Here is a 56527-nt window from a genome sequence, read left to right as displayed (position 1 = left end):
CATGCTGTTTGCAGTCACAGTGGCAGCGATCGCGTATGTGGCGGTGCTTTGGCTCGAAGCGGCGTCGATGGCGGAGGTCCCGGTGAAAGAGGCCTTCCCCGCGGTACGGTCCGTCATCACCGTCACGCACTACGGGCTGGCATGGATGATCGGTGCGGCAGCACTGCTTGTCGTCGCCATTACCCTCGGGATACGCAAGGACGAGCGGCCTGGCGCTGCCGCGCCGCTGGTTCGTGCCGCCGCGCTCGGCGTACTGCTCTACTCCCGCAGCATGGTGAGCCACGCCGGCGCCGCGGGCGACTTTACCTGGGCGGTACTGGCCGACTGGGTTCACCTTGCTGCGATCAGCCTCTGGGTCGGCGAAGTCATCCTCGCCGGCCTGGTCACGCTGCGCTCCCCGCCTGAATGGGAGTCGAAGAACCGCGCCGAATGCGCCCGTTTCATCATGTCGCTGTCGACGTCGGCCACTGTCGCCCTGGCCTGCATCTTCATTACGGGTGTCCTGAGCGCATGGCGCGTGCTGGGAAGCCCCGGAAACGTCCTGGGCAACCCTTATGGAACCGCCCTGCTTGTCAAGGTCGGACTCGTACTGTGCGCAGCAGCGCTGGGCGGCTTGAACCGCTTCGTTGTCATGCCAAAGCTGCTGGCACAACTGCGCCAGCCAAAACTTCAAGGCGCTGCCAGTGGCAAGTTTGCCGTGATCCTGCAGGTCGAAGCCTGCATCCTGGTGGCCGTACTCATCGTGGCTGCCGTCCTGAGTTCTACCTCACCGCCGGTGGCGTCGTGAGAACTTCATCGTCAAGGGAATACTAATGAAAAAGAAAACCATCCCGGCTCTCGTCTTGAGCGCTTTCCTGTTCGCCGTCTCCTCCGCGAGCCTGGCCGCTTCACCGAAGGAGGCGCTCGAAGCCTTCCATGCCGCCCTGACCAGCGGCGACAAGGCAAAGGCATTGAGCCTGCTGTCCCCGGACATCGCGATCTATGAATCCGGCCACGTCGAGCGCTCGCGTGAAGAGTACGCAAGCCATCATCTGGGCGGCGACATGGAGTTCGCAAAGAACTCGACGCGCAAAGTGCTGAAACAGACCGAACGCATCGATGGCAACATGGCTATCGTGTTGGAGGAAACCGAAACCACGGGAACATCGCGCGGCAAGCCGGTGCATGTCTTTGGAACGGGCACGGCGGTCCTCGAAAAGAAGGCCGATGGCTGGGCGATCGTCCACGTGCATTGGTCTTCCAGGAAAGCGAAGTAAGCGCCGCACCTGCTCATTCACGCGCCGGATCGAGGGACCACGCGCCTCGATCCAGCCATCAATCGTCGATCAGCGCCTGGATGATCGGGACCTTCGCCTCGACCATGGCGAGCTTTCTGGCCGCAAGGCTGCGCGTGCTCGTGCTGTGCCCGCTTGATGAAGCGGATCCGCCGCACATCGCCATCCCCATAGGTGCGGTAGCCGGCCTGCGGCCGCGCCGGCTCGTCGATCAATCCACTGCGTTGGTAGAGGCGGACGGTCTCGACGTTGACATCCGCGGCGGCGGCCAGGCGGCTGATGGTCTTTTATCGGTCATGTACTTGACTCCGTATCGAGGTACGGAGCTTAACCTACCGCTGTAAAAGCTTAACTGGGGCAGGCATGAAAATGGGAACGAAGGGATCCTTGGCCGCAGGCGTGCTGGCCGCTCCTGGGGCATCGGCCTGTTGCGTGGGGCCGCTCGTCTGCTTTTGCTGGGGATCGGCGGCTGCTGGGCTTCGCACCTGATGGCGTTTGAACCCTACAGCCCGTATTTCACGGCGCTCACCGCACTGTTCCTCTGGGCGGGCTTTTACAACGTGTAATTCAGCTTGCCCTGGTCCAGCCCGAGACGATGATCGCCATGCCGCACAGTGCGATAGCCGCCCCTATCCAATCCAGCGTCGACAGCTTGATGCCGTCGACAAAACGTAGCCATACCAGGGCCGTCGCGACGTAGACACCCCCGTAGGCCGCGTACACCCGGCCGCTTGCCGCCGGATGCAGCGTCAGGAGCCAGACGAACAGCGCCAGGCTGACCGCAGCCGGCACCAGGAGCCATATCGGGCCACTCTTGCGCAGCCATAGGTAGGGGAGGAAGCAACCGACGATTTCGGCAATGGCTGTCGCAACGAAGAGCAGCGTAGTTTTCAGTATCAATTCGGATCTCGAGCATTCGCAACGGATTCATATGATAGAACAGACAAGCACGCGAGCGGTCGGAACCGATACCCAGCCTTCGTACCCACTGCTATAATCCCACCACTAACCTGGATCTTCTCTCTTGCGCCGGATCGTCTACCTCCTGCTGCTGCTCTGTCTTCCCCTGTATGGCTTTGCCATGCAAGGCGGCCAGCCGCATGCCTACGGTGCGCAGTCGCTCACGCACGAAGTCGAGCACGAACAGGGGCTGCAGCACCATCACGACGACGACGGGTCGGTCCACTACGACGAATCCGACGAGTCGCTCGCCCATGCGCAGGAACACTCTCATTCTGCGCAGCCGATCGGTTTCCATGTGCCTTCGCTGACGGCACCTGCCGAACGGCAGCTATCCGGCCTGGCCGACTTCATCATTCATGCGCCACCCGAGCCCTTCCTGGACGGACCGCGAAAACCGCCTCGCCCTGCCCCCGGCCTTGCTGCCGGGGGACTGACGCACGCCTGATCGACCTGTCAAGGCGCGAGCTCCTCGCGCCAGTGCGCATCCTCCCGGTGATCCTGAATATCACACGATGGAGAACACATGCACACCTGCCGCTTGTCATTTTACTTTGCCGGTGCCGCCCTCGCCCTGCCGTGCTGGGCATTGGGCGCGGCACCGGCCACGCTTCAACAAGCAGTCGAAAGCGCCTGGCTGCGTGCGCCCGCCGCGCGCACCCTGGAAGCGCGCCAGGACGAAACCGCCGCCGCACGCGCAGGCGCGGCTTCCTGGATGGCTTCCAACCCCAGCCTCGGCCTGTCCCAGCGCAACGACCACGGCTCATCGGAACGCGCCCAGCGCGAATCCGAGATCTCCGTGTCGACGTCGATCTGGCTGCCTGGCCAGAAATCCGCGCGCGAGCTGCTCGCGGCGCGCAGTACCGCCGAAGTCGTTGCCCAACTGGGCGCGACACGCCTTGCCGTGGCCGGGCTGGTGCGCAGCCGGATGTGGGAGGCTGCCGCCGCCCGCGTCACGCTGGAAGAAAAGCAGGACCACCTGCACCACCTCGAAGGCCTGGCCGAAGAAGTCCAGCGCCGCGTCAAGGCGGGCGACCTGGCGCGCAGCGACGGACTGCTCGCTGCGCAGGAAGTGTTGGCAGCGCGCATCGCCGTCGGCAGTGCCCGCACGGCAGCGGCCGAAGCGCTGGCCCGCTACCGGATCGCTACCGGCCTGCCTGAACTGCCGGCGCTGGAGCCGGAGCCGCTGCGGGCGGGCGACGCCCCTGCCAACGTGCGCCTGGCGGCTGCACAGGCCTCCGAACAGCGGGCGCACGCAGCCCTGCGCCTTGCGCAAGCCAGCCGGTCCGCCCCACCAACCATCGCCTTGTCGATGCGCCGGGAAGACGAGCGGACGCTGCGCGAACCTGCGAACAGCATCGGCATCGCCCTGCAGATCCCATTCGGCAGCGCCGCGCGCAACCGGGTCGTTGAAGCCCAGGCGCAGACCGCCATCGCCACTGCCGCCGCCGAAGCGGCCGAAGCGCAAATAGTAGCCGGCGCGGATGTGGACCTTGCCCGGGAACGGCTTGTCAACGCCAGGACGGCGCTTGACGATGCGCGCGCGCGCGCGAGCGCCCTGCACGAACACACGGCGCTGTTCGAAAAAGCCTTCCGCCAGGGCGAACGCGGCCTGGCCGACCTGCTGCGCTCGCGCGCACTGACCCACGAGGCGAACGTCGCCGTGGCCCAGCAAAAAGTCGCACTCGGGCATGCCCATGCCCAGCTCAACCAAGCACTAGGAATCCTTCCATGAAATACCTGAATCTCTTCTTGTCCGCCATGTTCGCCATGTCGGTGGCCTTCGCCAGCCCCGGCGCGCACGGCCCCAACGGCGAACACCTCGATGGCCAGGCCGCAACCGGCGGCCCTGCTTCGGCCATACCGCGTATCGAGACCTTTACCGAATCTTTTGAATTGGTCGGCCAGCTGGCCGGCGGTGAGCTTTCGCTCATGATCGACCGCTACGAAACCAACGAGCCGGTGCTGAACGGCATTCTCGAGGTGCAGTACAAGAACCTCAAGGCCAGGGCGAAATTCCACGCCGACCTTGGCGACTACGCGGTCGACGATCCTGCCTTGCTCGCAGCGATTTCCAAGCCGGGCACGCATCCGCTGCTGTTCACCCTGGTCGCAGGGGAGGAAAGCGACCTGCTCGAAGGCACGCTGCAAGTGAGCGCCGCCCAGGACGACCACGGCCACGAGCACGCTCCCTGGCGCCGCTGGCTGCTCGCAGTCGCTATCGCTAGCGTCCTCGTCGCCGCCGTATTTGCCGTACGCCGCATGCGCCAACGTAAGGAAGCCTGAACATGAACATGAAACATCGCATTGCTGCAGGCGTGATTGCCGCCCTCTTTGCCACTTCTCTCCTCGCCTCGCCCGGCGCGCATGGCCCGAACGGCGAACACCTCGACGGCCAGGCCAGTGCAACTGCGGGCGGGCTGGCGCGCCTGCCTGATGGCAGCGTCAACGTTCCCAAGCTCGCCCAGCGCCGCATGGGCGTGCGCACGCTGATGGCGAAGGAAGGCGAATTCGCCCGCACCGTCCAGCTCAACGGGCGCGCCGCCATCGACCCGAATGCGGGCGGGCGCGTGCAGGCCCCGTTCGCGGGTCAGATCGCACCTGGCCCGAACGGCCTTCCAGTGGCGGGCCAGCGCGTCGTGAAAGGACAGGTGCTGGCGCGCCTGCGTCCCACGGGGGCGGCGATCGAACGCGGCAACCAGGCGGCGCAGCTGGCCGAACTGCGCGCCAACCATGCCTTGCTCGAAAAGCGCGTGGCGCGCCTGAAATCGCTGGAAGGCGTGGTGCCGGCCAAGGACATCGAGGCGGCCCAGGCCGAGCTGGTGGCCAACATCGGCCAGGAACGCGCGGTGGCAAAGTCAATCGGCGGCGTCGAGGCAATCGTTGCGCCGGCGAGCGGCGTCATCGCCAGCGCGTCGGTGCTCAATGGCGAGATCGTCGAGTCGCGCGACGTGCTGTTCGAGATCGTCGACCCGCAGCGCATGCTGGTCGAAGCGCTGTCCACCGATGCCTCGCTGGCGCGCAGGATCAGCGCCGCGACACTGGCCGACCTGCCCGGCGTGGAACTGACCCTGCTGGGCGGCGGGCGCAGCCTGCGTGAGGGCGCCGTGCCGTTGAATTTCCGTGCCAGGGCAGCAGCGCTCGACCTGGCCGTGGGCCAGCCCGTGACCGTGCTGGCCAAGCTGAACACGACGGTGAAGGGCATCGCGCTGCCGGCGGCGGCGCTGGCGCGGAACCAGGCCAACGAAACGGTGGTGTGGATCAAGTCCGGCGCCCAGCGCTTCATTGCCTTGCCGGTCGAGGCGACCCCGCTGGACGCCGGCACGGTGATCGTGACCCGGGGCCTGAGCCCCGACAACAGGGTGGTGGTTGCCGGGACCTCCCTGATCAACCAGATCAGGTAAGCCGCCCATGTTCAATACTATCGTTCGTTTCAGCCTGCGCAACCGCCTGTTCGTCCTGGCGGCGGCACTGCTGCTGATGGTGTATGGCGCCATGACAGCCTGGCGCACCCCGGTGGACGTATTCCCCGACCTGAACAAGCCGGTTGTCACCGTGCTGACGGAAGCCGGCGGCATGGCCCCCGAGGAGGTCGAGCAGCTGGTCTCGTTCCCGATCGAGACCTCGCTCAACGGCATGCCCGGCGTGACGCGAGTGCGCTCGGTGTCCGGTGTCGGCCTGTCGATCGTGTACGCGGAATTCGACTGGGGCACCGACGTGTACCGCAACCGCCAGTTGGTCTCCGAGCGGATTACCCTGGTCAAGGAACAGCTCCCGGGCAATATCGCGCCGATGATGGGGCCGGTTTCCTCGATCATGGGCGAGATCATGCTGATCGCGCTGCCGATCGACACGGCCAGGACCGACCCGATGAAGGCGCGCGAGTATGCCGACTTCGTGCTGCGCCCGCGCCTGTTGTCGATCCCCGGCGTGTCGCAGGTGATCCCGATCGGCGGCGAAGTGCGCCAGCTGCGCGTGCAGCCGGACACGGCGCGCATGGCGCAGTTCGGCGTCTCGCTCGAGCAGGTGACCAACGCGCTGCGCGGCTTCTCGGCCAATACCAGCGGCGGCTTCATCGACCTGAACAACCGCGAGTACCTGATCCGCAACCTGGGCCGCACCACGCGCCTGGAAGACTTGAACGGCACCGCGGTGGCCTATCGCGACGGCAGGCCGGTCCTGCTGGAGCAGGTTGCCAGTGTCGCTTACGCACCGGCCTTCAAGCGCGGCGACGCCGGCCTGAACGGCCAACCGGCGGTGATCGTCAGCGTGCAGAAGCAGCCTGCCGGCGACACGGTGCGCCTCACGCGCGACATCGAGACCGCGCTGGCGGAACTGAAACAGGGGCTCCCGGCCGGCATTTCGCAGCCCGTGGTGCTGTTCAGGCAGGCCAACTTCATCGACGCTTCGATCGGCAACGTTGTCGAGGCCCTGCGCGACGGCGCCATCCTGGTGGCGATCGTGCTGTTCGCCTTCCTGCTCAGCGCGCGCACGACGCTGATCTCGCTAGTCGCCATCCCGCTGTCGCTCGCCGTGACTGCGCTGGCCTTCCACCTGCTGGGCCAATCGATTAACGTGATGACGCTTGGGGGCCTCGCGATCGCCATCGGCGAACTGGTCGATGATGCGGTGGTCGACGTCGAGAACATCGTGCGCCGGCTGAAACAGCGCGGCGAAACCGGGCAGTCGGTATTGGAAGTAGTCTGGCATGCATCGGTCGAGGTACGCTCGGGCATCGTCTACGCGACCGTGATCGTGGTGCTGGTGTTCATTCCCTTGTTCGCCCTGCCCGGCATCGAGGGGCGCCTGTTTGCGCCGCTCGGCATTGCCTACATCGCCTCGATCCTGGCTTCGATGCTGGTGTCGATGACGGTCACGCCGGTCCTGGCCTATTACCTGCTGCCGAAGATGAAGCGCCTGCACCGCGGCGACAGCCCGATCGTGCGCCGCATGAAGGCGTGGGATACGGCGGCGCTGGCCTGGTCCTTCACCCGCATCCGCCCCCTGCTGGCGGCCGCGCTGTTCGTGGTACTCGCAGCCGCCGCCTCGGTGCCCTTCTTCCCGCGTGCCTTCCTGCCGGCGTTCAACGAAGGCTCGCTGGTGATGGGCATGACCTTTACGCCCGGGACCTCGCTGCTCGAGGCCAACCGCATGGGCGCGCTGGCCGAGACCCTGATCGCCCAGGTGCCGGAAGTGACCAAGGTGGGGCGACGTACCGGCCGCGCCGAGCTCGATGAGCATGCCGAAGGCGTGCATTCGTCCGAGATCGACGTCGACCTGAAGCCGTCCGGACGCAGCCGCGAGGAGATCATGGCGAGCATCCGCAACCAGCTGTCCGTGATCCCGGCGTCGGTCGCGATCGGCCAGCCGATCTCGCACCGGCTCGACCACCTGCTGTCGGGCGTGCGCGCGCAGATCGCCCTCAAGATCTACGGGGACGACATCGATACCCTGCGCGGCCTGGCCGACAGCCTGCGCGGCCGCCTGGCGGCGGTGCCGGGGCTGGTCGACCTGTCGGTCGAGCGCCAGGTGCTGATCCCGCAGGTCAAGATCCGGATCGACTACCGCAAGGCGGCCCAGCATGGCCTGGCCGCGGGCGAGGTGCTGCAGGCGCTGCAGGCCCTGTCGGAAGGCACGCGCGTGACCCAGGTGATCGACGGCGCGCGCCGTTTCGACCTCGTGGTGCGGCTGTCCGACGTGGACCGCTCGCCGCAGGACCTCGGGCGCGTCATGCTGGCCAGCCCTGCGGGCCAGATCCCGCTCTCGAGCGTGGCGACCGTGGAAGAAGGCGACGGCCCGAACCAGATCGGCCGCGAGAATGGCCGCCGCCGCATCGTCGTCTACGCCAACACGGACGGCTCGAACATGTCGCGCATCATCGCCGACGTGCGCAAAGGCGTTGCCGCCACCGCGCTCCCGGGCGGCTATTTTGTCAGCGTCGAGGGCCAGTTCCAGGCACAGGAACAATCGCAGCAGCTGATCGCGGGCCTGTCGCTGGCTTCGCTGGTGCTGATCTTCCTGGTGCTGTATTCGCGCTACCGCTCGTCGACCCTGGCGCTGGTCATCATGGGCAACATCCCGTTTGCGCTGGTGGGCAGCGTGATCGCCATGTGGATCGCGGGGGTGTCGCTGTCGGTGGCGTCGATGGTCGGCTTCATCACCCTGGCCGGCATCGCGACGCGCAACGGCATCCTCAAGATCAGCCACTACATCAACCTGTGCAAATTCGAGGGCGAGACCTGGGGCTGGCCGATGATCGTGCGCGGGTCGATCGAGCGCCTGACGCCGGTCCTGATGACGGCCCTGGTCGCGGCATTCGCCTTGACGCCACTGCTGCTCGCCGCCGACGCGGCCGGCAAGGAAATCCTGCATCCCGTGGCCGTGGTCATCTTCGGCGGCCTGATCAGCTCCACACTGCTCGATTCCCTGCTCACGCCCCTCATCTTCTGGAAGGTCGGGCGCCGGCCACTCGAGCAGCTGCTGGCCGAAAAAGGCAGCGAGGCATATTGATCGCATTTCGATGTACATGGGCCGAGCGGCGGCGCCCATCCCAAGCCGCCGCATGTTTTGCGGAGCAATCAACATGAAGAAGATGTTTGCAGTAGCGGCCCTCGCGGCCAGCGTCGTCCTGTCGGGTAACGTCTTGGCGCACGGCGCGAAGGCCAAGCATGGCGGCATCGTTCAGAGCGCGGGCGACCTGGCCTTCGAGCTCGTCGCCAAGAACAGCAGCCCGAAGATCTATGTGGACGACCATGGCAAGGACCTGCCAACCGCTGGCGCGGCCGGCACCCTGACAGTGCTGAAGGGTACTGAAACGACCGTGCTGACGCTCGTGCCGGGTGGCGGCAACACACTGGTCGTCAAGGGCGGCGCCAAGATCGCACCAGGCAGCAAGGCGGTAGCTGCCGTGACGTTCGCGGACAAGAAGACCGTCAGCGTGCGTTTTGCCGTCAAATAAACATCACCCTGCCGCCACTATCTGCGGCCGCAGGATTAACGTCCAGTGCGACGTCGGGAACTTACGATGAAATGGATTATCACGAAATACCTGATCACCGCGGCGGTGGTCGTGCTGGTCTCGGAGACGGCGAAACGCAGCGACCGTTTCGGTGGGCTTGTTGCGGCACTGCCGATGATCACCCTGCTGACCCTGGTGTGGCTGTATGTGGAAAACCAGCCGCAAGCAAAACTGGCCAACCACGCCTGGTATACCTTCTGGTACGTGCTGCCGACCCTGCCGATGTTCCTGGCTTTCCCCTGGCTGTTATCCCGCCTCGGGTTCTGGCCAACCATGGGGGCTTGCGTTGTGCTTACCATTGTTTGTTTTGGTGTATTTGCCTTGTTCATGAAACGGTTTGGCATCCATTTACTGTAGCCCGCCTGACACGCAGATCTCCGATGGCGCCAGCTTGCTCCGGACTGCAGGGCCGGGGCCGCGACGTCTGCGTATAACCATACGGCCGTCGCAGAAGCCTCGCTCTCTGCCGATGCGTTTGCAATGCCGGGACGTGCCTTTGGAATCGACCCGCTTTTTCGCATCCCAGGCACGGCATCCCGACGCCGGCAAACAGGACCTGCGTAGAAAATCGCTTGACCTTGACATCGCTGGAAGGTTTACCCTGTACTTATTACTGGAGAAACCACATGACTAGCTTCACCGCACCCTCGGATTCTCCATCGAACGCATCAGGAGCCTGCTGGACCTGTGGCAGGATCGGAATCGGCACAGTGCCGACGTCAAGCACCTGGCCCAGCTGTATATTGCGGAGCTCGATGATGACATCCGGATGCTGCAGTCCATCCACGACCAGCTGCAACATGTCGCCAGCAACTGCCATGTAGACGGCAGGCCGGATTGTCCTATCCTGAATGACCTGGCCTGTGGCAGCCCCGGGTAGCGGAAATCGGCGGAACATGTTGCTGTGTCCCGCCGCCGCCGATCAAAGTACCGCGCTTGCGGTCACCGGATAGCCGGCGTCCTCGATTGCCGACTTCACTGTTTCAAGATGCACTTGGCTATCGATGCGCACCTTCTTGGTCGCCAGGTCAACGTCCACCCTGGCACTGCCGTCTAGCGCTTGCACGGACTTGGTTACGCTTCGGGCGCAACCACCACAGCTCATTGCTTCTACCTGAAGCTCGTACATGACAACGACTCCTTCAACTGTAATTGAAAGCCCACTCTAGACCTTGCCACGATGGGAGGGTCAAGCGCTTTTTGGAGAGTTCTCCAAGAAGCCCTGTGCCAACAAGCGCTCAAATCTTGAAATCGTCGTACGCGATGTTCGCGTCGGCCACATCGAGGGCGCGTAACATCGTCCGTGTCGCCGCGAGCATCGCCGGCGGGCCGCATAGGTAAAACTCGAGCGAGGCGATATCGGGGTGCGTGCGCAGCAAGCCATCGAGCACGGCCTCATGCACCAGGCCGGTCGCCTCGTCGCTCATCCCTGCTTCCTCGGAAACCACGAGCTGCCAACGGAAATTCCGATGCTTCGACGCGAAGCCCTGCATCTCGTCGACGTAAGGAGCATCGCGCCGGGTCCGTGCTCCGTACCAGAAGTGCAGCGGCTCGGTTGCTCCCTTCGTCAGGAGCTGGTGGATCATTGCACGTAGCGGCGCCATGCCGGCGCCGCCGCCGATGAACACTTTTTCCCTGGATCCGGACTTGAGTGCAAATTCGCCAAACGGACCGCTGAAACGGACCTCATCGCCGACCTTCAGCGTATACATGTAGCCTGAGCCCCGGCCCGGCCGCGCCCCGGGCATGAAGCGGACGAGGAAAGTCAGCTGCCCGCCTGCACACTCCACCGGTACCGAGACCGAATATGACCTTCGTACCGGCACATCGTTTGCAAGCTCTGCCAGGGGACCAGCGGCGCGCCAATCCTCCTGATGATCTTCCGGGATGTCGACGTGGCTGGCGTCGCGCGCATATGCCGGCACGTGGATCTGGACGTAGGCTCCCGGGCGACATTTCAGCAGACCGCCCGGACTTATCGTGATCTCCTTGAGAAACGGCGTGATTGATTTCGCACCGGTGACCGTACCCGTCCGCTCGGTGGACAAAGCCGAGGAATCGCCGACCTCGATATCGAGACTGCGCTTCACGGGCAGGTTGCAGGCGAGCCGGTATCCGGCCGCGAGCTTTTCTGACGACAGTAACGCGCGGTCGGCGCTGGTGGGTTCTGGTATCTGCCCAACGCACCGGACTTCGCATAGCCCACAGCTTTGCCCGCCCCCGCAGTTCGAGGGCAGTTGCAGGCCCGAACGGGCAAGTGCCTGGAATACGGTATCACCCTGCACGGCATCGACGGAGCGCTGTATTGCACCGCTGCGGTCGATCAGGTTGACACTCCGGCGCCTGCGCCAACGGCCAGGGACGAACTCCGCGAGCCGGACGCTGGTGAACAGCAGCCAGACGCCGGTCAGCGCCATCCATAATCCACCGATCGCGCTGGAGACAAGCAACGGATTATTGAAATTGGTCCGCTCACTGTAGTCCATGATATGGAGCATCCAGAACAGGTCGAACAGGCGCCAGGTATCGTTCCTGTGTTCAAGCACCGTTCCCGACCGGCTTGAGACATAGACCGATGTCTCGTCCGCATCGTCGAAGTCGACGCGCCAGACTGGTTCCTTGTGCGCGCGTGCCTCCAGCGTGAAGTTCAGCAGGCGTGGCGTCCCAGCCTTTCCTGTACCGGAATAGGACGCGCGAGCGAGGTCGGCAGCGAGAGCTGCGTCAACGGCTACAGTCTTTCCGTCTGCCGCACTGACCAGCCAGCTGCGCTTGTCGTTCTGCAGGCGAAAAATCGGCCGGTCCAGCAGCCACCCGGAGGTGACCGTCATGACCTTGTCGCGGCTTGCTGCCAGGACCGCATCCGTCGTGAGCACATCACGTGGCCATGCGGGCGCTGCTGGCGGCTTGATCCGGAACTCACGGCCCTGCACCTTCTCCGAGTCAAGCAGGCTCATGACAACCCCGCTAGACATCCACAGTACGAACTGGATCGCCAGGATCAGTCCTGCCCACTTGTGCAGGCGTCTCATCCAATGGCTCATGCCTTTTTCCTCCGGTTCAAACTGTAGAAGAGCAGCCATGCGCCACTGAGGGCGAACAGCAGGCCGGTGATCGAAGCCGTACGCAGCAGCGTGTTGTTGACGTTCTCGCGCTCTTCGTAGTCCATGATATGGAACATCCAGAGGAAATCGAACCACCGCCAGAGTTCATGGCGGCGGGCGACGAGATCGCCCGTATGCGGCGAGAAGTACAGCGTCGTCAGGCCTGGTTCGTCGTAATGGACCGCCCACAAGGGAACAGGCCGCGAACCGACTTCCTGGGGCGCTTTCGTTACCCATTCCACACCCTTGATGCTGCCCTCGCCCACGTAGGCAGCGTCGGCAAGGGCAATGATCTTGTCGCGGTCGAGCGGGCTGAGCTTTTCACCACTGGTCGCATCCACGAGAATGGACTGTTGACCCTGCTTGATCTCGTAAGCCTCCTTCCCAAGCAGGTTCTTCATGCGGATGGAAGTAATGCCAGGATAGGCCTCGTGCAGGCTTGACTGGGTCATGCGCCTGGCCGAGGGGCTGAGCGGTTCGGTGGGAACATGGGCCAGATGGTCGCCGTGGATGACTTCGAGCGGGACCACGACCATGTAGAGGCCACTGATCATCCAGAGCAGCGCCTGCACCCCGATCACGAGCCCGATCCATTTATGGGCGCGCCGCACCCAGAAAGCTGATTGCATAATTGTTGTAAATAAGTTGAGTTGCCCGCTAGCCTGGCGGACCGCCGCGAAGGATACACGCTGAACGGCCGCCCGGGTTTCATTGCAATGCTTAGAACCTGTAGCCGAGGCGGGCGTACCAGCGGCGCCCCAACAGGTCGTAGGTCATGGTATCGGTGTTGCCATCCGTCCAGCTCTGGATATACGGGGCACGCTTGTCGAACAGGTTGTCGACGCCGAACGAAATCGCCATCGCCTGGTTGAATGCGTACTTCACGCTCGCGTTGTGGTAAGCGATGCTCGGTGCGCGCGCGCCGATATCGGTTGGCGCGGCATTGATGTCGTCAGCCTTGCCGATGTACTGGACGGTATAGGACCCGGACCATGGGCCGCTGGACGTCGTGAGGGATGCCGTCGACCTCCACTTGGCGTAGCTGCCACGGCCTCCCGTGATTTTGCCTCCATATTCGATGACCTCGCCACCAGGGAAGGGCGTCACGTCAAACCGGTTCAGACGGGAGACGTCCGCGGTGAGGGCGGACGACCATCCAAAGAGGTTGAAATCGACCATTGCGCCGAAGTCCAGGCCTGCGACCTTTTGCTGCGCAGCGTTCTCGGGCTGTGACGACAGGAAGTTGATCTCGCCGGTACGGGGATCGCGTGTGAAGCTCGATGGGCCGCAGAAAATATGCGCCAGGCCCGGCGAGTTGTAGCACACCGACAGTTTGGTCGAGCCTGGAACGGTCTCGATGGCGTTATCGATCTCGATATTGAAATAGTCCAGGGTCAGAGTCAGCGCCTTCGAAGGTGTCCATACCAAACCGACCGTGAAAGTATCCGCTTCTTCCGGCTTCAGGTTCTGGTTGCCGCCGCCGGTCGTCAGGATCGACGGGCCGAACTGCCTGAATCCGACAGGAACGCCGGAAACCTGGCAATTCCTGTAAACCGCCGAATTCGGATCAAGCGTGTTCCAGTTGTTGCACGGGTCGGTCGTCGTCAGGTTACCCTCGGAAACGCCGCCAAAGAGCTCGGGAACATTCGGGACACGGAAGGCTGTCGATCGGTTCGCACGGGCCTTGAGCGCAGGGATCACCTGCCAGTCCAGGCCAAGCTTGTACGTGGCCTGGGAACCGAACAGGCTGTAGTCGGAATAACGGGCCGCGGCATTCATGGTCAGGGATTTCACGAACGGCAGCTTTGCCAGCAATGGAACCGACAGCTCGGCGAATACCTCGCGCGCGCTGTACTGGCCGGCGATCGGATCCATGGCATTCGTATTGGCCGCACCCGATACGATCAGGCTATCCGGGTCGCGCCAGCCCTTCTCCCGGCGGTACTCGAATCCGGAGGCAAAACCGACAGGTCCGGCCGGCAGCGAAAGCACCTCGCCGCTGACGCTCGCGTTGAAGCTTTTCTGGTCATTGCCGCCGTGGTCGCGTGTCGTGAAGTGAATATAGTCCAGCACGGCCGGACTCAGGTTTCCGTAGCCCAGGTAATTGCCGCAAGGAGCCGCGGTCGGGGTCTTGCCGCAGGTCGCAGCGTTCAGGGTCGCGTCAACGCGGTCGAGGTTGATGATGTTCCTCATTCCATCCACGCCCGTGTTCCGTCCCCAGTTCACCGACGCTGACCAATCCCATTTCTCGCCAATCTGGCCCTTCAGGCCGGCGACAATGCGAAAGGTATTGGTCTCCTGGAAGAAGTTGCGCGGCCCTACCTCGGCAACCCGGCGCCGCTCAAGCCTCAGGTTTTGCCCGGTCGGATTGGTCGGATGGGTGGCAGCGATTTCAATCGGACGGTACACGCCGATCGCACCTGGCGTTGCCAGCTGATCCGACTGGCGGTTAGTGAACATGAGTTCACTGAACAGGTCCACCTTGTCGGTCAGGCGCATGTTGCCGAAGGCACTGACGCCAACCCGCTTGATCGGATTGACCGCGTTCAGGAACGGATTGCTGTTGTAGGCGTGCTTGGCCGCATTGTAAGTCTCGAAGCCACGCGGATTACCATTCGGATCCTGGTTAAAGTTCACCCGCCGGCCGTCTGCCAGGCGGGCCCGTCCGCCGATCGTCGACGAACTGCCAGAACAGACCAGTTCGCCGTCGTCTTCAAACAGCGCGCAAGGAGCCCGCGAGGCCAGGTTGACCGGGCCACTTTCCGAGTAATTCAGCGACGCCATCAGCGTGCCGCGTTCGCCCATTGTTCCCCACACGAGGTCCGCAGACTTCTCGTCACCATCCCCGCGCTCGGTTTTACCGTACCGGACCGAAGCTTCGACACCATCGAATGCCTTCTTGGTGATGATGTTGACGACGCCGGCAACCGCGTCCGCGCCATAGATCGCCGATGCACCGTCCTTCAGCACTTCGATGCGCTCGATCATCGCGACGGGAATCATGTTCAGGTCGACCGAGCTGTTGGCGCCCGTGCCCCCCGACACGACGCGGCGCCCGTTCAACAGCACCAGGGTGCGATCGGTGCCGAGGCCACGCAGGTTGACCTGCGTCGTTCCATAGCCATTACTGGTCCAGTAGGCACTGGTCTGGTTCCCTGCCGTACCCGCGGATGATGGAAGCCGCTGAAGCAGCGTCTCGATCGAGATCGCGCCGGAACGCTGGATGGTATCGGCATCGATCACGGTAACCGGCCCGACACCGGACAGTTGTTCCTGCCTCAGGTTGATCCGGCTGCCCGTGATCTGGACCCGCTCCATTCCAGTCGCCTGTGTGTTTTCGCTGGTAGCGGGTTGTTGTGCGTGGGCGCCTTGCTGGAGGACCAGCAGTGCGAGCGCGGCTGTCGTTCTTGGGACGTACTTGTGAACCATTTACCCTCCGGATTTCTTTTTTTAACGAAAACTACAGGACCGTGCGGTCAATCGTTCACGGAACATAGCGGGGAGACAAATCATCACGCTGCTTGTCTATACAATCTGAAGACCCTTTCAATTTAGCGAGCTTTTCAGTTTCTGGCAATATTTATCCGTTTTTACAACACTGCACCAAATAAAATTTCGGCGCGAGCGAATCCGCCAGCGCAAATTCACGTTGGTGCGCCGCGACATGGTGCGTAAAGAACCGATCAGTGAGTTGAAATACGACTACTGACTACTGATGCAGGGATCTACGCGATTCGGCCGAACGTCCGCGTGCCGGTAAGGGACGCGGGCACGCCTTCCTGCGGCGGATAGCTACAGGGGCACAATCAATGTTTGATCCGATTGATGGAGTCACGTGCCTGTACGGGACGACGCATTGGTGCAGGCGCGCGCAAGCACGGGGCGATCTTCCTGATGATCAGGACGCATCGCCGGCGTTAGCCGTACAGGATTACGCCGCGATTGACGCGGCCGTGCGTGGAGGTCGTTCGATCCGGGCGGGGACGTGCCCAGTAAATGAAGATGAGGAGAATTGCAGGGCAGTGCCGACCGCTTCTTCAACCGCCGTCACGGCCATCACGGGTGGAGGCGCAAAGGCCCCAATGGAACAGCTTGCACAGGTGCCGCAACCGGATCGTGCGTGCGAACCGTCGTCAGCGCAGTCTTGATCTGGCGATGCCAGGCTTTGCAATGCCGCGCCGGCATGTTCGTGCCCACCATCGTCCGCCCCTGCTTTCAAAGCCGCTTCGGCCTGCACCTCGCTGGATTGGCCGGCAGACGACAAGAGATGATGCGCCGTGCCGCATTCGACCCTCGCCACTCCCGCAATGCTCTGCAGAGGGAGGGAGACGATGATTAGGCACAAGAAAAATGATCGGAGCCTGGCGCGCATATGGTCAATGTAGCATGCTCCCGGGATAGCGTGCACGCAATTTCGGAACGTTCAACACCGCTGGAAAGCAAGGCGATCACCAATCCGCTCTCAAACGGATTTCAGCACCATTCCAAGCGCGACCACGACGCAGATTGACGCGAAGGCGAGCTTCAGGTATCTCTGCGAAAAACGTAAGACGAACACGCTCCCTACGCCGACCCCGGCCACACCGCCGGCGGCAAATGGCAGCGCCACCTCAACATTGACTTGGCCGGTCCACATGCTGGCAGCAAAGCCGCTGAGCGAAACCATGGCAATCATGGCCAGCGAGGTCGCGACGACTGATTCGGCTTCCAGGTCAGTGTAGCGCAGCAGCGCAGGCACCATAACGAAGCCGCCACCCACCCCAAGCAAGCCGGACAGGAGACCGGCGATGCCACCCGAGATGGACAATGCAGTCGCGCACTTGCTGGTCCAGATGAAGCGGCCGCCATGGGCGTCGCGCATGCAAGACGGCACGGGAGCGTGAGCGGCCCGCACGGCCTGCGCCTTGCCGCTTTCCCGGAAGGTTCGCCAAGCGATCCACCCAAGCATTGCGGCAAACAGCATGCTCATCAGTCTGGTATCCAGGCGCTGGGCCAGCCAGACGCCGCCTGGCGCCGCCAATATGCCACTGCCGGCGACCAGCAAGGCCGCACGGTAGCGGACGATACGGGCTTTCAACCCCATGAACGCACCGAAAGCCGCGGCAGTACCCACCGCCAGCAGGCCAATCGGTCCGGCCTCGGCAACGGTCAGGTGCAGGCCGAATACGAGCAGGGGTACGGCGAGGATGCCCCCACCCGCCCCCGTCAATCCCATGACAAGCCCAACCAATGCACCCAGCACAAGCGCCACCGCCATCAATCTGGTCCCCTCATAAGGTCGATGGCTCGGCCCGTACGCGTTCGATCACCTCGAACAGCATCATTCCGGCCAACATGGCGCCGACAAACAGCACGGGCTTCATGCCTCCCTGTGCGAGCGAGGCAAGTGCAGGTCCAGGGCAATAGCCAGCCAGGCCCCAGCCAGCGCCGAAGGTCAGCCCACCCAGCACCAGGCGGCGGTCGATGTCCGTGGCAGTCGGCAAGCGCATCGGGTCGCCGAGGATCGCAGTGCTTCGTTTCGCCGCAAGCGGGAACACCAGCGAGCCCACCAGCACCGCGCCGCCCATCACGAAGGCAAGCGACGGGTCCCAGTTGCCGGCCAGGTCCAGGAAACCGAGCACCTTGGCGGGATCGCTCATGCCCGACAACAGCAGGCCGAGCCCGAACAGCAGCCCGGCCAGCAGCGCCATGAATATCTTCATTTTCCGCTCCTAGCCAATCAGATGGCGAACGATATAAACGGTCGAGAAGCCAGCCAGCATGAACGCGGCAGTGGCCACCATGGACCGCGGCGAACGCCGCGACAGGCCGCACACCCCATGCCCGCTGGTGCAACCCGAGCCGTAGCGGGTGCCAATGCCTACCAGGAGGCCAGCGACGACGAGCACGGGATACCCGGCGTCCACCCGTACTTCCGGCAAGGGCGCGGCAAATCCAAACACAAGTGGCGAGAACACCAGGCCAGCCGCAAAAGCAAGGCGCCAGGCAACATCGCCGCGCGCAGGATTGAGCAAACCACCGACGATGCCGCTTATGCCGGCAATGCGTCCGTTAAACGTCAGGAACATGGCGGCGGCCAGGCCGATCAGCACTCCGCCTGCCAGCGACGTCCAGGGCGTAAAGCTGTTCCAGTCGATTGTCATTGCATGCTTCCTATTCCTTTGGGCAGTAGAGTTGATACAGCAACTGCAGGACCGCCGACGCCTCGCTGCTGGCGATGCTGTAGAAAATCTGCTTGCCCTCGCGACGCGTGCTCACGAGCTGTGCTTCCCGCAACACGGTCAGCTGCTGGGACAGCGTAGGCTGCCGAATGCCGGTAAGTGCTTCCAGCGCGGCCACTGGAAGCTCGCCCTGGCTCATCTGGCACAGCAGGAGCAGGCGATCGGGGTTTGACAGCGATTTGAGCAAGGTGCAAGCGTTTCCAGCTGCGGCATGGAGTTTTACCAAGTCGATTTGCGGTGGCGAAGTCATGGAGCGTAGCAGCAGTGGCGAAAGCAGACATTATACCAGAACATAATCTATAAAAATGTATACAATAGATGTATCGACCGTACTTTCATCTACTGCAACAAGGAGCTGCGATGATTTTTCGACAACTGCATGAACCGCTGTCGAGTACCTATACCTATTTGCTGGGGGACGAAGACACGGGCCTGGCCGTGCTGATCGACCCGGTGATCGCGACCATGGACCGCGACCTGGCCGAGGTCCGCCGCCTTGGCTTGAAGCTTGCTTTTACAGTCGACACCCATATTCATGCCGACCATATCACCGCGGCACTGGAACTGAAGCGTGCCGTCGGCAGCAGGATTGCAGCGCCAGCATGGGACCGCTTGCCCTGCGCCGACGTCGGCATCGAGGAAGGCATCCCGTTCCAGGTCGGCGGCATCAGCTTGCAGCCGCTGCATACGCCGGGGCACACCGACGGGCACTTCGCCTATCTGCTGGATGACCGGGTATTTACCGGCGATGCCTTGCTGATCGAGGGCTGCGGCAGGACCGATTTCCAGAACGGCGATGCCGACGCCCTGTACGCGAGCGTACGGGACAAGCTGTTTGTCCTGCCCGACGACACCCTGGTCTACCCCGCGCACGATTATCAGGAACGCTTCGTGTCGTCGATCGGCCAGGAAAAGAAGCGCAACCCGCGGCTGGGCGGCGACCGGACGCTCGACCAATTCAGGGTCATCATGGCCAAGCTCGACCTGCCGTATCCGACATTCATCGACTATGCCGTTCCCGGCAACCGGCAATGCGGCGTCTGCCCGCCTGACCTGCCGGAGAACCTGTCAAACTACTGCCGCCAGATGACAGAAAGCCCGCAGGGCTGATGCCCTCCCTGACTGAAAAAGGAATCGACATGGCAAACTACACGCAAAGCGGCCCGGACCAGTTCATCGGACCACAGCCTGCCGCGCAGGATCTGGAGGAGGCGAAGCAGCATGGCATTCGCACCGTGATCGACATGCGCCTCCCCAACGAAACGGCTGTGCCGAATGCCGACCTGGCACGGAACGCCGGGCTGGAGTACGTCAGTGTGCCGGTCGACAAGACGGCGCTGTCGGTGAAGCAGGTCGATGAGCTCGATGCCGCAATGAGGCGGACCGAAGGGCCATACCTGTTGCACTGCGCCACCGGCGCCCGGGCCGCCCTGATGCTTGCACTGAGCCGCGCGAAGCAGCATGACTGGACCAGCGAGCGCACCTTCGACGAAGCGCAGGCCATGGGCTTCGACCTTCGCGGCATGCCCGCCTTTGCCTGCTTTGTGGTACAGGCAACTGCCAAGGACGGAGGCTGAACCCGCCTCGCGGCCGAGCTTCATGCTTTTATAAGCGTTGCGCACTTACACGCGCCGCACAATATAGTTAGAATGGTACGAACCGCCCTAGCCTGCCCACCGATGCGACGCTCCTTCCCGGCACTGTTCAGATGTATTGCGCTTCTCCTCGTCATGACGCTCATGACGTCGGGCATGGCAATGGCATCGTACGTATGTCCGGAGATCGTCGGCAAGCAGGCGCCCATGCAAATGGTAGAAGGGGAGTCGTGCGCCGGTATGGACACGGAGCGTCCCGTACATTGCGCCGAGTTCTCGGCCGACACGAAGGCGTCGGTCGACCACCACAATCCCTTGCCGGCGCTGATCCTGCTGTCTTCAGCCAGCCTTGTCCGTATCGTCGCGCCGGTCTCGGCACTCGCTTCCACCCTGCCTTGGCTTGGCGAGCTTCCCGAGCCGGACGCCCACCCGCCATACCTGCGAACCCTGCGTATCCGGGTCTGATCACCTCCCGTCTGGCATGTGCCCGGCCAGTTGCCGGCGCTCGTTTTCATTCGCGGAGGATCTATGGTTTCTTTTTTCATGTCAGGTCATGGCGTGCCGGCCAAGCCTGCACGCCTTGGCCACGCCCTGGCCGTGGCCCTGCTGGTATGTGCTTCAAGCGGCGCGAATGCCGCCTCCGCGGGACTCACTCTGGACCAAGCCCTGGCGCTCGCAAGGTCGACGTCAGCCTCCGCACAGGCGGCGCGGGCCTCGGTTGCGGCAAGCGAGCATGCTGCCGCGCGCGCGGACCAGCTGCCCGACCCTACCCTGAAGCTGGGCATCGATAACCTGCCCGTGACGGGCGCTGACCGCTTTCGCCCCGGCGCCGATTTCATGACGATGCGCAGGATCGGCATCGAACAGCAATGGGTCTCCCGCGGCAAGCGGCAGGCCCGCACCGAGCTGGCACGGCGCTCTGTCGAGACCTTCAAGGCGGCCCATCTCGACAAGCTTGCAACTGTCCGCGTCGAGACCGGGAAAGCCTGGCTCACCGTGCTGTACAAGCAGCGCGCACTCGGCCTCTCCAGGTCGATTGTGCGCGAGATGGAAAGCGATCTTTCTGCCCTCCAGGCGGCGCACCGTGGGGCCAAGGCATCGGCCGGCGACGTCCTGGAGGCAAGGGGCGAACTGCTGCTCGGCAGCGACGGCATCGACGCAGCCGGGCAGGAGCTGCAGACCGCGCTCATCGAGCTGCGCCGCTGGACCCGCACTGATGCCATAAGCGTGTCGGATGATGCGCCGGGCCTCGACACGGCGCTAACCCGCTCGGCCATGCCGCACCTGGCAACAGTGCACCCGGCGGTGCTCGGCGCACGCCGTGCTATCGACCTGGCTGATGCCGACGCGCGCGCGGCCGTACAAGAAAGCCGGCCTGACTGGTCATTCGAAGCCGGCTTCTCCCAGCGCGGCGGCGGGTTTTCGAACATGGTGTCGTTCGGCGTCAGCATTCCCATGACCGTCCACCGCGCACAGCGCCAGGATCGCGAGATCGCCGAGAAGGCCGAACTTGGCACGCGGGCCAGGCTGGAGTATGAAGAAGCGCTGCTCGAGTCACGCTCGGCAATCGAGGCTGAGCTCGGGAAGCTCGACAGCCTGAAGCGCCGGATCGCGCGGCTCCAGAAAGAGCTGCTGCCGACTGCGGCCCAGCAGGCCGCGACCGCGCTGGCCGACTATCGTGGTGGAACCGGCAGCCTGACCGCGGTATTCAAGGCCCGGCGTTCCGCCCTGGAGCGCGCGCTCCAGGTCAATGCGCTGGAACTGGAGGCAGCCCTGGTCTGGGCGGGACTGGAGCTACGCCTCATCCCGGAGGACATGGCAAGTAGCGGGAGGGCAGTCGAATGAAGCGCTCCCTCGTCACGAAGGTCCTGCTCGTCGCCGCTGCAGCCGCCCTGACCGGGTATGGCGGCTACTGGCTGGGCGCGAACCGTTCCGCTGGCGCCTTCGGGGGGCACGGCGACGGCAACGCGCCGGCCACCGCCTCCCCATCGGATCCAGGCAAGCGGGTCCTGTACTGGCACGATCCGATGGTCCCCGGCAAACGCTTCGACAAGCCCGGGAAAAGCCCGTTCATGGACATGCAGCTGGTCCCGGTGTATGCCGAAGAGGGCGACACGGCTGGGGTCAGGATCTCGCCGACCCTCCAGCAGAATCTCGGTATCCGGTTCGCGACGGTTCGGCGCGAAGAAGTCGTGGACTCTCTCGATCTGGTCGGCACCACCCAATTCGATGCGAGCCTCGAGGCGGTTATCCAGAGCCGCAGCGCCGGCTACATCGACAGGCTTGACGTCCGCGCGCCATTGCAGCGGGTCAGGCGGGGCCAGTCCGTCGCCTCGGTGTTCGTCCCGGAGTGGATCGCGCCCCAGGAGGAATACCTCGCGCTCAAGCGCGGGGGCGACGCCATGCTCGCCGCCGCGGCACGGCAGCGCATGCGTGCACTCTCGATCCCCGACTCCCTGGTCACGGAGCTGGAGCGAACCGGGCGTGTGCAGACGCACCAGCTGCTCGCCTCCCCCGTTTCCGGGATCGTCAGTGAGCTCGGCGTGCGTGAGGGCGCCCAGGTAACACCCGGCATGACGATTGCCAAGGTGGTCGGCACGCAGACAGTCTGGCTGCTTGCCGAGTTGCCGGAAGCCCTCGTCGGCTCGGCGCACACCGGCATGCGGGTAAGCGCGACGGCCGGCGGCAACACCCGGCGCGCCTATGAAGGCAGGGTGCGTGAAATCCTGCCAGGCGTGAACGCCACTACCCGGACCGCCCAGGCCCGCATCGAACTGGACAACCGCGACGCATCGCTGATGCCCGGCATGCTGATGCGCGTCCGGCTCAGCGCCATTCAGGCCCAACCTCGCCTGCTGGTGCCGACCGAGGCCGTCATCGCTTCGGGCGCCCGCTCCATCGTCCTGGTCGCCCAGGGCGACAGCGTGCGTCCGGTGGTCGTGACGACCGGTCGCGAGACCGGGGACGCCACCGAGATCCTGGGCGGCCTGGAGGAAGGCCAGAAAGTCGTCGCCTCCGGCCAGTTCCTGATCGACTCCGAAGCGAACCTGAAATCGATTCTGCCCAAGTTTTCGAATGCGGCACCGACGACGTCGGCCACTGACGGCGCGGGCGCGGGGCCTGGAGCAGGCCGCATGGACACCCTGAAGAAGCGGCCCGCCGCCGCCGCACAGCCGGACAAGCCAGTCAAGGCTGCGGCAACCGTGCACACGGCGGTCGGCAAGGTGGACCAGGTGTCGGCTGATTCCATCACGCTTTCGCACGGGCCGGTCGCCACGCTGCAATGGCCGCCCATGACGATGGAGTTCATCAAGCAGGCGCCCGATGCGTTCAAGGACATCAAGCCCGGCCAGACCGTCGAATTCGGCTTCGTCGAGGGACCCGACGGCTATGTGCTCAAGCAGGTCGTGGTTGTAAAGGGCGGCAAGCAATGATTGCCCGCATCATCCGCGCGTCAATCGCCGCACGGGTCTGGGTCCTGATTGCCGCCGGTCTCCTGGCGGCATGGGGCGTCCACTCGCTGCGCACGACCTCGCTCGACGCCCTGCCCGACCTGTCCGACACGCAAGTCATCATTCGCGCCCAGTACCCGGGCAAGGCACCGCAAGTGGTCGAGGACCAGGTCACCTATCCCTTGACCCTAGCCCTTCTTTCCGTGCCTGGTGCCACCTCCGTGCGCGGCTATTCCTTCTTCGGCGATTCCTTCGTCTACGTGCTGTTCGATGACGCGACCGACCTGTACTGGGCACGCTCGCGCGTCACCGAGTACGTCAATCAGGTGCAGAGCCGCCTGCCCGCGGGTGTGCGGGCCGAACTGGGACCTGACGGCACCGGGGTGGGCTGGGTATTCGAGTATGCACTGGTCGACCGGACCGGACGGCACGACCTGAGCCAGCTGCGCGCTCTCAACGACTGGTTCCTGAAGTTCGAGCTCAAGACGGTGCGCGACGTCGCGGAAGTGGCCAGTATCGGCGGCATGGTCAAGCAATACCAGGTCGTCCTCGACCCCAACCGGTTGCGCGCATTCCGCATGTCCCACACCCGGGTGCTCGACGCGATTTCACAGGCCAACCAGGAAGCCGGCGGCTCGGTCGTCGAGATCGCGGAAACCGAGTATATGGTGCGCTCGCACGGCTACCTGCGATCGCTGGAGGACTTCCGCAATATCGTCCTGGACGCGAGCGAAGCTGGCACGCCAGTCCTGCTGCGGGATGTCGCCACGGTGCGCCTGGGGCCCGAGATGCGGCGCGGTATCGCCGAGCTTAACGGCCAGGGCGAAGTCGCCGGCGGCGTGGTGATCATGCGATCCGGGAAAAACGCACTCGACACCATTGCCGCCGTCAAGGCAAGGCTCCAAACACTGAAGCACTCGCTCCCGAAAGGTGTGGAGATCGTCACGACCTATGACCGGTCGACGCTGATCTCGGCATCGGTGGCGAACCTGGCCAGCAAGCTGGTCGAAGAGTTTGTCGTCGTCGCGGTCGTGTGCGCGGTCTTCCTGTTCCACGTGCGCAGTGCGCTGGTGGCCGTGCTCACCCTGCCGCTGTGCGTGCTGGCAGCATTCATCGTCATGCGCTACCAGGGCGTGAATGCCAACATCATGTCGCTGGGCGGGATCGCGATCGCCGTCGGCGCCGCGACCGATGCCGCGCTGGTACTGGTCGAGAACGTCCACAAGCACCTCGAGGCCCATGCCGACGCCAACGCGGGTGGCGCGCCCGACGCCAGGACCCGCTGGGAAATCATTGCACAGGCATCCGTCGAAGTCGGACCGGCGCTGTTCTTTTCGCTGCTGATCGTGACCCTGTCGTTCATCCCAGTGTTTGCGCTCGAAGCCCAGGAAGGCAAGCTGTTTGCCCCTCTTGCTTACACCAAGACCTACACGCTTGCAGCGGCCGCCGGACTGGCCATTACCCTGGTTCCCGTGCTGATGGGTTATCTCATCCGGGGCCGGATTCCGAAGGAGTCGGCCAACCCGATCAATCGGCTCTTGATCAGAACTTACCGTCCGCTGCTCGATGCCAGCCTGCGCCACCCGAAGACTACCCTGGGTATCGCCGTGATCGCGCTCGTGCTGACCGCCATTCCAATCTCGCGCCTGGGTGGTGAATTCCTGCCGCCGCTAGATGAGGGCGACCTGCTCTACATGCCGTCGAGCCTACCCGGCCTGTCCGCCGCCAAGGCAAGCGAGTTGCTGCAGCAGACCGACCGCCTGATCAAGACGGTGCCCGAGGTGGCGACCGTTTTCGGCAAGGCAGGCCGGGCGGAGACCGCGACCGACCCGGCCCCGATGGAGATGTTCGAAACGACGATCCAGTTCAAGCCGAAGGACCAGTGGCGGCCGGGCATGACCACGGAAAAGCTGGTGGAGGAACTTGACCGGATCGTCAGGATACCCGGGCTGTCGAACGTATGGGTGCCGCCGATCCGCAACCGCATCGACATGCTCTCTACCGGTATCAAGACGCCGGTGGGCATCAAGGTTGCCGGGCCTGACCTGGGCGAGATCGACAAGGTCACGACCGCCATCGAAGCCGCGGTCAAGACGGTACCAGGCGTCAGCTCCGCGCTCGCCGAACGACTCAGCGGCGGCCGCTATATCGACGTCAGCATCGACCGGCTGCGCGCCGCGCGCTATGGGATGAGCGTGGCCGACATCCAGACAGTGGTGTCCACGGCGATCGGTGGCGACAACGTGGGCGAAGTGGTCGACGGGCGGCAGCGCTTTCCGATTAACGTGCGCTACCCGCAGGACTACCGCGACTCGGTTCAGGCCCTGCGCGAGCTGCCGATCGTCACCGCCCGAGGCGCACAGATCCGGCTTGGCGACGTGACGACGATCGTCGTGATGGACGGCCCCCCGATGATCCGAAGCGAGAACGCGCGCCTGTCCGGATGGGTGTACGTGGATGTCCGCGGCGTCGACCTTCTCAGTGCGGTGCGGGCGATGCAGGAACGTGTTCGTGAAACAGTCACGCTGCCGCCAGGGTATGCGATTGCCTGGTCGGGGCAGTTCGAATATCTCGAGCGCGCGTCCGAGCGCCTGATGACCGTCGTCCCACTTACCTTGCTGGTCATCTTCCTGCTGCTCTACCTGGCCTTCCGCTCCATATCGGAAGCAATCCTTTTGATGGCGACCGTGCCGTTCGCACTCGTGGGCGGATTCTGGCTGGTCTGGCTGCTTGGCCATGCCGTGTCGGTCGCCACGGCAGTGGGATTCATCGCGCTCGCAGGGCTGGCGGCCGAGTTTGGCGTGGTGATGCAGGTGTATCTCCGCAATGCGCTGCAGAGCCGGCTCGATGCCGGGCGTGCATTGACCAGCGAACTGGTGCTGGAAGCGATCACGGAAGGCGCGCTCCTGCGCGTGCGTCCCAAGGCGATGACGGTTGCAGTCATCGTGGCCGGGCTGCTTCCCATCATGTTCGGAAGCGCGGCCGGTTCCGAGGTGATGCAGCGGATTGCGGCGCCGATGGTTGGGGGGATGGTGACGGCCCCGCTGCTGTCGCTATTCGTTATCCCAGCCGCGTGGCGGTTGCTGCAAGAACGGCGCATTCTTACACGACAAGATGGGGGCGTGTGGTCGAGGGACGCGGCGGATGGATCGTGATGGCGACCTTGATTGTTTATGTTGAGTTACCTCCAAACGCGTATTTGTACGGAAAATCTCTGCTTGACAGGCGGCGGCTGCGCACGCCGCTGCCAGCGAAACGCCATGCTATACTTTTCGAATGACTCGTAAGCTGGTATACATTCTGCTGACAATGATGATGTTCCAGCTCAGCTGGGGCGTTGTGGCGGAGTATTGCGAGCACGAAATTGGTCGCGCCGCCCAACATCTTGGGCACCACTCCTCGGTCAAGGATCCCGTCCAGGAAGCACTGAGTTCGGTCGACGAGCCTGCCAAATCCAAAGCCGGTATCCTCCATTCGCACTGCACCTCCTGCACGCACACGCCTCTTACGTTCGAGAACCTGCTTGTCAGCGTGGCGGTTCCCGACCCCCTGCGCATCGCTCCTTCTTCCTTCCTGCGTGGTTTTTCCTCCATCGATATGGCCCCGCCTGAGCGGCCACAATGGGTTGCCGTCGTCTGATTCGGCGGCGGCTCGTAGCTAATTCAATTCACTGACTTCCGGGCACGTCGTTGCGACGCCCCTGATGCGCGGATCGCCGCTGAATATCCTTCGCCTATTGATTTCGGAGTTTATTCATGCACACCAAACGTATCGTTGTTGGGTCGCTCGTGCTATTGGCATGGGCGCTCCCGGCGGCTGCACAACTGGCTGGCCATCCGGCCAGCAGCCAGCTTGAGGCAGCCGCCAACACCCTGGCGCTCCGAGCGCCACTGACGCTTGAAAAAGCGATCGAACTGGCCTTAGCAGCCAACCCCGGCCTGCGGGCCAGCGCACTCGACGTTGCGATTGCCGGCGCCGAGGGCCGGCAGGCCGCCATGCCGCCGAATCCCACTCTCTCCTACACTACGGAGGGGACACAGCGCGGCACTCGCACGCGCACGGTCGAGCTCAGCCAATTGGTCGAGCTTGGCAGCAAGCGGCGTGCCCGCATGGAGCTTGCCGACAGCGAGAGCCGGCTCGCGCTTGCATCCGCCAGCGTGGCCAGGGCCGACCTGCGTGCCGACCTGGCCACGGCCTATTTCTATGCCCTCGGCGCTCAGGAACGCGTGCGCCTCGCACAGGCGTCGCTCGAGATTGCTTCGAAAGCCAGGGCCGCGGCGGACAAGCGCGTTGCCGCTGGCCGGGTGTCCCCTGTCGAACTCTCGCGCGCCAAGGTCGCGGAATCATCCGCGCGCCTCGACCTCGGCCAGGCGGAAGGCGAACGGACTGTTGCGCAAGGATTGCTCGCCGCATACTGGGGTCAGACCACAACTGAACTCCTTACCCTGGTCGAGCCGGAGAGCGGCCTTCGATCCCTTCCCTCGCTCGCCATCTTGCGCGAGCGATTGGCGGCTTCCCCGCAGCTTCAGCGCGCACGTCTGCAGGTTGAGCGGGAAGAAGCCGTGGTCTCGGTCGAGCGCGCGCAACGCATGCCCGACTTGACCCTTCTGGTCGGCCGCCAGAAAGACGAGGAAATGGGGCGCTCGCAAACCGTGCTCGGCGTGTCGGTGCCCCTGCCCCTTTTTAACTGGAATCAGGGCAAGCTGCAAGCCTCGCTCCTCCGGGCCGACAAGTTGCGCGCGGAAAAGGACGCCCAGCAGCTCCGGCTCGCCCAGGCCTTGTCCAGCGCGTACCTGCGCGCGCAGATGGCCAACGGCCAGGTACTCACCATGCGCCAGGACATCCTGCCGGAAGCGCAACGGGTCTTCGATGCCGCTGTGATCGGATTCGAGGCCGGTAAATTCAGCTTCCTCGATGTCTTGGACGCGCAGCGCACGCTGCTGCAAAGCCGCGCCCAATATGTCCAGGCGCTCTACGACAGCTACCGCTTTACTGCGGAGCTCGGCCGATTCGCCGATCCAGGCACCGGCGTTCCAAATACCGACAGGGCCACCCCATGAAGTTCGACATCGACAAAAAATCAGCGCTTTCCATCGCAGCTGTCATCGCGATCGGAATCGTTCTTGCATTGCTGATCGTCTTCTGGAAAGGCGGCAACGCGTCAACCGAACCTGGCGGAGAGCATGCCGAGGAAACGGCAAAAGCCGACCCACATGAGGATGGGGAAAAAGAAAAAGCCCATGCCGATGAGCCGGGCCTGGTCGAGATGACTCCCCAGCAGATCCAGGCTGCCGGAATCGCGACTGCAGCAGCGGCACCGGCCACCATCCAAACCGAACTCGTCCTTCCTGGCGAGGTGCGGTTCAACGAAGACCGTACAGCCCACGTCGTGCCCCGGGTCGCCGGCGTCGCCGAGTCGGTCTCTGCCTCGCTCGGCCAGGATGTCAAGAAAGGACAAGCCCTGGCCGTCATCGCCAGCGTCGAACTGGCGGACCTGCGCAGCGCTGCCCTTGCCGCGGGCAAGCGCCTCGAGATGGCGCGCATCACCTATGAACGCGAGAAGAAGCTGTGGGAACAGAAGATCTCTGCCGAGCAGGATTACCTGCAAGCCCAACAGGCATACCGTGAAGCCCAGATCGAGTCGCAGGCGACGCGGGCGAAGCTGACCGCGCTCGGCGCGGATGTATCGGCTGGCGCGATCAATCGCTTTGTCCTGCGCGCCCCATTCACGGGTGTCGTCGTCGAAAAGCACCTCGCACAGGGCGAAGCCGTGAAGGAAGACGCGAACGTATTCCTGATTTCGGATCTGTCGACCGTGTGGGTCGACATCGCCGTCACGCCGAAAGACCTGCCCTCGGTACGCGTCGGCCAGGCGGTCACGGTCAGATCCGCGGCCGGCGGCCCATCGGTGGCCGGCAAAGTCAGCTATGTCGGCAACTTGCTCGGCGAGCAAACCCGCACCGCAAGTGCGCGGGTCGTGCTCGACAATCCAGGCATGGCATGGCGCCCCGGCCTGTTCGTGAACGTCTCCGTCGTCAGCGGCCAGAAGGATGCCGCGGTCGCCGTTGCTGCCGATTCGGTCCAGTCACTCGAGGGGAAGACCGTCGTATTCGTCAAGAGTCCAAAAGGCTTCGAAGCCAGGCTGGTATCGACTGGCCTCAGCGACGGGAAGCACGTCGAAATCCTTACCGGACTCACGGCAGGCACGGCCTACGTCTCGACCGGCAGTTTCGTCGTGAAGGCCGAGCAGGGCAAGGGCGGCGCGGTGCATGGCCATTAATCGAGGACCCCGACATGTTTGAACGTATCATCCGTTTCGCCATCGAGCACCGATGGCTGGTCATGCTGGCGGTCATTGCCATGGCCGCCGTGGGTATCTACAACTATCAGAGACTGCCAATCGACGCGGTGCCTGATATCACCAACGTCCAGGTCCAGGTCAATACCGCGGCGGCAGGCTACTCGCCGCTCGAAGTCGAGCAGCGCGTTACTTTCCCGATCGAGACCGTCATGGCAGGCTTGCCGGGCCTGGTGGAATCCCGATCGCTGTCGCGCTATGGGCTGTCGCAAGTCACCGTGATCTTCAAGGATGGCACCGACATCTATTTTGCGCGCCAGCTCGTCAACCAGCGAATCCAGGAAGCGAGGGAAAGCCTGCCTGAGGGCGTGACGCCGATGATGGGCCCGATCTCGACCGGCCTGGGCGAAATCTACCTGTGGACGGTGGAAAGCGAGCCTGGGGCGAAAAAGCCCGATGGCACGCCCTATACCCCGACCGACCTGCGCGAGATCCAGGACTGGATCATCAAGCCGCAACTACGCCAAGTCCCCGGGGTCACCGAGATCAATTCCATCGGTGGCTTTGCCAAGGAATACCTGATCGCGCCCGACCCTGCCAAGCTCAGCTCCCACCGGCTGTCTCTGTCCGATGTCGTGAATGCAATCGACCGCAACAACAGCAACGTCGGCATGGGCTACATCGAGCGCCGCGGCGAACAATTCCTGGTCCGGGCGCCTGGCCAGGTGCGCACGCTGGACGATATCCGCAATACCATCCTCGGCAACGTCGACGGCGTCCCCATCCGGGTGCGCGATGTGGCAACTGTCGACGTCGGGCGTGAACTGCGCACGGGCGCAGCCACCAAAAATGGCCGCGAAGTGGTCCTGGGGACCGTGTTCATGCTGATCGGCGAGAACAGCCGCGCAGTGTCGCAGGCCGTCGCCAACAGGATGGTCGAGGTGAATCGTTCGTTGCCGAAAGGCGTCGTGGCGATTCCTGTATACGACCGTACCGCGCTGGTCGACAAGGCAATCAGTACGGTCAAGAAAAACCTGCTCGAAGGCGCCGTGCTGGTGATCGCGGTCCTGTTCCTATTCCTTGGCAATATCCGTGCGGCCATCATTACGGCGATGGTCATACCGCTTGCAATGCTGTTCACCTTCACTGGCATGGTGACTTACCGGGTCAGCGCCAACCTGATGAGCCTGGGTGCGCTCGACTTCGGCATCATCATCGACGGCGCCGTCGTGATCGTCGAAGCATGCGTGCTCCGCCTGGCACATGCCCAGGCTGCCCATCGGCGCGAGCTCACCCTGGCCGAACGGTTCCACGAGGTGTTCGCCGCTGCAAAGGAAGCACGCCGGCCCCTCCTGTTCGGCCAGCTCATCATCATGGTGGTCTACCTGCCGATATTCACCCTCGCCGGCGTCGAAGGCAAGATGTTCCATCCGATGGCGTTCGCCGTGGTGGCAGCCCTGCTTGGCGCCATGATCCTGTCAATCACCTTCATTCCGGCCGCCGTCGCCCTGTTCATCGGCAAGCGCGTCTCGGAAAAGGAAAACCGCATCATGGTGGCGGCCAAGCGCGCCTATGCGCCGGCGCTCGAGAAGGTGCTGGGCCACAGCGCCCTGGTCATCACCAGCGCAGTGGTGCTGGTACTGCTGTCCGGACTGCTGGCCACCCGATTGGGGAGCGAATTCATTCCGAACCTGAATGAAGGCGATCTGGCACTGCAAGCGATCCGCATTCCGGGCACCAGCCTGAGCCAGTCGGTCGAGATGCAGCAGAAACTCGAAGTGGGTCTCAGGGCGACATTCCCCGAGATTGAACGGATGTTCGCGCGCATCGGTACCGCCGAGATCGCCTCCGACCCGATGCCCCCCAATATTTCCGATGGCTTCGTCATGCTCAAGCCCGAATCCGCGTGGCCCGCGCCGAAGAAAAGCCATGCCGAACTGGTTGCGGCAATCCAGGAAGAAGCCGAGAAATATGCAGGCAACGCGTACGAGGTGTCACAGCCCATCCAGCTGCGCTTCAATGAGCTGATTTCGGGGGTGCGCAGCGACGTTGCCGTGAAGATCTTCGGTGACGACATGGACGTGTTGGAGGCAAGCGGCAAGGAAATCTCAAAAGTCCTGGAGAAGGTGCCGGGAGCTTCAGAAGTAAAAGTCGAGCAGACCGGCGGCCTGCCGATGCTGTCCGTGGATATCGACCGCGAAAAGACCGCACGATACGGACTGAATATTGGCGACGTGCAGGAAGCGCTGGCGATTGCCACCGGCGGGCGCGAGGCAGGCACCCTGTTCGAAGGCGACCGCCGCTTCGACATCGTCGTGCGCCTACCCGAGACGATGCGTACCGATCTCGACGCGTTGCGGCAGCTACCAATTCCGCTGCCGGCCAGTGCGGGCGCTGCAAGGGCCTACATCCCGCTAGCGGAAATTGCATCGCTCAATTTCACCCCCGGGCCCAACCAGATCAGCCGCGAAAACGGGAAGCGGCGGATCGTCGTCAGCGCCAACGTGCGCGGCCGCGATATCGGCAGCTTCGTCCCTGAAGCGCAAGCGGCCATCGCCAGCAAGGTCAAGGTACCCGCCGGTTACTGGATCACCTGGGGCGGCACCTTCCAGCAGCTGGAATCGGCAACGCAGCGCCTGCAGATCGTGGTGCCGCTCGCCCTGTTCATGGTGTTCACCCTGCTGTTCGCGATGTTCAACAACGTCAAGGATGGCTTGCTCGTCTTTACCGGCATTCCGTTTGCCCTGACTGGCGGCGTCATCGCCCTGGCCCTGCGCGGCATCCCGCTGTCGATCTCGGCGGCGGTCGGGTTCATCGCCCTCTCGGGTGTCGCAGTCCTGAATGGTCTGGTGATGATCTCCTGCATCCGCACGTTGCGCGAAGAAGGCATGGGCCTGGACCTCGCCATTACGCACGGGGCGTTGACCCGGCTGCGGCCGGTCCTCATGACGGCTCTCGTCGCGTCGCTCGGTTTCGTGCCGATGGCGATCGCGACCGGAACAGGCGCCGAAGTCCAGCGGCCGCTTGCAACCGTGGTCATCGGGGGAATTCTGTCTTCGACCGCGCTGACACTGCTCGTCCTTCCCCTGTTTTACCGGCTGGCGCACCGCAAGAATAGCGATGAAGTACCGGTAACGCCGCCGAAAGTGGCCGTCCAGTAAACGTTTGGGCCGCTAGTACATCGGCGGCCCACTCCCGGGAATAATAATCACCTCAACCTGGTCAGCATGCGGCTTCTCTCGAGCGGCAAGGACAGCAGTCTGAACGTGAAAGGCGCCTACCTGGAAGTGTGGAGCGAGCTAAAGCTCAGCAAACATCAATCTGGCGGAGACGGTGGGATTACTATACGCCCCCATGCACCCCAGCATTCAATAAATCCCCGCTTACGTCAACCCTCACCCATACCCTGAAAAATCTGTTACCTCATCAACGGGAACCACCCCATCTTCAATGAATGAGCTGAGAACTTCAACATAATGGTTCTCTCAGGCGAAGAACATTTGTCCTGTTGTCGATACCCTGGAACGGGGCAGCAAGGCGTAGTAGCCGCCATTCCAAGCCACTTGCCGGTCTTGCACAGTTTGCGAAACGAGTTAAGCAGCAGCGTCGTCCCATCCCGCCACATTTACAGTTCTCGTGCAACGCACGCTCTGAGCCAGCCTATGTGTTGTGTTCTCCCGCATGTTGATGCATTGGGGTCAACGTCCGGTAAAAACGTGGCGCGGCAGTGTGACGCCTCGGCCAAATTCGCCCTCTGCCGTGGCCAGCAGTGCCAGCGCGTCATCGTGAAGTTGCACCAATGCAGCCGTGCTTGCATCCGGGTTGGTTTCGCCAAGAACAATAGCGTGACCATACCGAACATCTAGATGCTGCATCTTCGCGACGAACTGGAAAGCCTTGTCATACAGTTGTTTTTCGAGCAGCCTGATGACCGCCATCCGACCCAGAATTTGCGGAATCAACTTGTGCGCTTCCTCATCGTATTGACTGCTTAAATCCGGCCGTGAGAAACCGCGCGTTTGCGCGCTCCACGACAGCCAGCACATCGAGTGCACTAGCGAGTGCGATGCCTTAGCGAGCTCGTACAGCGCTTCTCAGATCGGATTCGAGGGTCGAATCGGCGGTGATCCTCGCTTTGATCTGCTCGACAGCTCGGGTAGTCTCGCGCAAAGTACCGATCGGCGCGCGTAAATCTTCTGTCGCTGCCCGTGCCTCGCCCTTTATTTTCGCATAAGAGCTTAAATAGGTGAGCACTGCGCCGACTATGCCGATAAACACCCCTAGGAGAATAGACGCTGGACTAAACTCCATTGTACCTCCGCTGATGCTGAGTTCCATTGCACCTCCTCCACATTTGGGGCTGATCACCATGGCGACAGCCTCTCCCACTGGCACGCCGGCCTGCCGGCCGCAGCCGCAACGCAAGTACGTGGCATGTCACGCTTTAGTCGTCAGTTCCCGTTGAGTCGAATGATCCGCATCAACGCAGCTGTCGACGCATCAATACCCTTTGACTCCGCCGCAGTGCGATTACCGGTACTGAACTCTAATTACATCCCGATAGCGAAGTTGCTGATCGATTTGAGTCGCTTAATTTCTTTCGCCTAGAGGAAAACATCTATTTCCATCTCCTCCATACTCTTCAAGTATTGTCACCTCATCAATACGACCCAACCCCCCTTGCTGTGCTCTACATCCTGCGAAATCGTAGCCGCGTGCATCGGAGACGCAGTCAAAGTACGCCGATAACCGCGGCGTTGTGGCGACGTCCACATGGGCAGCGCCGTCTATGGCAACGAGTATTCCACCACTTGGAGCGCCCGGTTGATGTAGATCAAAGCGGACTCAAGCAAGTCTGTCAATAATCCCGCGATGAACAGACGAACAAGTACCCAAGCGGCTCAATACGTCGAAGTTGCGGTAGAGCCAGCAAAAATATGAGCGATGTTAGTTGTTGCTGCGGGATAAGATTAATACCTGCCAGAAAAAGCATTTCAATCTTCAGGGAGGCTGCCGTGCCCTACTTTGCCCCTCCTCCGCCACGCCCGGCGTCTTCTAGGCACGGCTCGACGATATCTGCCATGACGACCGTCTGCTCGAATGTCTGCCCGATGCCGAACCGCAAGACACGGCGACGCTCCCAATCTCAGCGAAACGCCCATCCCCGCGACGCTGCCACCGGTGTCCAGTGCCGCAGTCGATCTCATCATTGCCTTCGAGGTCAGCAGCTAGGCTGCCGACTTGAGGCCATCCGCCTGCGTGTCTCGTGCGCGCGCATGAGCGCGCGGGAAACGGTACTGAGCCAGCGCGGGCCGCTGACTGAAGCGCGGAGGGCGGAATGATAGCGCGTAAAATCCGCGATTTCGACCGGTGGGTACGCCTAACCTTGAGCGTGCACTGGAGCCGGCTGCTGATCGGCTACGAGGACGAACTGGGTTCGCGCGGGACCGTTGCCGAAATGAGCAACCCGGCGGCTCCGGACGACGGCGACGCGCCTCCTTTCCACCAATGGACGAATCTGGCGCGGCTGCTGCGAGAGGGCTACGAAGACCGTCCCGAACCGCGCTCGCATCGCCGACCCGACGGCCGGTCGGTGGAGATTCCATGGCTGCTGGCGGTGTTCGTGCAGGTACCCGATCTTGATGCGGACTTCCCGTGGGAATACTGGTTGCGCCGGCAGCTTGGCGCGGACGGCATGCGCTGCGTTGTGATGCGCGAGCACGTCGTGGCACCTGCTCCGCCGTTGCGGCTGCCGGTCAGGCTGGCGCAAACCGATTCTCCCAGTGGTTTTTTCGACCGCGTGCGCGCGGCCCGCTGGTACCGCAACGAACCGGCGATTCCTGTCCACGGCTTGCGCCTGGAAGAGGGGCCCAAGGGCCAGTGGGGCCGGGCCGACGTTCTATTTCGATCGATGTGGTCTGACCGCCCATCGTTCAGATCCAGCCGCCGGCCGCGTCTGGTCGTCACGATGGCGCGGCTGCGCGACCTCCATCATCCGTATCTTAAGCATGACCTCGAGCCCGGCGTGTCACATCTGATCGTGGGCTTTCTCTCGCCCCACCAAGAACAATCGTTTGCTAGCGAATTTGTTTATGCCCTGGCGCATGACTTCGCGCTGCACGAGATCGCGTGGATACTCGAGAACAGCATGCCGGTGGAATGCATGGTGCTGAGCGACCCAGGCGGCAACCAGGGGCTGCGTTTGTCGAGCGTGATGCGCGATCTGGCTGACGATGTGCGCGCCGGCCTCTACGGCCGTCAGGCCCGTGCCGAGCGGATGATCTTCGACTTCAGCGGGGAGTCCGATGGCCTGACCAACATGGCACGCTTTCTCGCCGAACCGCACCAGGAGCAGCCGCCTGCCCAGCCTAGGCAGAAGCGCAAGGTCGACATCGCACTGGACGGCTACGATGCCCATGGCGTGCTGGCCCCACTCTATTCAAACGATCTGAACATGCCACTGAAGAGCGGATGGCGCTACCGTCTGCGCATCCACATCGGCGAACGGCATTGGCTCACCAGCCTCATGACCGGCGATTTTGCTTCGATCGACGAGCTGATCCCGCCCGATCCGACCCTGGCCACGCGCACGCTCGAGGTGGTGGTCTACTCCAAGAATTTCGACCTGCTGTCGCCCGCCGTGCAGAAACTGCGGTTGCCTCTTACCGGCAACAGCGCTCCCGTGATGTTCGAGGTCAGAACACCGGAATCCGCCGGGGTCGCCGACCTGCGCATCGTACTCTACTTGAACAACAACATGCTCCAATCGTTCGTACTGAAAGCGGACATTGGAATCCGGGTCCCGTCGGCGGACGGCAGGGCCGTGTATGTCCAGCTCGACTCTTCGGCGGTTTCCGAGCTCGGCGAGCTACCCCACCTGGCACCGCGCGCGCTGTCGGTCGCCTTGAATGACGACATTGCGACCGGCAGCCACACGTTGATGGTTAAGGGAGAAGGCTGGGCTAAGCAGCTGCCGCTGCGCAGTGAATCGATGAACGAAACGATGGACCGGTTCCGCGCCATCCTGCGGATGCAGGTAGACGAACTCAAAAAGCTGCGCCTGTTAGCCGCTCTGGGCAAGCAGGTCCGCGATATGCTCGCCTTCGGCGATCCGGCACACGCACAGGCGCTAGACGCTATTGTCGGTCGTGCCAACGCAACGCTGCAGTTCATTCGTCACCACGATGGACGGCCGTTCCCATGGCAGACAGTGTACGATTATACGTTGCCGACCGGCCTCGCCTTTGCTAACGCCAAGCTCTGCCTTGCTGACCGGCCGTTGGCTGCGGCGTTCGACCCGAAGAAAGTCGGATGCCCGCATTGCCCCGGCGAGGACGTCATCTGCATCGAAGGCTTCTGGCTGGTGCGACACCGGCTGGAGTTGCTCAGCGAGCAGCAACACGACAATGCTGCTCACCCACCCCGCGCGCTGCATGCCTGCGCTCCCGCGCCCAATCCTTTAGTCACCCTTGGCATTGGCACGCCGAGCGCGCTCGCTACCTATTTCCGGGGCAGGCTCAAGGCGACCCTGAAAGATGAGCTGTGCTGCATCACATCGAAAGACGCGCCTGTGGCGGCGATGCTGTGGGACACGCGCCGACGCCCTGCCGTGCTGGTCGTGCTCAGTCACCTGTACAGCCACGACCAGTTCCTCAACCTGCCGACCCGCCTGCTCGCCTTCGAGCCTGAGGTGGACGGAGCCCATATATCCGTCCCTGAACTATCGAAACACCAGAGCGAAGGGCATTGGTCCGATCTGTGCCGACCACTTGTCCTGCTGATGGCTTGCGGCTCGGGGCGCGAGGATACGGGTGAACTCGTTGGGTTGGTCGACGCCTTCCTGCGCTCGGGCGCCGCAGCGGTGGCCGGCACCGAGTGGGACGTGGACGCCGCTACGGTAACGACTTTTGCCGAAGATATCGTCAGGCACACCCTCGATCAGCATGCGGCGGTGCCGCTGGGAGTGGCCATCCAACGAAATGCCCGTGAGCGGCTGAGTGAAAGCCGCATCGCACCCTTCATTTTCACTACCTATGGCAGCGCCGATCTGACAGTGGGGAGAGCTCGATGAGATACAGGCGGCAAGTGGCGGCATTTCTGTGGTCGATGGCACTCGCATCAATCTGTCGGGCTGACAGCCCGCCGACTGTCGCCCCGCTATACGATAAGCCCTACGTAGTCATACCGGCAGCGGCGCCATTTGCGCTGGCAATTCCTCTGGAATCGAAGGGCATCAATGCCGCCGCCGTGTGTGCGGAAAAAGTCGGCGTACGCTACCAACACTTCGTCAGTGAAGCAGCGTCGCACCACTTCCTACTCGAGAAGGCGCTGCTGGAAAAAGGCAAAACCGCTGCGCGCCTGCGTGTGACGCTGCCGCAATCGGCGGCCATGCAGCCCGGCGACTATCACCTGATGGTGCGCTTCGATCAATGCGATAAGCCGAGTGCGGCGCCGGTGGCGCAGGCGGTCTACACCTTTACTGTCCCATATGCGGCGCTGCAGGCGCGCGGCAAGCACACCATCGATCTGCGCCTAACGCTGCCCTGGAGTGACGCAGTGCTCAATCCAGCTAGCATCAGCATCGAGCGCGACGGCAACAGCGCTTTCGTGCCGATCAGAAAACCAACGATTATGGCCGAGCCGTTCACTAACGGCAGTTCCGCAACGATCGGAAGGTGGAAGGGCATTAGCCTCGCTACCGTGGCGCCTCACCAGCCGGTACGCTTTAATGTGGCCGCACAGGATTTCCCGCCGGGAACGGCCAACGGCCAGCTGGTACTGCGCAGTCCAGACTTGCAGTCGCCGTTCAGGATAGACGTCGAGGTGCGTGCACACCTGCATCCGGCCTGGATGCTGTTGCCCATCGTGGCCGGTTTCATCCTTGGCCAGTGGCTCAGGCATCACCTGCAAGGCCGCATCGTTTTAGGCGAAGCGCGCCAGCCGGCCATCGATGCGCTAGCCCGCTTCGAGCGCGAGGCCAAACGCATTGCCGATCCTACCTTCCAAGTCGCCGCGAACAGCATCCTTGCCGAGCTTTCCCGAGTGATCCGCACCGGCGACAAAGCGCAAGTGCAAGCCGGACTGGACGCCGCAAGGACGGCATTCGAGAGCTTGCAGAAGGATTTGCAGGCCGCCCTTACGGCCGTGACGGAGAACATTGAAGCTTACCGGGACGCCTTCGGCATAGTTGGCATCCTGCCACCGCCATTGCACGAGCTGCCTCAGCGAGTCGACCGCGATGTCGATTTCTGCTTGGGTCTGGTTGCGGCGGCTAACCCAATAGATGCAAGGAAGGAACTGGCGCGCCGGTCCCAGGATGCTATGAGCTTGCTCGGCGATGGCATGCATTCGCTGGAATCAGCCGCCGGCAGCCTGAATGCCCAGCTCGGGGTTGCCTCTGTGGTGCTGAGTCCGGAGTCGCGTTTGGGACTCGATGCCAATCGCGCGGCATTCGAAGCAGCGCTCGCCGCCATGGTTCCCGTGACGCAGCAGGCCGAGGTGCATGCCGCCCTGATGGCGGTGAATCAATTGAGATACGCATCCAGTCAGCTGCTCAACCGCCATGCCGAGGCACTGGACAGCACCGCCCGCCAGGTCGAGGATCTGATCCGCTCACGCATCGAGCCCAAAAGCTCGCTGCCGCCGACACTGCTGGCGTTCAAGTCAGCACTTGGCGCGATGGCTGCGGACATGCGCACCCTAGCGGCGGCAAACCCTTTCGTTCAGCACGATTGGCCCGGCCGGACGGCACGCGCGCTGGACGCATTGCGCTCCGCGCTCTTGGCCATGATCGCCAGCCGAACCGATCTGGCAGCACAGGCGGGGCAACTGCAAGTTCAGGTCAACAGCGAGCGCTGGTACGATACCTTCGCAAAAGTCAGCGAATACAATCCGGTACACGGCGCGTTGCTTGCGCCGGCCAACCCGCAGTCACTGCAAGCGCCCCTGATACCGGCTGTCGAGGCGGCGCTACCGGATCGACCGGCTTTGCATGCTCCAACCATTGGACCGCTCACCTTGCCGGATATCGATCTGGAAGACTACCGTAACCGGTCCGCACTAAAACAGTCGCGCTTGCTCATGACGTTAGGGACCGGCACGATCATGACTTTTGCAAGCTATGCCGTGTATGAAGATAAATTTGTCGGGAGTAACCTTGAATTGTTGGGCTTGTTTATCTGGGGGTTTTCTGCGGATTTGACGCTAGGCGGTCTGTTGGAACGACTGACGCCACTCAAGCGGATCCCGCTGGCCAGTGGAGGCGCTGCGGCGCCTGCCGCAAGCCTACCGGGAACCCCGCGCCATCCGTGAAGGTGTTTGCAGCGAGCGAACCTCGTCGAGCGCCATGGCTTGAAACGAACGGGTTCCTAAACGGGGGCCGTGTAGCTAATCGCCCTTACTGCTGTCAGCGCCCCTCCGGTACTCGGATCATGTTGCGTCACGATGTGTCGCCAGTTTCAGGACTGCTCGTGCGGTTGGGCTGGCATTCATCGCGCTTGGACAAGGCGTTATGTGAACCGACTGTGCATCGCCAAATACGCCTGTTGACAGCGGGATTCCACACTCGGGCGAACTGTCGCGGTAACGTGGGACGGCGGACTGACGATCAACTTCAAGGTTGGATCGACAGGGGTCGAGTTGGTCTTGGTCGGCGCGGCCATGTTGACAGCGGGCGGCGTGATGCCGAACGTGCACAATACTGTATTCCTGCCCAAATTCGGCAAAGCCGCCAGCCCGACTGTCGTAGAACAGCGCCTGAACAATTCGCTCGCAGCGTATAAAGCGTGCGAGAAGCACCGCGACGCAATGAATGCTGCTTTGCCAGCTTGTTCAAGAAATCAACTTCGAAGATTGAATGACGTTAACGTTGACCTTAATATTGTTGAGTCTTGCAGCCACGTCCGGCGGGGTGCGAGCGGCCAGGATGAGACAACCGAGGTATCGGTCACCTTGATTCTCTCATCGTGGGTGCAGACCGATTCTTGATTACTCCTGAGCGTGAAATATTTCGGCGTTATGTTGTCGAAATCATAGTCCAACGCATCACCGACAGGCAAATCGCATTATTTTCAATTTATTTCTGCATGGAACTTAATGCCGCACAGAAACCTGTCGCCTTGTACTTGTGAGACGACTGTGGTCGCGAAGATTCGGAAACAGATATCTACCGCCTCCAGTGAGCTTTCGCAGTTCAGCCAAGAGTTCGCGTGTTTGCCTCGACAGCGGAACAAAATGGTCTTTCTTGATAGGATTTAGCCTTCTCTTACCCAGTTTCATTCGGTGCCAAGGAATGACCCAGTCGGAAGCTTCCTCCTCGATCTCGCTCCATGGGGTTTCGATGAGTTCGCTGGTTCGTACAAATACCAGCATTAGCAGGCGCAGGCCTATCCGCGTAACAGGTTGCATGCAGGCTTCGTTACTGCGAAGCGCCTTCAGAAATCTTGGCAATTCGTCGCTGGAAATTGCAGGGAAATTACCTGCCGGTACCGGTTGGAGCACATCCTTCATGTCCGCCACAAGATTCCTTGCAGCTACGCCTGTCTGGATGGCATAGCTGAAGATCTGTGCGCAAACCGCTTTGTTGCGCTTGGCGATTTCATGCGCACCCCTTGCCTCGATTTTGCGGAAGACATCTATCAGATCGCGATGCGTCATCTTCTCGATAGGCACTTTCCCTATGCTTGGAAACACGTCCATTTCGAGACGATGCAAAACATTACGCGCATACGCCGGCGACCACGATTTCTCCTTCACCTGATGCCACTCAGTAGCCATCTTCTGAAAGGTGTACTCGGTAGCCCGTAGGCTGTCTCGCCGGGCCTGCTCGCGCTGCTGCAGGGGGTCTCCACCGTCCAGCAGGATCCGGCGCGCCTCTGTACGTTTAGCTCGCGCGTCTGCGAGGCTCACCTCCGGGTAGGGACCGAAAGCCATCGTGGTTTCTTTTCCGTCCGCTTTCCGATACCGGAACCGCCAGAACTTCGCACCTGAAGGCTGCACCTCCAGATAGAGGCCGTGTCCGTCGAACAGCTTTACGAGCTTCTCCTGGGCTCTGACACGCCGGACCTGCATGTCGCTGAGTGGTTGAGCTAACCTTGGCATTTGACCTCCTGTCTAGACGTTTCGAGCAGGGGCAAGGCTAGGCAAGCCAGTTTAAGGGTAGGCGCTTGAGGGAGCACAACCGTATACCCTGACGCCTACCCTCATGATCTTGGACGTGTCCGGACACATGAGGACGTCACAAGACAAAAAACCCCCGGGTCTCAGTATGAGATTCGGGGGTTTCAGGTGTTTGCTAAAGCTCAGCAAACTTCAATCTGGCGGAGACGGTGGGATTCGAACCCACGATACAGGTATAAGCCGTATGCATCCTTAGCAGGGATGTGCCTTCGGCCACTCGGCCACGTCTCCAGTCAGGACCGACTTCGCAGTCGGCGCTGAGTGCAGGCATCTTAAGGTCTGGACCTCGTTTGGTCAAGATTGCACGGCAAAATTTCTGAAAATAATTAAGCTTGTTCCAGGTTAAATGCCTTGTGCAGGGCGCGTACGGCCAGCTCCATGTATTTCTCGTCGATCAGCACCGAGATCTTGATCTCCGAGGTCGAGATCATCAGGATGTTGATGCCCTCTTCCGACAGGGTGCGGAACATTTCCGAGGCGACGCCGACGTGGCTGCGCATGCCCACGCCCACCGCCGATACCTTCGACACCTTGGCGTCGCCCAGCACCTTGGCCGCGCCCAGCGATTCGCGCTGGGTTTCCAGCACGCTCATTGCCTTCACGTAGTCGCCCCGCGACACGGTGAAGGTGAAGTCGGTCTTGCCGTCCACCGACTGGTTCTGGATGATCATGTCTACTTCAACATTGGCCTCGGCGATGGGGCCGAGGATGTGGAAGGCGACGCCTGGCTTGTCCGGCACGCCCAGGACGGTGATCTTGGCTTCATCGCGATTGAAGGCGATCCCGGAGATGACGGCTTGTTCCATATTGCTCTCTTCCTCAAACGAAATCAAAGTGCCGGACTTCGCTTCTTCGTCCAGCGGCATCAGGGGATCGGTCAGCGACGACAGCACGCGCGTCGGGACCTGGTAGTTGCCGGCAAATTCGACCGAGCGCGTCTGGAGCACTTTCGAACCGAGCGAGGCCAGCTCGAGCATCTCTTCGAAAGTGATCTTCGACAGGCGGCGCGCCTCGTCCACCACGCGCGGGTCGGTCGTGTAGACGCCGTCGACGTCAGTGTAGATCAGGCATTCGTCGGCCTTCAGCGCCGCCGCAATCGCGACCGCGGACGTGTCCGAACCGCCGCGGCCCAGGGTCGAGATATTGCCGTCTTCGTCCATGCCCTGGAAACCCGTGATGATCACGATCTTGCCGGCGTTCAGGTCGCCCCGCACGCGGGTGTCGTCGATCGACTGGATGCGCGCTTTCGTGAACGACGAGTCGGTGCGGATGCCCGCCTGCCAGCCGGTGTAGGAGACGGCGTCCTTGCCGATGGCCAGCAGCGCCATGGCCAGGAGGCCGACCGAGACCTGTTCGCCGGTCGAGGCGATCATGTCGAGCTCGCGCGGGTCCGGCTGGGCCATGATTTCCTTGGCCAGTCCAATCAACCGGTTGGTTTCGCCGGACATCGCCGACGGTACGACGACGATCTGGTGGCCCGCGTCGTGCCACTTGGCCACGCGCGTGGCGACATTCTTGATACGGTCCGTCGAGCCCATCGACGTCCCGCCATATTTGTGGACAATTAAAGCCATATCAGGAGGGTTCCAGCTTGTTGAAGGATCAAAAGGGGACCCTCACTCTAGCATGCTGCAGCGCAGTATCACAAGGCAGGGAATAGAAAAAGCTATACGAAAAGAAAATAAAGTAATACGTTTTTCGTACAGAAACTATTCGCTTGCCGGCACCCAGCGCAGGGCAATGCGTTCGCCCTCCCCTGCCGCCACGTGATGGCAGTCCATGCCAATGCCGGCGGCGAACAGCAGCGAGCGGCCGGCACTGACAGTCGGCGCGCGCTCGCGCTCCCAGGCTGGCACGCCCAGCGACTGGTAATGGGCCTTCAGGCCGCGCGTGGGGCGATTGGGAGCCAGCTTGAGGCGCTCGCCGCCCTTGCGGAAATCGATGGTGAGGGCTTGCGCGCGCAGCCAGGCGGGATCGAAGCCTTCGGGCGCCGGATCGAAGTGGAGCACGCCGCCGTAGGCCGGGAAAGCCATCGACGCTTCGCCGCGCCAAACGAAGCTCTCGCCGAATCTTTCGATCACCCCCTCGTCGTCCGGGTCGCGCATGCCGGCCAAATCAGGCAGCCGCGGCGTGATGTGCAGCTTGCCGCGGTGGCGGCGGATATGGCAGGCCGGGTGCGTCACCTTGAGCTGGGCGTCTTCGCGCGCCGAGAACAGCTGGGACACCATCTCCGCCAGCCAGGCGGTCGAGGGCATGGCCAAGCCGCGCTGGGCAAACAGGTGACGCAGCAGATTGTCCACGCGGTCGCGGCTGAGCAATTGCAGGCGCGCCAGGTCGACGGTGTCGCCATCGAGGCACACAGCGAGGTCTTGCGCGGCCAGCTCGTCGAGCATGCGCTGGGCCGACTGCACGTGGGCCGCACCGCGCGCCAGGCGTTGCTGGAAGCCCGGGAAGGCGGCAGACAGTGCCGGCATCACCGTATGGCGCAGCGCATTGCGCGCATAGCGCGCATCCAGGTTGGACTCGTCTTCCACCCACGCCAGGTTTTCAAGCTGCGCGTAGGCTTCGAGCTCGGCGCGCGAGACGTGCAGCAAGGGCCGCGCCATGACCAGCTCGGCATTGCCCAGCAGTTCGCTTGCGTGATTAGCGGCGTCCATGCCCGACAAGCCGGCCGGGCCCGAGCCGCGCAGCAACTGCAGCAGCACGGTTTCGGCCTGGTCGTCGAGATGGTGGGCGGTGAGCAGCAGCGGCACGCCGTGCAGCAAGCACATCTCGCCGAGGGCCCGGTAGCGCAGCTTGCGCGCGGCGGACTCGAGCCCGTCCTTGCCCTTGACGACCTCCACGCGGCGATAATCAAAAGCGATGCCCAGCGCCGTGCAGGCTTGCTCGCAATGCGCCAGCCAGGCATCGGCATTCGGGCTCAGCCCGTGGTGGACGTGGAAGGCGTGCAGGGTGAGGCCCTGGCTGGATGCCCAGTCGTGCGCGAGCCGCAGCAAGGCCATCGAATCGAGGCCGCCGCTGCAGGCAATCGCCATGGAAGTCGGGGAATGTGCGGCGCGCAGGCCGCTCAATGCCTGCGCAAAGACTGCCGGAATGGTTCCGGCTGTTGAACGGCTCACTCTTCGCGCGGCAGCGTTTCCTTGAACTTGCCGTAGCTCATCAGTTTCTGGTGACGGGCTTCGAGCAAGTCCTTGGTCTTGACGCCGGTGAACTGGCGCAGGGTATCGGCCAGTGCGCGCTTGAGCATCTGCGCCATGCCCTTCGGATCGCGGTGCGCGCCGCCCAGCGGCTCGCTGACGATCTTGTCGATGAGGCCGATGGCCTTGAGGCGATGCGCGGTCAGGCCCAGGGCGTCGGCGGCATCCGAAGCACGCTCCGACGTCTTCCACAGGATCGAGGCGCAGCCTTCCGGCGAAATCACCGAATAGGTGGCGTATTGCAGCATCAGCACGGCGTCGCCCACGGCGATGGCCAGCGCGCCGCCCGAACCGCCTTCACCGATGATGGTGGCGATCAGGGGCACTTTCAGCTCGGCCATGACGTAGAGGTTGTGGCCGATCGCTTCGGACTGGCCGCGCTCTTCGGCGTCGATGCCCGGGAAGGCGCCCGGGGTGTCCACGAAGGTGAAGATCGGCAGGCCGAATTTCTCGGCGACCTTCATCAGGCGCATGGCCTTGCGGTAGCCTTCGGGCTTGGGCATGCCGAAGTTGCGCATGGCGCGTTCCTTGGTGTCACGGCCCTTCTGGTGGCCGATGACCATGCAGGCCTGGCCGTTGAAGCGCGCGAGGCCGCCAATGATCGACTGGTCGTCGGCGAAGGTGCGGTCGCCGTGCAGTTCGTGGAAGTCGGTGAAGATCTCGTTCACATAGTCCATGGTGTATGGACGCTGCGGGTGGCGGGCGATCTGGGACACCTGCCATGGCGTGAGCTTTGCGTAGATGTCCTTGGTCAGCTGCTGGCTCTTCTTGGCCAGGCGGTCGATCTCTTCGGAGATGTCGACGGCGGAATCGTCCTGCACGAAGCGCAGCTCTTCAATCTTGGAATCGAGCTCGGCGATTGGCTGTTCAAAATTGAGGAAAGTTGTTTTAGTCATTGTACCTCCGGATTATTTCGTGGCCACAGCGTCCGTCTGGGCGGCACGCTCCTGGCCTGCTTTGGCCTGATTTTGGGCGCTATTCTACCGTACCCGTGCCGGACGAGGAACGCCTAAACAGGGTCCAGGCTGCGCCACAGGTACCAGGTGGCCACCGTGCGCCAGGGTTCCCAGTTGGCGGCAACCTCGCGCGCATCGCTGCGGGAAACAGGTTCACCAGAGAAATAATTCTGGCTGATACCCTGGATCAGGCCGGCGTCGTCGAGCGGCAGGACGTTCGGCCGGAGCAGATTAAATATCAAAAACATCTCCGCTGTCCAGCGGCTGATGCCGCGAATCTGGACCAGTTCGGCGATGACGGCCTCGTCGTCCATCTGCGACCACAGGTCGGCATGGACGCGTTTGGCCTTGAAATGGTCGGCCAGGTCGAGGATGTATTCGGTCTTGCGCTTGGACAGTCCGCAGCCGGCCAGCTCGAGCGCGCCGGCCTTGAGCACCTGGCTTGGCGCCAGCTTCGGGCAGATCGCCAGCAGCTTGCCCCAGGCCAGGTCGGCCGCCTTGGGCGTGACCTGCTGGCCGACAATGGAACGGGCCAGGGTGGTGAAGGGGTCGGGATGGCCGCGCAGGTGCAGGTCGCCGAATTGCGGGATCAGCTTGTTCATGATGCGGTCGCGCGCCATCAGCGTGGCTTTCGCCTCCGCCCAATAGGCTGGAACCGACAGTTCGCCCGGCGACTCGGGGGCCGCCACCGGCTTGTCCTTGTCTGCCATTATGCGCGGCGCCAGGTCGTCGTTCCGTCCGGCTTGTCTTCCAGGATGATCCCGGCGGCAGTCAGTTCGGCGCGAATGGCATCCGCTTCGGCAAAATTGCGGGCTTTCTTGGCGGCGGCACGGCGGGAAATTGCTTCATCCACGCCGGCGTCAGCGCCAGCCTCGCCGCTGCCGCCCTGCAGGTAGGCCTGGGGCGAGCGCTCGAGCAGGCCCAGCACGCCCGCGAGGGCTTTCAATTGACGCGCGGCCTCGACCGACTTGGTGCGGTTGACTTCGCTTGCCAGGTCGAACAGCTCGGCCACTGCCAGAGCGGTATTGAAATCGTCGTCCATCGCTTCGCGGAACCGAACCGCGTGCGCTTCGTCCCAATCGACTGCCGGGGCGTCGCTACCAAGCTCGACCATCGACAGCGCCGTGTACAGGCGCTGAAGCGCGCCCTTGGCGTCGTCGATGTGCGCATCGGAATAGTTCAGCGCGCTGCGGTAGTGCGCGCGCACGATGAAGAAGCGGATGACTTCGGCGTCGTACTGCTTGAGCACATCGCGGATGGTGAAGAAATTGCCCAGGGACTTGGACATCTTCTCGTTGTCCACGCGCACGAAGCCATTGTGGATCCAGTAGTTGACCATGTTGCCGCCGAAGGCGCCTTCGGACTGGGCGATCTCGTTCTCGTGGTGCGGGAACTGCAGGTCGGCGCCGCCGCCATGGATGTCGAAATGCTCGCCGAGCGTGGCGCAGGACATGGCCGAGCACTCGATATGCCAGCCCGGACGGCCCTTGCCCCATTTCGAATCCCACTTGGCCTCGCTTGGCTCGGATTCCTTGGCGGCCTTCCACAGCACGAAGTCGAGCGGGTCGCGCTTGCCGCTGTTGACGTCGACGCGCTCGCCGGCGCGCAGGTCGTCGAGCGATTTGCCGGACAGCTTGCCGTAGCCTTCGAAGCCGCGCACGGCGTAGTTGACGTCGCCGTCGCTGCTCTTGTAGGCCAGGCCCTTGGCTTCCAGCTGTTCGATGATCGACAGCATCTGCGGCACGTATTCGGTGGCGCGCGGGACCCTGGTGGGCGGCAGCATGTTGAGGGCAGCGATGTCCTCGTCCATGTACTTCACGTTGCGCGCGACCAGCTCGCCGATGGTCTCGCCGTTTTCGACCGCGCGCTTGATGATCTTGTCATCGATGTCAGTGATGTTGCGGACGTACTCCACTTCGTAGCCCGACGCCATGAGCCAGCGGTAAATCACGTCGAAGGCCATCATCATCCGCGCATGCCCGACATGGCAGTAGTCGTAGACGGTCATGCCGCAGACATACATGCCGACCTTGCCGGCTTCCATCGGGACAAATACCTGCTTGTCACGCGCAAGCGTGTTGTAGATCTTGAGTTGGCTCATGGGTGTGTTCTAACGGGACGAGAAATCGGGCAATGCGGTAGCGGGACGCACGCTGGGTAAAGCGTGCGCCGGCACAGCGGGATTGCGTCGAGATCGTCTGAACCCTTGGTGTTATTCTTCTTTGATAGAATGGGACGTTCCGCGCAAAGTATAGCATTGTTAAAATCCCGGCTGGCCGCATATGGTTCAGCTTTATTTTTCGGGAAAACACTTGACATCGCCTTGCGCGATGTCCACCAGAGGAGAGCCCAGACAATGACCGCAACCTTCCGCAGCTTCCTGCTGCGCCGCCTGGCGCTTGGCGCAGGCGCCCTGCTCCTCTCCAGCGCTGTATTGGCCGATGCGCCGCTTGAAGCCACTGCCGCGCCGGTCAACGGGCCGCAGGTATCGATCAAGACTTCGATGGGCGAGATCGTCCTGCAGCTGGACCAGGACAAGGCGCCGAAGACGGTGGCCAATTTCATGCAGTACGTGAAGCAGGGCTTTTACAAAGGAACGATCTTCCACCGCGTGATCGAAGGCTTCATGATCCAGGCCGGCGGCATGAACGAGAAGTTCGAGGGCCGCCATACCAACAAGCCGATCAAGAACGAATCGAACAACGGCCTGTCGAACCAGCCGTACACGGTGGCCATGGCGCGCGAAGACCATCCGGATTCGGCCACTTCGCAATTCTTCATCAACGTGGCCGACAACTCCGGCATCGATTACCCGAACTACAAGGGCTCGGGCTATACCGTGTTCGGCAAGGTCGTGAAGGGCCAGGAAGTCGTGGACAAGATCAAGGGCGTGCTGGTGGACGACGTCAAGGGCATGCAGAACGTGCCGGTGAAGCCGATCTTCATTCAGTCCGCGACCGTCCTCAAGGGCGACAAGCTTGTAAAATAGCGCGCTGTGAAGAAAAATGTCGTTCTCGCACTCTTAACAAAAACCAACTCAAAGGACACTCGATGACCAGCGTACGCTTGACCACCAACATGGGCAACATCACCCTCGAACTGGACGCGGACAAAGCGCCAAAGACGGTTGCCAATTTTGTCGACTACGTCAACAAGGGCCACTTCACCAACACCATCTTCCATCGCGTGATCAAGGACTTCATGGTCCAGGGCGGCGGTTTCGAACCGGGCATGAAGCAGAAGGCCACCGATGCCACCGTCGAGAACGAAGGCAAGAACGGCCTGAAGAACGACAAGTACACCGTCGCCATGGCCCGCACCTCGGCGCCGCACTCGGCATCGGCCCAGTTCTTCATCAACACGAAGGACAACGCCTTCCTGAACTATCCGGGCCAGGACGGCTGGGGCTATGCCGTGTTCGGCAAGGTCACCGAAGGCCAGGACGTCGTCGACCAGATGAACGCCGTCAAGACCAGCCGCACGGGCATGCACTCGGACGTGCCGGTCGACCCGATCATCATCGAAAAAGCCGAAGTCATCTGATGTACGTAGTGCGCGGGCTGTTGCCTACCCCATCGATCCGATGACCACGCTCGCGCTCTTCGTGTCCGACCTGCACCTGCAGGCGGCGCACCCGCGCACGGCCGAGGCCTTTTTCGGCTTCCTGGCCGGGCGCGCGCTGCAAGCCAGGCAGCTCTACCTGCTGGGCGACATCTTCGAATACTGGGCCGGCGACGACGATCTCGCCGAGCCTTTCCACCAGTCCGTGATCGATGCGCTGCGCGCCGTGAGCGATGCGGGCGTCGAAGTCTATTGGCTGGCCGGGAACCGCGATTTCCTCGTCGGGCAGGGCTTTGCCGAAGCGGCCGGGCTGACCCTCTTGGGTGAGCCGCACGTCATCGAGGCGGCTGGCCGGCGCATCGCGCTGGTGCACGGCGACGCCCAGTGCACCGCCGACCTCAAGTACATGGCCTTCCGCGCCCAGGTGCGCGACCCCGAATGGCAGCAGCAATTCCTCGGCATGCCGCTAGGGCAGCGCAAGGCCATCATCGCCGGGCTGCGCGAAGGCAGCCGCGAGGCGCAGGCCGGGCAATCGTACGAGATCATGGATGTGACGCCGGGTGCGGTCGATGCGCTGTTTGCCGCGACCGGGGCCGAGGTGATTGTCCACGGGCATACGCACCGGCCGGCCATGCATGAAGTCGATGAGCGGGTGCGGTATGTGCTGCCTGATTGGGAGCTGGATACCGAGCCGCTGCGGGGCGGGTGGCTGGAGCTGGATGACCGGGGGCGGTTTACGCCGCGCGTGGTCGATTAAGCCGGCGTTTCGCTATCCCGTAGGGTGGGCAGATTCTGCCCACGCGGTTCACCGGCTGCAGCTCTGTCGTAAAGCGTCCATGGCGGCACGACCGTTGGCTGGACGCGTGGGCGCGTCGAATCAAGGTCCTCGACCGGGATCAGCGCACTTCATCGAGCAACTGCGGATGCCGCCCCAGTAATCGCAGCAGCTTCACCAGCGCCACCGGCGCCTCCCCCTTCCCCGCCTCGTAGCGCGCAAACTCTCCCTTCCCTTCGGCGAACATCTCGTCGGCCTTGCCCTGGGTCAGCCCGAGCGCCTTGCGCATGCTGCGGATCTCGGCCGGGCCGGCTTCGTCGACCTGGCGCCGGAACTCCTTGATCAGCTCGCCATAGTGCTCGTGCTCGCCCATCGTGAAGATCACCTCGCTGCAGCCGGCGCAGCAGTCGGCCATGACCTCGGGGATCGCGAGGCTCTTGCCCTTGTAGCTGTAGACCATCTCGCGGGTGGCGTGGACCAGTGGCGACACGCCACAGTTCGGGCAGTTGTGCATCGTGCATCTCCTTGTTCCCTGGCTTCGCATCCTACCAAAATGTGCGGCGATGCCGCGCCCGCAGGGCGAGCGGAATAAATCTCGCGTATGCATGTTGACACTTACCTCGTTGGTGTTATACCTTACTACAACACCACTTCAACGATGCACCAACACGGAGTAACGGGATGAACCACAGCGCGTTTCTACAAAGGAGGGCTGGACATGACAGTCGGCTGGAATGACAACACCCCCATCTACCGCCAGCTCAAGGAGCGGGTGGTGGGCATGATGCTCGACGGCTTGCTCAAGGCGGGCGATGCCCTGCCCTCGGTGCGCCAGATCGCGGCTGAATATCAACTCAACCCGATCACCGTATCGAAGGCTTACCAGGAACTGGTCGACGAGAACTTAGTGGAAAAGCGAAGGGGAATTGGCATGTATGTCACCGAAGGAGCAAGCGAGAAACTCTTGACCACCGAACGCGAGCGCTTCATCCGCGAAGAGTGGCCTGCCATGGTCGAACGCATCCGCCGCCTCGGCCTGGACCTCGAACAGCTGCTGCGCGCCAGCCCGGCGAATGGAAACGGACTCGCGCCGGGAGGCACAGCATGAACGCCGTGATCGAAGCGCGCGGCCTGACCAAGCGTTACGGCAAGCGTACCGCCGTCGACGGCATCGATTTCGACATCCCGGCCGGGCGCATCGTCGGCCTGATCGGCCCCAACGGCTCGGGCAAGACCACCACCCTGAAGGCCGCACTCGGCCTGATTCCCTTCGACGGCCAGCTCTCGGTGCTGGGCTTCGACCCGCGCACCCAGCGCGACGACCTGATGAAGGAAGTCTGCTTCATCGCCGACGTGGCGATCCTGCCGCGCTGGCTGCGTGTGCGCGACGCAGTCGATTTCGTGGCCGGCGTACACCCGCGCTTCGACCGCAGCAAGGCCGAGCGCTACATCGCCGGTACCAGGCTCGCCCCTGGCATGAAGGTCAAGGAGATGTCGAAGGGGATGATCGTCCAGCTGCACCTGGCGCTGGTAATGGCGATCGACGCCAAGCTGCTGGTGCTCGACGAACCCACGCTGGGCCTGGACATCATCTACCGCAAGCAGTTCTACCAGAACCTGCTGGAAGACTATTTTGACGAAGAGAAGACCATCGTCATCACCACCCACCAGGTGGAGGAGGTCGAGCACATCCTCACCGACCTGATGTTCATTCGCGACGGCAGGATCGTGCTGGCCGCGTCGATGGAAGAAATCGGCGAGCGCTATACCGAAGTGATGGTCGCGGCCGACAAGGTCAATGCAGCCAATGCGCTGCAGCCGATCGACCAGCGCACCGTGTTCGGCAAGTCGGTGATGCTGTTCGATTCGAACAAATCGGACGGCGTCGCACGCAGCCAGCTCGCCCAGCTGGGCGAAACCCGTAACCCCAGCGTTGCCGACCTGTTCGTCGCAACCATGAAAGGAACCTACGCATGAAAACCATGAAATGGCTGCTCCAGCGCGAGTTCTGGGAGCACAAGGGCGCATTCTTCTGGGCGCCGGTCGCCGTGGCCATCGCGATGGTGGTCTTCATCGGCGGCGGCTTCATGTACAGCATGGCCTTCGGGGGCGCGGAGCATATCCAGATCGACGGCCAGAACCTGGTCTCGATCCAGGGCTTCCCGCAGGCGCTGCGCTACAAGATCGCCCACATCGCGGCCTCGAGCTACATGGGCATCGCCGCGCCCCTGTTCATCGTGCTGCCGGTGGTGGTGTTCTTCTACTGCCTGTCGGCGCTGTATGACGACCGGCGCGACCGCAGCATCCTGTTCTGGAAGTCGCTGCCGCTGTCGGACCGCGACACCGTGCTCTCGAAAGTCGTGACCGCCCTGGTGGTGGCACCCCTGATCACGATCGTCGTCGCCGTCGCCGCCTCGCTGCTGCTGCTGGTGCTCGGCATGATCAGTGCCGCCGGCAAGGGCCTGAACCTGTTCGCGCCGGTGCTGTCGGAACCAAACCTCTACCTCAGCCCCCTCTACCTGCTGGCCTTCCTGCCGCTGTACATCCTGTGGGCGCTGCCGACCGTCGGCTGGCTGCTGCTGGTGTCGAGCTGGGCGCGTTCCAAGGTCTTCCTGTGGGCCGTAGGCATCCCCCTGATCACGGTGGTGCTGCTCAAGTGGTTCAACTTCCTGCTCAGCCAGGTGTCGAACACGCTGGTCGATGTCGACTGGTTCGTCGAGCAGGTGGTGGTGCGTGGCCTCGGTGGCCTGTTGCCGGGGATCTGGCTGGGTGCGACCGACATGCGCGCCTTCGACAACGCCGAACAGGGCCTCGATCCGGCGCTGCTGCTGGGCCAGTCCTATCTCACCCTGGGTACGCCGGGCGTGTGGCTGGGCGTGGTGGCAGGCGTGGCAATGCTGTACGCGGCGATCCGCCTGCGCCGCTTCCGCGACGAGGGTTGATGATGCGGGCACTGAAGGCCTTCGTTGCCGGCAGCCTGCTCCTGTGCGGCGCCACCGGCGCCGCACCAGATGCGCCGGTGAAGGAACTCGATCCGGTACATGTCAATGCCATGCGTAACCCGGAGGTGCGCAAGTACAAGGCGGTCCTGGCGGGACTGGATGCCTTCGACAAGCACCACAAGTTGGCGCCGGCGGTGCAGCAGCTGCAGTTTCGCCTTACTGCGAGGCGCAAGGACGACTCGCCCGAAGCTCTGGCGATTCGCCTGGCCGGCGACGGGGGCTTCAGGCTTCAGATAGCGGTCGACGGGGCGAGGCGCTTCGTGGTGCCGCGCAGCGAGGCAGCCCTTGACGCCGACAGCGAGCTGGAACTGAACCGCAAGCGCCGGCACTATCGTGTCACGCCCGATATCCGCACGCCGGGCCTGCCCGCCAACCAGCGGCGGCTGGGCGACCTGCGGCTGGAATGCAAGGTGATGATCGCGATCGCGAAGGAAGAGATTCCGTTCTGGGGAGTCGTCCTGATCAACGGCGTGCTGCTCACAACCGACTGGTGCAGCTTCTTCGACGAAAAGAGGGAAGCCAGCTTCGACTTCGAGGCCGACGCCCCCATCACTGCGGCGGTACTGCGCGAAGGCGAGCGCACGCTGGCACTGGAGGTCAAGGAAACGACGTTCGCGGTATCGATCGCCTCAAGTAGCTGGAGCGACGACGCGATCGTCGAGCTGAGCTTCGCCGAGCCGCCTACTGGAACTGCTGGCGGAACGCCTCGAACTGGGCCTTGAGATGGTCGAGCTCGCTGCGCAGGGAGGCGACTTCCTGCTCCAGCTGGCCGACGCGGCTGCCGCCGGTCGAAGCGCCGGCGGCAGCGGGTTCATAGGCATTGGCTGCGATCTCGCCGCCCAGCAGGTGGCCGTAGCGCGGCTCCTTGGTGCCAGGGGCGCGCTCCAGGCGCGCCACCAGCGGCGGGTATTTGTCGATCAGGAACTGCAGCGTGGTCTCCACATCCTGCACGCTCTTGAATTCATGCAGGCGACCGGTGCGGGTGCGGATCTCGCCGGCGGTCTGCAGGCCGCGCAGCATCAGGATCGCCAGCACGGCGACCTTGTCCTGCTCCAGTGTCCACTTGATGCGCATGCGGTGCTCGTATTTCACGACGCGCGCCCCGGCTTGCGAAGTTGCATTGACCAGCTTGCGCTCGATGAGGCGCTGCAGCGTGTCCTGCACGACCTCGTCGGTCATCTGCATCACCGGATCGCGGCTCGACAGCTGGTTGCAGCCGTTGACGATGGCGTTGAGCGACATCGGGTAGTTGTCGGGCGTGAGCGCCTCTTTCTCGGCCAGCACCGCGAGCACGCGGGTTTCCAGAGGGTCCAGCACCGCAGGGCTGTTGCCGCCCTGGGCGCCAGTAGCTTCATTCGTCATGCGTTTCCTTATTCGACCAGTCGGTTCAGTTGTTCCGAGTCGAGTTTATCACCCTGCTCCACCTTCGGACAGCACAGCCCGGCTTCGCGCATGGTGTTGGTCAGGCGCTCGATCTGCTCGTCCTGCCGGGCCACGTGGTCGATCAGGCCGCGCAGGGCTTTCGACAGCGGGTCGTCGCCGTTGGGCGTGACGCCATAGGCGGCGAACAGGTGGGCGCTGCGCGACTGGTCTTCTTTGCGGATGATGTGGGCCGGGTTGCCGACCGCGGTGGCGCCGCCAGGGACCGGCTTGATGACCACGGCGTTGGAGCCGATCTTGGCGTATTCGCCGACCGTGAAGGCGCCCAGCACCTGGGCCCCGGCGCCGACGATGACGCCCCGTTCCAGGGTCGGGTGGCGCTTGGTGCCGGCCACCAGCGTGGTCCCGCCCAAAGTGACGCCCTGGTAGATGGTGCAGTCGTCGCCGACCACGGCGGTCTCGCCGATCACCACGCCGAAGCCGTGGTCGATGAAGACGCGGCGGCCGATGACGGCGCCGGGGTGGATCTCGATGCCGGTGATCACGCGCGCGACATAGGAAACGAAGCGGCCGATCCACTTCAGTTTGAAGTTCCAGCAGGCATGCGCCCAGCCGTGCATGATCACGGCATGCAGGCCGGGATAGCAGGTCAGGACTTCCCAGCCGTTACGTGCGGCAGGGTCGCGCTGGAGGATGTTGCGGATATCGTCGCGTAAGTTGGAAAACATAATAAGGATGATCGCAAACCAATGGGGATGGTAGCGTATGTTTACGGGGTTTGCTTGACGGAGCGCGGGGAAAGGCAGAGCGAGCGGGTGCGGAACGAACTTGGGTTCCCGCCTTGGCGGAACCCAATTTTGCGTGAAACCCGTTACAGCAAACGGTGAGCGATCAGCCTTCGCGCGCCAGGCGCTGGCGGCGTGCCTCATACAGGCAGACGCCCGAAGCCACCGACACGTTCAGGCTCTCGACCGAGCCGAACATCGGGATGCCGACCAGCACGTCGCAGGTCTCGCGCGTCAGGCGGCGCATGCCCTCGCCTTCCGAGCCCATGACCAGCGCGGCCGGACCGGTGAAGTCGGCGTCGTACAGGCCCTTGTCGGCGTCGTCGGTGGTGCCGATCAGGAGGATGTCGCGTTCCTTCAGTTCGCGCATGGTGCGCGCCAGGTTGGTGACGGTGATGTAGGGAACCGTCTCCGCGGCGCCGCTGGCGACCTTGGCGGCGGTGGCGTTCAGGCCGACCGCGCGGTCTTTCGGGACGATCACGGCATGGGCGCCGACGCCGTCGGCGACGCGCAGGCAGGCCCCTAAATTGTGCGGGTCAGTGATGCCGTCCAGGATCAGGAGCAGCGGCGGGCCTTCGATGGCATCGAGCAGCTCGTCGAGGTTGCGCGCCAGCGCCAGCTGACTGGCAAAGGCGATCACGCCCTGGTGGCGGCGGGTGCCGGTGATCTTGTCGAGGCGCGAGGCGTCGACCGGCATCACGCGCACGCCTACCGCCTTGGCGTTGGCGATCAGGTCGTGCATGCGGCGGTCCTGGCGCGACGCGTCCACAAAAAT

General features: G+C 63.0%; 52 protein-coding genes, 1 tRNA gene and 1 pseudogene (2 of these 54 running past the window's edge). 30 read left to right on the top strand and 24 right to left on the bottom strand.

The features are described 5' to 3' along the window. Nucleotides 1-787, top strand: the 3' portion of a protein-coding gene (locus AC56K1_RS10335; RefSeq protein WP_497157750.1) for a CopD family protein. 152 nt of this gene lie to the left of the window's left edge; the window shows 787 of its 939 coding nt (coding positions 153-939); its start codon lies beyond the left edge, outside the window; it ends in the stop codon at nt 785-787. Between the two features lie 25 nt (nt 788-812). Then, nucleotides 813-1256, top strand: coding sequence for a YybH family protein (locus tag AC56K1_RS10330; RefSeq protein WP_497157749.1), 444 nt, complete (start codon nt 813-815; stop codon nt 1254-1256). 17 nt (nt 1257-1273) lie between these two features. On the opposite strand, the gene AC56K1_RS10325 is transcribed toward AC56K1_RS10330, so the two are convergent. Then, a complete protein-coding gene (locus AC56K1_RS10325) occupies nt 1274-1546 on the bottom strand; it encodes a MerR family transcriptional regulator (protein WP_497157817.1) in 273 nt (90 codons plus the stop codon). A 295-nt stretch (nt 1547-1841) separates the two neighbouring features. Further along, nucleotides 1842-2174 (bottom strand): YnfA family protein, encoded by a 333-nt coding sequence (locus tag AC56K1_RS10320; protein WP_497157748.1) that lies wholly within the window; start codon nt 2172-2174, stop codon nt 1842-1844. A gap of 124 nt (nt 2175-2298) precedes the next feature. Between AC56K1_RS10320 and AC56K1_RS10315 the strand changes: the two genes are divergently transcribed. The 7 genes from AC56K1_RS10315 (at nt 2299) to AC56K1_RS10285 (ending at nt 9609) form a co-directional block, all read left to right on the top strand. Beyond that, entirely contained in the window at nt 2299-2682 is a 384-nt protein-coding gene (locus AC56K1_RS10315) for a hypothetical protein (RefSeq protein ID WP_497157747.1), read from the top strand. 78 nt (nt 2683-2760) lie between these two features. Then, nucleotides 2761-3969, top strand: a complete 1209-nt coding sequence (locus AC56K1_RS10310; protein ID WP_497157746.1) for a TolC family protein — start codon at nt 2761-2763, stop codon at nt 3967-3969. After that, entirely contained in the window at nt 3966-4520 is a 555-nt protein-coding gene (locus AC56K1_RS10305; protein ID WP_497157745.1) for a hypothetical protein, read from the top strand. Before AC56K1_RS10310 ends, AC56K1_RS10305 begins: the two co-directional genes overlap by 4 nt. Nucleotides 4521-4528: 8 nt before the next feature. Further along, the gene (locus AC56K1_RS10300; RefSeq protein ID WP_497157816.1) at nt 4529-5638 is read left to right on the top strand and encodes an efflux RND transporter periplasmic adaptor subunit; all 1110 of its coding nucleotides are present in this window, start codon (nt 4529-4531) and stop codon (nt 5636-5638) included. A 7-nt stretch (nt 5639-5645) separates the two neighbouring features. After that, the gene (locus AC56K1_RS10295) at nt 5646-8744 is read left to right on the top strand and encodes an efflux RND transporter permease subunit (RefSeq protein ID WP_497157744.1); all 3099 of its coding nucleotides are present in this window, start codon (nt 5646-5648) and stop codon (nt 8742-8744) included. 73 nt (nt 8745-8817) lie between these two features. Further along, nucleotides 8818-9192, top strand: coding sequence for a hypothetical protein (locus tag AC56K1_RS10290; RefSeq protein ID WP_497157743.1), 375 nt, complete (start codon nt 8818-8820; stop codon nt 9190-9192). A gap of 66 nt (nt 9193-9258) precedes the next feature. Beyond that, nucleotides 9259-9609, top strand: a complete 351-nt coding sequence (locus tag AC56K1_RS10285; RefSeq protein WP_497157742.1) for a DUF3147 family protein — start codon at nt 9259-9261, stop codon at nt 9607-9609. 253 nt (nt 9610-9862) lie between these two features. Here the strand turns inward: AC56K1_RS10285 and AC56K1_RS10280 are convergent, their stop codons facing one another. The 9 genes from AC56K1_RS10280 to AC56K1_RS10240 form a co-directional block, all read right to left on the bottom strand. Next, nucleotides 9863-10150, bottom strand: coding sequence for a hypothetical protein (locus AC56K1_RS10280; RefSeq protein WP_497157741.1), 288 nt, complete (start codon nt 10148-10150; stop codon nt 9863-9865). A 24-nt stretch (nt 10151-10174) separates the two neighbouring features. Beyond that, nucleotides 10175-10381 carry a heavy-metal-associated domain-containing protein gene (locus AC56K1_RS10275; RefSeq protein WP_497157740.1) on the bottom strand — a complete coding sequence of 69 codons (207 nt, stop codon included), beginning with the start codon at nt 10379-10381 and terminating at the stop codon, nt 10175-10177. 109 nt (nt 10382-10490) lie between these two features. Beyond that, entirely contained in the window at nt 10491-12293 is a 1803-nt protein-coding gene (locus AC56K1_RS10270; protein ID WP_497157739.1) for an NADH:ubiquinone reductase (Na(+)-transporting) subunit F, read from the bottom strand. Further along, nucleotides 12290-12982, bottom strand: a complete 693-nt coding sequence (locus tag AC56K1_RS10265; RefSeq protein WP_497157738.1) for a PepSY domain-containing protein — start codon at nt 12980-12982, stop codon at nt 12290-12292. Before AC56K1_RS10265 ends, AC56K1_RS10270 begins: the two co-directional genes overlap by 4 nt. A 91-nt stretch (nt 12983-13073) precedes the next feature. Then, nucleotides 13074-15782: a TonB-dependent receptor gene (locus tag AC56K1_RS10260; RefSeq protein ID WP_497157737.1), complete on the bottom strand. Its 2709-nt coding sequence runs from the start codon at nt 15780-15782 to the stop codon at nt 13074-13076. Between the two features lie 1033 nt (nt 15783-16815). Continuing rightward, nucleotides 16816-17610 (bottom strand): sulfite exporter TauE/SafE family protein, encoded by a 795-nt coding sequence (locus tag AC56K1_RS10255; RefSeq protein ID WP_497157815.1) that lies wholly within the window; start codon nt 17608-17610, stop codon nt 16816-16818. A gap of 13 nt (nt 17611-17623) precedes the next feature. Beyond that, on the bottom strand, nt 17624-18055 hold the full coding sequence (locus AC56K1_RS10250; protein ID WP_497157736.1) for a DUF6691 family protein: 432 nt from the start codon (nt 18053-18055) through the stop codon (nt 17624-17626). 9 nt (nt 18056-18064) lie between these two features. Beyond that, a complete protein-coding gene (locus AC56K1_RS10245; protein WP_497157735.1) occupies nt 18065-18496 on the bottom strand; it encodes a YeeE/YedE family protein in 432 nt (143 codons plus the stop codon). A gap of 10 nt (nt 18497-18506) precedes the next feature. Next, nucleotides 18507-18824, bottom strand: coding sequence for a metalloregulator ArsR/SmtB family transcription factor (locus tag AC56K1_RS10240; protein ID WP_497157734.1), 318 nt, complete (start codon nt 18822-18824; stop codon nt 18507-18509). Nucleotides 18825-18934: 110 nt separating this feature from the next. Here AC56K1_RS10240 and AC56K1_RS10235 point away from each other — a divergent pair, with 110 nt between their 5' ends. From AC56K1_RS10235 to AC56K1_RS10185, 11 genes and pseudogenes are all read left to right on the top strand, one after another. Then, on the top strand, nt 18935-19684 hold the full coding sequence (locus AC56K1_RS10235; protein WP_497157733.1) for an MBL fold metallo-hydrolase: 750 nt from the start codon (nt 18935-18937) through the stop codon (nt 19682-19684). Between the two features lie 29 nt (nt 19685-19713). Then, nucleotides 19714-20151, top strand: a complete 438-nt coding sequence (locus AC56K1_RS10230; protein WP_497157732.1) for a protein tyrosine phosphatase family protein — start codon at nt 19714-19716, stop codon at nt 20149-20151. Between the two features lie 225 nt (nt 20152-20376). After that, nucleotides 20377-20634, top strand: coding sequence for a hypothetical protein (locus AC56K1_RS10225; RefSeq protein WP_497157731.1), 258 nt, complete (start codon nt 20377-20379; stop codon nt 20632-20634). A 63-nt stretch (nt 20635-20697) separates the two neighbouring features. Next, complete coding sequence (locus tag AC56K1_RS10220; protein ID WP_497157730.1) at nt 20698-22014, top strand: TolC family protein; 1317 nt, start codon at nt 20698-20700, stop codon at nt 22012-22014. Further along, entirely contained in the window at nt 22011-23603 is a 1593-nt protein-coding gene (locus tag AC56K1_RS10215; protein ID WP_497157729.1) for an efflux RND transporter periplasmic adaptor subunit, read from the top strand. Before AC56K1_RS10220 ends, AC56K1_RS10215 begins: the two co-directional genes overlap by 4 nt. Then, entirely contained in the window at nt 23600-26776 is a 3177-nt protein-coding gene (locus tag AC56K1_RS10210; RefSeq protein ID WP_497157728.1) for an efflux RND transporter permease subunit, read from the top strand. The genes AC56K1_RS10215 and AC56K1_RS10210 overlap by 4 nt, the downstream gene beginning before the upstream one ends. A gap of 121 nt (nt 26777-26897) precedes the next feature. Then, nucleotides 26898-27260 carry a hypothetical protein gene (locus tag AC56K1_RS10205; RefSeq protein ID WP_497157727.1) on the top strand — a complete coding sequence of 121 codons (363 nt, stop codon included), beginning with the start codon at nt 26898-26900 and terminating at the stop codon, nt 27258-27260. 116 nt (nt 27261-27376) lie between these two features. After that, complete coding sequence (locus AC56K1_RS10200; protein WP_497157726.1) at nt 27377-28681, top strand: TolC family protein; 1305 nt, start codon at nt 27377-27379, stop codon at nt 28679-28681. Further along, the gene (locus AC56K1_RS10195; RefSeq protein ID WP_497157725.1) at nt 28678-29901 is read left to right on the top strand and encodes an efflux RND transporter periplasmic adaptor subunit; all 1224 of its coding nucleotides are present in this window, start codon (nt 28678-28680) and stop codon (nt 29899-29901) included. The genes AC56K1_RS10200 and AC56K1_RS10195 overlap by 4 nt, the downstream gene beginning before the upstream one ends. 14 nt (nt 29902-29915) lie before the next feature. Then, nucleotides 29916-33080 (top strand): CusA/CzcA family heavy metal efflux RND transporter, encoded by a 3165-nt coding sequence (locus AC56K1_RS10190; protein WP_497157724.1) that lies wholly within the window; start codon nt 29916-29918, stop codon nt 33078-33080. A gap of 51 nt (nt 33081-33131) precedes the next feature. Next, nucleotides 33132-33221 (top strand): annotated as a pseudogene (locus tag AC56K1_RS10185) (cation transporter); the annotation flags it as partial. Between the two features lie 396 nt (nt 33222-33617). Here the strand turns inward: AC56K1_RS10185 and AC56K1_RS10180 are convergent. Next, nucleotides 33618-33965: a hypothetical protein gene (locus AC56K1_RS10180; protein ID WP_497157723.1), complete on the bottom strand. Its 348-nt coding sequence runs from the start codon at nt 33963-33965 to the stop codon at nt 33618-33620. A gap of 25 nt (nt 33966-33990) precedes the next feature. Further along, complete coding sequence (locus tag AC56K1_RS10175) at nt 33991-34257, bottom strand: hypothetical protein (protein ID WP_497157722.1); 267 nt, start codon at nt 34255-34257, stop codon at nt 33991-33993. A gap of 1000 nt (nt 34258-35257) precedes the next feature. Here AC56K1_RS10175 and AC56K1_RS10170 point away from each other — a divergent pair. The 3 genes from AC56K1_RS10170 to AC56K1_RS10160 all read left to right on the top strand — a co-directional run bounded on the left by AC56K1_RS10170 (nt 35258) and on the right by AC56K1_RS10160 (nt 40905). Further along, complete coding sequence (locus tag AC56K1_RS10170; RefSeq protein WP_497157721.1) at nt 35258-37990, top strand: CHAT domain-containing protein; 2733 nt, start codon at nt 35258-35260, stop codon at nt 37988-37990. A gap of 14 nt (nt 37991-38004) precedes the next feature. Next, nucleotides 38005-40230 carry a hypothetical protein gene (locus AC56K1_RS10165; protein WP_497157720.1) on the top strand — a complete coding sequence of 742 codons (2226 nt, stop codon included), beginning with the start codon at nt 38005-38007 and terminating at the stop codon, nt 40228-40230. Between the two features lie 348 nt (nt 40231-40578). Further along, complete coding sequence (locus AC56K1_RS10160; protein ID WP_497157719.1) at nt 40579-40905, top strand: hypothetical protein; 327 nt, start codon at nt 40579-40581, stop codon at nt 40903-40905. Between the two features lie 105 nt (nt 40906-41010). Here AC56K1_RS10160 and AC56K1_RS10155 read toward each other — a convergent pair whose 3' ends face one another. The 7 genes from AC56K1_RS10155 to cysS all read right to left on the bottom strand — a co-directional run bounded on the left by AC56K1_RS10155 (nt 41011) and on the right by cysS (nt 48350). Next, complete coding sequence (locus AC56K1_RS10155) at nt 41011-42018, bottom strand: tyrosine-type recombinase/integrase (RefSeq protein ID WP_497157718.1); 1008 nt, start codon at nt 42016-42018, stop codon at nt 41011-41013. Between the two features lie 216 nt (nt 42019-42234). After that, nucleotides 42235-42327 (bottom strand) — tRNA-Ser (locus AC56K1_RS10150). A gap of 95 nt (nt 42328-42422) precedes the next feature. Continuing rightward, a complete protein-coding gene (locus tag AC56K1_RS10145) occupies nt 42423-43670 on the bottom strand; it encodes an aspartate kinase (RefSeq protein ID WP_497157717.1) in 1248 nt (415 codons plus the stop codon). Nucleotides 43671-43805: 135 nt separating this feature from the next. Then, nucleotides 43806-45215 carry a tRNA lysidine(34) synthetase TilS gene (gene tilS, locus AC56K1_RS10140; protein WP_497157716.1) on the bottom strand — a complete coding sequence of 470 codons (1410 nt, stop codon included), beginning with the start codon at nt 45213-45215 and terminating at the stop codon, nt 43806-43808. Next, nucleotides 45212-46189 (bottom strand): acetyl-CoA carboxylase carboxyltransferase subunit alpha, encoded by a 978-nt coding sequence (locus AC56K1_RS10135; protein ID WP_497157715.1) that lies wholly within the window; start codon nt 46187-46189, stop codon nt 45212-45214. The genes tilS and AC56K1_RS10135 overlap by 4 nt, the downstream gene beginning before the upstream one ends. A gap of 113 nt (nt 46190-46302) precedes the next feature. After that, on the bottom strand, nt 46303-46959 hold the full coding sequence (locus tag AC56K1_RS10130; protein ID WP_497157714.1) for a DNA-3-methyladenine glycosylase family protein: 657 nt from the start codon (nt 46957-46959) through the stop codon (nt 46303-46305). Beyond that, on the bottom strand, nt 46959-48350 hold the full coding sequence (gene cysS / locus AC56K1_RS10125; protein ID WP_497157713.1) for a cysteine--tRNA ligase: 1392 nt from the start codon (nt 48348-48350) through the stop codon (nt 46959-46961). The genes AC56K1_RS10130 and cysS overlap by 1 nt, the downstream gene beginning before the upstream one ends. A gap of 255 nt (nt 48351-48605) precedes the next feature. Between cysS and AC56K1_RS10120 the strand changes: the two genes are divergently transcribed. The 3 genes from AC56K1_RS10120 (at nt 48606) to AC56K1_RS10110 (ending at nt 50567) form a co-directional block, all read left to right on the top strand. Further along, nucleotides 48606-49238 (top strand): peptidylprolyl isomerase, encoded by a 633-nt coding sequence (locus AC56K1_RS10120; protein ID WP_497157712.1) that lies wholly within the window; start codon nt 48606-48608, stop codon nt 49236-49238. Nucleotides 49239-49300: 62 nt separating this feature from the next. Next, nucleotides 49301-49792, top strand: a complete 492-nt coding sequence (locus AC56K1_RS10115; RefSeq protein WP_497157711.1) for a peptidylprolyl isomerase — start codon at nt 49301-49303, stop codon at nt 49790-49792. 40 nt (nt 49793-49832) lie between these two features. Next, complete coding sequence (locus AC56K1_RS10110) at nt 49833-50567, top strand: UDP-2,3-diacylglucosamine diphosphatase (protein ID WP_497157710.1); 735 nt, start codon at nt 49833-49835, stop codon at nt 50565-50567. 139 nt (nt 50568-50706) lie between these two features. Here the strand turns inward: AC56K1_RS10110 and AC56K1_RS10105 are convergent, their stop codons facing one another. Beyond that, nucleotides 50707-51099 carry a type II TA system antitoxin MqsA family protein gene (locus AC56K1_RS10105; protein ID WP_497157709.1) on the bottom strand — a complete coding sequence of 131 codons (393 nt, stop codon included), beginning with the start codon at nt 51097-51099 and terminating at the stop codon, nt 50707-50709. A 204-nt stretch (nt 51100-51303) separates the two neighbouring features. On the opposite strand from AC56K1_RS10105, the gene AC56K1_RS10100 reads away from it, so the two are divergent. The 4 genes from AC56K1_RS10100 to AC56K1_RS10085 are packed head-to-tail and all read left to right on the top strand — an operon-like array spanning nt 51304 to nt 54309. Continuing rightward, nucleotides 51304-51693, top strand: coding sequence for a GntR family transcriptional regulator (locus AC56K1_RS10100; protein ID WP_497157708.1), 390 nt, complete (start codon nt 51304-51306; stop codon nt 51691-51693). Then, nucleotides 51690-52562, top strand: coding sequence for an ABC transporter ATP-binding protein (locus tag AC56K1_RS10095; protein WP_497157707.1), 873 nt, complete (start codon nt 51690-51692; stop codon nt 52560-52562). Before AC56K1_RS10100 ends, AC56K1_RS10095 begins: the two co-directional genes overlap by 4 nt. Further along, the gene (locus AC56K1_RS10090) at nt 52559-53527 is read left to right on the top strand and encodes a hypothetical protein (protein ID WP_497157706.1); all 969 of its coding nucleotides are present in this window, start codon (nt 52559-52561) and stop codon (nt 53525-53527) included. Before AC56K1_RS10095 ends, AC56K1_RS10090 begins: the two co-directional genes overlap by 4 nt. Further along, the gene (locus AC56K1_RS10085) at nt 53527-54309 is read left to right on the top strand and encodes a hypothetical protein (RefSeq protein WP_497157705.1); all 783 of its coding nucleotides are present in this window, start codon (nt 53527-53529) and stop codon (nt 54307-54309) included. Before AC56K1_RS10090 ends, AC56K1_RS10085 begins: the two co-directional genes overlap by 1 nt. Here the strand turns inward: AC56K1_RS10085 and AC56K1_RS10080 are convergent. The 3 genes from AC56K1_RS10080 to rlmB form a co-directional block, all read right to left on the bottom strand. Continuing rightward, nucleotides 54269-54949: a YceH family protein gene (locus AC56K1_RS10080; RefSeq protein WP_497157704.1), complete on the bottom strand. Its 681-nt coding sequence runs from the start codon at nt 54947-54949 to the stop codon at nt 54269-54271. The genes AC56K1_RS10085 and AC56K1_RS10080 overlap by 41 nt on opposite strands. A gap of 8 nt (nt 54950-54957) precedes the next feature. Continuing rightward, on the bottom strand, nt 54958-55695 hold the full coding sequence (gene cysE, locus AC56K1_RS10075) for a serine O-acetyltransferase (RefSeq protein WP_497157703.1): 738 nt from the start codon (nt 55693-55695) through the stop codon (nt 54958-54960). A gap of 163 nt (nt 55696-55858) precedes the next feature. After that, nucleotides 55859-56527 carry the 3' portion of a 23S rRNA (guanosine(2251)-2'-O)-methyltransferase RlmB gene (rlmB, locus tag AC56K1_RS10070; RefSeq protein ID WP_497157702.1) on the bottom strand. The gene runs 75 nt beyond the window's last position, so only the last 669 of its 744 coding nucleotides appear in the window; its start codon lies off the right edge, out of view; it ends in the stop codon at nt 55859-55861.

Source organism: Telluria sp. ZB4P37 (assembly GCF_059685855.1).
This window is presented reverse-complemented; position numbering and strand designations above follow the sequence as displayed.

Excerpts from the sequence above, each read along its gene's own strand:
- AC56K1_RS10330 (WP_497157749.1), top strand. The coding sequence starts at position 813 with ATGAAAAAGAAAACCATCCCGGCTCTCGTCTTGAGCGCTTTCCTGTTC.
- AC56K1_RS10310 (WP_497157746.1), top strand. The coding sequence starts at position 2,761 with ATGCACACCTGCCGCTTGTCATTTTACTTTGCCGGTGCCGCCCTCGCC.
- AC56K1_RS10305 (WP_497157745.1), top strand. The coding sequence starts at position 3,966 with ATGAAATACCTGAATCTCTTCTTGTCCGCCATGTTCGCCATGTCGGTG.
- AC56K1_RS10300 (WP_497157816.1), top strand. The coding sequence starts at position 4,529 with ATGAAACATCGCATTGCTGCAGGCGTGATTGCCGCCCTCTTTGCCACT.
- AC56K1_RS10295 (WP_497157744.1), top strand. The coding sequence starts at position 5,646 with ATGTTCAATACTATCGTTCGTTTCAGCCTGCGCAACCGCCTGTTCGTC.
- AC56K1_RS10290 (WP_497157743.1), top strand. The coding sequence starts at position 8,818 with ATGAAGAAGATGTTTGCAGTAGCGGCCCTCGCGGCCAGCGTCGTCCTG.
- AC56K1_RS10285 (WP_497157742.1), top strand. The coding sequence starts at position 9,259 with ATGAAATGGATTATCACGAAATACCTGATCACCGCGGCGGTGGTCGTG.
- AC56K1_RS10280 (WP_497157741.1), bottom strand. The coding sequence starts at position 10,150 with ATGTTCCGCCGATTTCCGCTACCCGGGGCTGCCACAGGCCAGGTCATT.
- AC56K1_RS10275 (WP_497157740.1), bottom strand. The coding sequence starts at position 10,381 with ATGTACGAGCTTCAGGTAGAAGCAATGAGCTGTGGTGGTTGCGCCCGA.
- AC56K1_RS10270 (WP_497157739.1), bottom strand. The coding sequence starts at position 12,293 with ATGAGCCATTGGATGAGACGCCTGCACAAGTGGGCAGGACTGATCCTG.
- AC56K1_RS10265 (WP_497157738.1), bottom strand. The coding sequence starts at position 12,982 with ATGCAATCAGCTTTCTGGGTGCGGCGCGCCCATAAATGGATCGGGCTC.
- AC56K1_RS10260 (WP_497157737.1), bottom strand. The coding sequence starts at position 15,782 with ATGGTTCACAAGTACGTCCCAAGAACGACAGCCGCGCTCGCACTGCTG.
- AC56K1_RS10255 (WP_497157815.1), bottom strand. The coding sequence starts at position 17,610 with ATGGCGGTGGCGCTTGTGCTGGGTGCATTGGTTGGGCTTGTCATGGGA.
- AC56K1_RS10250 (WP_497157736.1), bottom strand. The coding sequence starts at position 18,055 with ATGAAGATATTCATGGCGCTGCTGGCCGGGCTGCTGTTCGGGCTCGGC.
- AC56K1_RS10245 (WP_497157735.1), bottom strand. The coding sequence starts at position 18,496 with ATGACAATCGACTGGAACAGCTTTACGCCCTGGACGTCGCTGGCAGGC.
- AC56K1_RS10240 (WP_497157734.1), bottom strand. The coding sequence starts at position 18,824 with ATGACTTCGCCACCGCAAATCGACTTGGTAAAACTCCATGCCGCAGCT.
- AC56K1_RS10235 (WP_497157733.1), top strand. The coding sequence starts at position 18,935 with ATGATTTTTCGACAACTGCATGAACCGCTGTCGAGTACCTATACCTAT.
- AC56K1_RS10230 (WP_497157732.1), top strand. The coding sequence starts at position 19,714 with ATGGCAAACTACACGCAAAGCGGCCCGGACCAGTTCATCGGACCACAG.
- AC56K1_RS10225 (WP_497157731.1), top strand. The coding sequence starts at position 20,377 with ATGCAAATGGTAGAAGGGGAGTCGTGCGCCGGTATGGACACGGAGCGT.
- AC56K1_RS10220 (WP_497157730.1), top strand. The coding sequence starts at position 20,698 with ATGGTTTCTTTTTTCATGTCAGGTCATGGCGTGCCGGCCAAGCCTGCA.
- AC56K1_RS10215 (WP_497157729.1), top strand. The coding sequence starts at position 22,011 with ATGAAGCGCTCCCTCGTCACGAAGGTCCTGCTCGTCGCCGCTGCAGCC.
- AC56K1_RS10210 (WP_497157728.1), top strand. The coding sequence starts at position 23,600 with ATGATTGCCCGCATCATCCGCGCGTCAATCGCCGCACGGGTCTGGGTC.
- AC56K1_RS10205 (WP_497157727.1), top strand. The coding sequence starts at position 26,898 with ATGACTCGTAAGCTGGTATACATTCTGCTGACAATGATGATGTTCCAG.
- AC56K1_RS10200 (WP_497157726.1), top strand. The coding sequence starts at position 27,377 with ATGCACACCAAACGTATCGTTGTTGGGTCGCTCGTGCTATTGGCATGG.
- AC56K1_RS10195 (WP_497157725.1), top strand. The coding sequence starts at position 28,678 with ATGAAGTTCGACATCGACAAAAAATCAGCGCTTTCCATCGCAGCTGTC.
- AC56K1_RS10190 (WP_497157724.1), top strand. The coding sequence starts at position 29,916 with ATGTTTGAACGTATCATCCGTTTCGCCATCGAGCACCGATGGCTGGTC.
- AC56K1_RS10180 (WP_497157723.1), bottom strand. The coding sequence starts at position 33,965 with ATGTGCTGGCTGTCGTGGAGCGCGCAAACGCGCGGTTTCTCACGGCCG.
- AC56K1_RS10175 (WP_497157722.1), bottom strand. The coding sequence starts at position 34,257 with ATGGAACTCAGCATCAGCGGAGGTACAATGGAGTTTAGTCCAGCGTCT.
- AC56K1_RS10170 (WP_497157721.1), top strand. The coding sequence starts at position 35,258 with ATGATAGCGCGTAAAATCCGCGATTTCGACCGGTGGGTACGCCTAACC.
- AC56K1_RS10160 (WP_497157719.1), top strand. The coding sequence starts at position 40,579 with ATGTTGACAGCGGGCGGCGTGATGCCGAACGTGCACAATACTGTATTC.
- AC56K1_RS10155 (WP_497157718.1), bottom strand. The coding sequence starts at position 42,018 with ATGCCAAGGTTAGCTCAACCACTCAGCGACATGCAGGTCCGGCGTGTC.
- AC56K1_RS10145 (WP_497157717.1), bottom strand. The coding sequence starts at position 43,670 with ATGGCTTTAATTGTCCACAAATATGGCGGGACGTCGATGGGCTCGACG.
- AC56K1_RS10135 (WP_497157715.1), bottom strand. The coding sequence starts at position 46,189 with ATGACTAAAACAACTTTCCTCAATTTTGAACAGCCAATCGCCGAGCTC.
- AC56K1_RS10130 (WP_497157714.1), bottom strand. The coding sequence starts at position 46,959 with ATGGCAGACAAGGACAAGCCGGTGGCGGCCCCCGAGTCGCCGGGCGAA.
- cysS (WP_497157713.1), bottom strand. The coding sequence starts at position 48,350 with ATGAGCCAACTCAAGATCTACAACACGCTTGCGCGTGACAAGCAGGTA.
- AC56K1_RS10120 (WP_497157712.1), top strand. The coding sequence starts at position 48,606 with ATGACCGCAACCTTCCGCAGCTTCCTGCTGCGCCGCCTGGCGCTTGGC.
- AC56K1_RS10115 (WP_497157711.1), top strand. The coding sequence starts at position 49,301 with ATGACCAGCGTACGCTTGACCACCAACATGGGCAACATCACCCTCGAA.
- AC56K1_RS10110 (WP_497157710.1), top strand. The coding sequence starts at position 49,833 with ATGACCACGCTCGCGCTCTTCGTGTCCGACCTGCACCTGCAGGCGGCG.
- AC56K1_RS10105 (WP_497157709.1), bottom strand. The coding sequence starts at position 51,099 with ATGCACAACTGCCCGAACTGTGGCGTGTCGCCACTGGTCCACGCCACC.
- AC56K1_RS10100 (WP_497157708.1), top strand. The coding sequence starts at position 51,304 with ATGACAGTCGGCTGGAATGACAACACCCCCATCTACCGCCAGCTCAAG.
- AC56K1_RS10095 (WP_497157707.1), top strand. The coding sequence starts at position 51,690 with ATGAACGCCGTGATCGAAGCGCGCGGCCTGACCAAGCGTTACGGCAAG.
- AC56K1_RS10090 (WP_497157706.1), top strand. The coding sequence starts at position 52,559 with ATGAAAACCATGAAATGGCTGCTCCAGCGCGAGTTCTGGGAGCACAAG.
- AC56K1_RS10085 (WP_497157705.1), top strand. The coding sequence starts at position 53,527 with ATGATGCGGGCACTGAAGGCCTTCGTTGCCGGCAGCCTGCTCCTGTGC.
- AC56K1_RS10080 (WP_497157704.1), bottom strand. The coding sequence starts at position 54,949 with ATGACGAATGAAGCTACTGGCGCCCAGGGCGGCAACAGCCCTGCGGTG.
- cysE (WP_497157703.1), bottom strand. The coding sequence starts at position 55,695 with ATGTTTTCCAACTTACGCGACGATATCCGCAACATCCTCCAGCGCGAC.